Origin of the sequence: Bacillus sp. Marseille-Q3570 (genome assembly GCF_946151055.1) — a bacterium.
In the GTDB taxonomy this organism is placed as follows: Bacteria; Bacillota; Bacilli; order Bacillales; family Fictibacillaceae; genus Pseudalkalibacillus.
The window spans coordinates 1-57,671 of record NZ_CAMGYZ010000002.1; the positions used below are offsets into that span (position 1 = coordinate 1).

The following is a 57,671-nucleotide window of genomic DNA, read 5'->3' on the forward strand; positions in this document are numbered from 1 at the left end:
TACCTCCTCAGCTCGTGTTACCTTTACACCTTCTAATCCTGGTAAAACCATGTTAAAATGCACGTACACACAACTCCTATCCCCACTCTTGTTTCTCGTCAATTCAAGTGTACAGGTTATAGGAGCTAGTGTGTTTTTTTACGTGAATTTTTCTTATACCCCAACAAATATTGTAGAGCCAAAAATAATCCAGCCCTTTTCCTTATGACTGGATCCTCTTCTCAAGACTATTTATTTTTGTGTCATGTTTTCCAGTTTTTTCGCTTAAATAGTCTACATCATAGGTAATACTATCAACTTTTTTACTAATAAGATTAAGTGCTCCTTTTATATCCTCTTGTTGACTCTGTTCTATGTTATCAAGTCTTTTTAACACTTTATTAAATTGTTCATCAACATTATCAAATCGTTCTAATATGAGTTTTAGTAGTTGTTCATTTTCCATTACAACACACCCTATAATAAAATTAATTATAGTCTAATTATAGCACATATTTATAGAGGAAAACTTTATACTTATTTGATGGCGATGACCTATAGATCTTCAACTCTCGCCCCCCTATTATGGAATACCATTTTATAAAATTCTAACCTCATTTTCGATAGTATCTACAATTTCATTAAGTGATAATGTTCCATCAATTATGAGATCGGAGTTTGGTTTTATTGTATTTTCCATCTCTAAATAAGCCGTCCTACCATAATTCAAATAAAAATCCAAATCATTTTGGATATCAAAAGTTGAGCTGTTTGTGTGATCCCTTAGTAGTCGCCTAACCATTGCTATGTCTAGTGGTGTGTCTATGTAAATGGATAAATCAATAAAGCTCTTTATGCTATTATTTTTATAAGCGAATGGGTAATCCAGTAATATATATGGAGAAGGCTCTTCGGCGGATAATAAGGACTGTAAATCCGATATAAGAGGTTTTAAATTCCACTGGTCGTAATCAGGTCCTTCTTCTACCCATTTAATTAAATCATCTGGTGAACCTTCAAAATCATACATATCAAAGAACAATGCTTTAGAGAATTTTAACTTCTCACTTAATTTCTTTGTTATAGTAGTTTTTCCACCACCTGAAACCGCTGCTATGGAAATCACCTTTGGTTTTACCACTTATTAATGGACTCCCTTCGTATCACTATTAATTAAAGAATTCCCCCTATACTTGAAGATTTAGATACAAAACCATTTTATATATATTGAATAAGATCGTTTACGTTATTGAGTTTTTTAATTTTAGGGTGAGAAGAGTCTATTCCTAAACCAAAACCTTGCATTTTCATACTGATAGCTAATTCTATATCAACTTCAGAATCACCAATCATAAACGACTCATTGATTTTAATGCTAGGATATTTCATTATTGCATCCTTAATCATTCCAGGTTGAGGTTTTATACACTTACACCCTTCATTCCTACCATGAGGACAATAAAATATATCCAGAATTTCCACATCGTTACAGGAGAGGTATTCACACATCTTTTCATTAATTCTCAAGTATTGGTCAAACGATATAAACCCCTCGTTTATTATGTATTGATTTGTAATCATTATTATTTCATATCCTTTTTGTTGTACCTCTTTTAAGGTTTGAATTGAACCTAGAAGAAAAATAGGTTCATTAATATCAGACCACATGCTGTCAGGATAATCTTTAATAATAGTTCCATCCCGATCAAAAAATCCAACTTTAATATTCATCACCTTACCATTTTTGTATTGAACCTTGACTCCACGGATTATAGCAGATAAGCTCTCTTTTCTTGTGTAAACTTATGTTATTGATTATTTAATCGATTCCAATTTACAGCTTTTTTCTCTATTTCAGATATCAGCTGCTCTTTACCTTTTATGTAAGCTGCTATATCATGAGGAAATTGTTTTGATAATTTTTCTTTTAAATTCCCATATTTTATCTTCAGTTCACTGTTCATTCTCAGATAATCTCTAAAAGCTAAGTGGCGTTTAATCTGCATGTCACCTTGTTGGTATATATGAACATGATGAGTTCTGGAATCCCCGCCTTTTTGGAAATACCTCCGTCCTGGTATTCCATTTTCACCTCGTGGTTCATATCCAATTGCTCTCATTTGGTCATCAAATTTGTCTACTTCTTTTATATTTTTAACCACTGGCATTATGTCAATGATCGGTTTTGCCTTTAGCCCTTCTATTGATGTGCTGCCAATATGATGTATTGTTACTATTTGAGATCCGTAAATGCCTTGTAGTTTATTCATCTCATAGTGAAACATCTTTGGCCATTCCTCATCATAAGGACAAACCTCTACTTTTCTCATTTTATAACACCTACCTTTGATAAAGCTTTCCCTATTTCGGAAATGCCCCCACTTATATGGGAGAAGATTCGTTAATTTATTTGTTCCATTCGTGTTCTAAAACACTGTATAGCAAAGAGTCCCGCCAACCATCTTTTATTAACAAATCTTCACGTATCCTTCCTTCTTTTGTCATTCCGACTTTTTCCAACACTTTTGATGAACCAATGTTTCTAGGATCACAAGTAGCATATATACGATGAAGTTTAAGTTCTTCAAAACCATAATCAATCAATAGCTTAGCAGCATTAGTGGCTATCCCTTTTCCCCAATAGCTTGGATTGACAATATAAGCGATTTCTCCAACCTTGTTAGTCAAGTCTCTTATGTTTAGTTCCCCGGCTCCTATCATTTCTGCATTATAAACGATTGCAAAAACAAACCTTGTTCTTGGTTTTTGAGTTGCATCTTTAATTACTTGATTAACAAATCCTTTTGAATCTTCCTCTGTATTAGGTCCCCAAGGTTGGTATTGACAAACGATTTCTTGTGATGCGTACTTATGTACATCAAACCAATCTTGTTCCACCATTTCTCTTAATAGAAGACTTTTACTTAAAAATACCTTATTTGATCCCAACTATTACACCTCTTAAAATAGTCATTTGTTACAAAACAAACAAATGGGGGCTCAATCCTTCTTAGATCAACGCCCCCTTTATAAAAGATCTCATAATATAAAAACTATCTTCATAAAACCATATCAACAGCTTTCTTGACCCAATCAGGATCTTCTTCAACCTCTAATTTGTTGCAAAGAGACCTATGAACTTCTCTAAACTCATGAACTATACTTCTCATTACGCTTATAATTTCTTCGGTACTTCTCCCACATTCCCAACTTTCGAGAAGGGAACGCTGCCAATCAGTGAGCTTACTCCTTACACCTTCGTACTTTGCCCAATCACCAAAGGCATTTGGTTGAATTTCAGCTTTCATATGCCATGCAGTACACATGGATAACCGTAGCCCATCAATACAATTCAAAGCATAATAATACTCTTTTCTCATTGCTCTTCTATATGCTTCATGGAGATAGGGTAAAAATTTTGTTCTCCATAACTCAAATTCGTTAAAAGTTGGTTTATAATTTAAAGTAGTTGATTCACCTAAAATACTAGCCATCATGTGATTCGAGTCTTTAACGATTTTTATATTTTTTAACCAAACAGAAGGTTTGATATCATCAGGCTTAAAATAAAAGGAATCCACTTTAACAAAACAATCATAGTGAACAACCGTATAGTTAGAAAATGGATTAATGTCTTCATAAAAGAGAACATTTCCCCACTTATTAGGTCGTTTTTTCTTATTCCTTATGTATTCCTTTATAACCTGAGGTTTTACCACAACTCTAAGATCAATATCGGAGTAATAATCCATATTTTCATTCCCAATAGAACCACCATAAAAAAAGGCTATTACATTATCATCATTCTGCAAATCTTTTTCAATCGATCTTAGCAAAGCCTTTCGATAGTTCGGTAACTCTGAATTCCTGTATTCGTGTTTATTTACAAATCCCACACATTCAAAACACACTCCTTATAAATATTGGTTTACTCCCTATATTCGATGAGTGATACACATATCCTTTTCCAACTCATTTTTCCGTAATTGCTCCCGATTGTGGAATACTATTTTTTATTATTTTCGAGTTCATTAACCTGTTTTTCTAAATTAAAAACACGTTCTTTCAATTCCTTATTGGGTTCATTAAATCTTTGGGAAATCCCCCTAAATAATATTATTATAGTTAAAAATATAACTACCAAAGCTAATAGCAACCAAACAATCAATTCATTGAAAAGATCCAATAAAAAACACTCCTTTTCAATTATTAATACTGACTTTGTTTTCTTACTGAACTACCTGTTCATACCAATTATTTCAAATTACCTGATCTAACTCAACAATTATTTTAAATTAGTAAAGGGCTTACCCTTTTTGCGGATAAGCCCCCTTTTCAGGAATAATACTAAAAAAGTAAGGATTCCTATATTTTTTTAGAGATAATGAAAAGTTCTGCGAAATCATTAGTGATTTCCTTAAGAGGATCCAATCGTAAATCCTTTTTCATTTTCTCCAAACCATACTCATAGTCTGTATCACTTATTAAAGTCAGAACAGAAATATCTCTGTTTTGAGCATATTGTATGTAATCAGCAACTAATATCTCCTCCTTACGATATTCAATTCTTTTACTAACTTTAAATCCTCTCTTCAAAAGTTCCTGGTAGATTAATTCATCATCCCAAAACCTTTGTAAATCTTCTTCATAGGCTGATGGAAAATACTTATAAACCCACCATTCAGGCATTTTATGGATAGCAATATTATGTAATTTATATACTCCATCATTCTTCAAAACACGAGCTATTTCATCTAACGCAATGTCTTTGTTTTCGTAATGATGAAATGCATAGTTGTTTGATATGTAGTCCAAAGCGTTAGTTTCAAATGGTAAATTTTCAGCGTAACCATGTACTAAATTCACATTATTAACTTTCTCGCTAGCCTTCTTTAGCATATCCCTTGAAGCATCTAAGCCGTTCCAAACGATATTTACATTTGAAAACAGCGGCATTTGTTTTGCAAGGTATAAACCAGTGCCACATGATAGATCGAGTACATTATATGAGCCATAATTATGTTGATTTATATATTCTTCTAAGTCGTAATCCTTCTTTAACTCTTGAATTCTATATTGATTTTTATCATACTTATTCGCAATTATAGAGTAATTTGTCTCTTTCATGCCAAACCTCCCTCAAATCAAACTCTTTGTAATAGGTTTTACTGTAAGCTTTTTAAGAAATGCCCCCTTATATTGAATAAGGTTTTACCTTTTATTTCCCCTCAATGCACTTACTTAAATGATGTGTTAACTTTGCCTGAAACTTGTTCAAACTTGTATAATAAGTAACCCAGAACATTAAAAACTATAAATATTATAACCCATCCAAAATTTAGTTCCCTTTGATGTTTAACATTAAGGATTGCCCAGACAACGAACAGGAACCAATAAATAGCTATCCCACTAACTAAAATATAATTGGACAATTGTTCATAGTTTTTAGTATTCATTTCAATATACCAATTTTCATCACCAACGCCATAAGTAGAAAGCTCAGCAAAAGTCCACTTTGGAGTAAATAATTCCCTATGGTATTGATAAGTTGGAGTAGCATTGTCTACATATTTAGAAATACTTGTATCAAGGTTTTTGATGTTGTTAATTTTTACGTCTGAAATATGATTGGATTGTTGAATTAAACTTTCTATCTCTTCTGAAACATTGCTCTTGTTTTTTGCAACATTAATTATTTCAGTAGCTATATAGGATTGTTGACTTGAATGAGCAATTGAGTCTAATGTGAAACTTCCAAAGATAAATATAGTAAGTAAAATAACCATAACCGACAAACCAAGTAACCATTTTGCGTATAATTTCTTTTCAAACAATGTTAATATACTATAAATAATTAGCCCAATAATTATTGCCACACCAATTATTAATAATAGGTTCAATACAAGGTTTCCATTAACAGTAATTCCGCTAGTCTTACTACTTTCTAACGACATCCCCCTATAAATAAGTGTGTAATAAAAGACAAGACATCCAGTTGCTATTCCGACTAATGAAGATATCCAAGTTTTCATTAAAACCCCCATATTAAAAGTATTTGTAATTAAGCTCTATTACATATCAAACAAATAGAGTCGTAATCCTTCTTAGGTAAACACATCCATTAAGAACGTACTACATTCCAAATACAAACTAACTAAAGCCCCCTCCATCATTTCCGCCACCATTATTGTAAAACTGTTGTTTTGTCGTCTCCGTTTCAATATTGTGATTTCCTTTATTTACATCAGGAGGACTATTTAAACCTTTATTCTTCTTGTCTATATAAATCCCAATTCCGAGAAGTATTAATATTGGCACTATAAAAAATAACCAAATCATTTTTTTACCTCCTAAATTCATATATATTCAAAGTCTTACTCCACAATCCTGCCCTTTAATCGAACAAATAACTATACTAATATCCTTATTTACCACATTCATGGGATCCAGAGAGATGCGACTCCCTATATTTCCTTACATAATATGAAAACCCTATATCAATACATAGATTATTTTGAAAATACGCTTAAGTTTATTCCGCTTTTCTGATCACTGGGTTCAAAATCATCATGAATACGACGATTCCACCGAATATGGCAATGCCCATGAAGAATGAACTGATGCTGAAATGCACCAATAGTGCACCTGTTAGAAGGAGTGAGATCGGTTTACTTGATTCCAATAATACTCTCATTGTACTTTGCGATCTTCCCAATACTTCCCTCGGCACTTTCACCATGAACAAAGATTGTAAGGCAATGCTTGCTAAAGGGCTGCCGATCCCCGCAATAGCTACCAATATTGTCGTCAAGGTGAAGTTGTTCGAAAACGCTAAAGATCCGAACGCCCCTAACATAAGGATTAACCCTGTCACCATTGGGACGATTTTAGGGAATCTATTCATGAAGTTGATTGAAATCGAGCCTACGAGAATCCCGATGAAAAATGCGATTTCAACAATCGCCAGCTGTGATACATTGTCTACGAACAACGGAAATAATACAGCCACTGGCGCCAACATGAAATTGATCAGCACTAAGTAAATGATCATCCCTCTTAAGATTGGCACTTTTATGATCGTTTTGAAACCCGTTTTCAGATCTTTTCCGAATATTTTCAGATTCAACTTTTCAGTAGCCTTTTCCGATAATGCTCTTTCTTTTATGAATAAAATGAATAGGAACGAAATGAAGAACGTCGCTGCATTGAAAAGGAATGCAGTTGAAAGGCTGTATAACAACAAGACCCCGGCAAGAGCAGGTGCTGCCAGTCCGACGACAGTCTGGATGGTAGCTGAAATACTTTGCGCACGAGTCATTAGATGATCGGGCACAATGGTTTTGATCGCGACTGTCTTTGCAGGCAGGAAGAATGCATCAAACGTGGAGACAAGGACAGCTGCCACAATCAGCATCCATGGCTGTAACATGTTGAACCAAAAAAGAAGGACCAATCCGACTACCACAATCCCACGGAAAATATCCGCAAAAAGCATATACACCTTTTGGTTTCCTCGATCTACGAGCACCCCAGAAATGATACCGAACAGTATGGTTGGAACGACTTCTGCCGCCAATACAAGTGACATGTACAAGGATGATCCAGTCAGTAGTTTCATAGCCCAGATCAGGGACAGGGCATACACCCCATCCCCCAATGCGGATACAAACTGACCGCCAATCAATAAACGATAATCTTTAATCGCCATAAGGTTCTTGAAACTATCCTTATTTTCTTCATTTTCCGTAATGATTTCTGCATCAGCCGTTTCAGTCATGTTTTCCCTCCTGTTATCTATCATTTGTTAAAATTATACAGGTTATTGGAAACATGCTGATCCCGTTCTTTAGTGCGTTCGAAAGATTTTTCCTTATTTTTCTAAAAAACTCTCTGTCATTTGGTAAAATATATAATTATAAGAATATTTCAGGGGGGATTGAACATGCCATTCATCATGGTTGGCGAAGAAGTTAAGAGATTACGGAAGACTATGGGGATTTCACAAAAAGAGCTATGTGAAGGGATCTGCACACAAGCCGAAATCAGTAAAATCGAAAACAACCAGACTGCTCCTCTTGCGAATACCTTATATCATATAGCAAAGAGACTTGGCGTGAAAACCGATTATTTTTTTGAAAGAAGTGAAAGCACCAATTACGAATACATAGATGAATTGTTTTATTTTTTAAGAGAAGCAGTAAGGAAAAAAGATTATCTGAATTTACAACGTATGGTACAAACAGAAAAGAACAACCCGTTATTTCAAAAGAACCTGGCGATGAAACAGTTGTTGAAATGGCATGAAGGTATTTGCTCGTATCATGTGGATGAAGATGCAACGACAGCTATCAATCAACTGAACGAATCCCTTGAATTAACGAATCATCACAAAGACTATTTCGTGGAACGTGAATTAGAAATCTTAAATAGCATTGGTGTCATATACATTGAAACAAAACAGTTGGATTCGGCGCATGATACCTTCCAGAAGGCGATCGAACAATATAAACGACTGCCTTATAAAAATGAGAAAAAAATCTTTCCCCGTCTTTGTTATAACTACTCAAAATTGTTAGCAAATTTGAATGAATATAACAAAGCAATCAGCATTGCAAAAGAAGGAATCCAATCTTGTCTAGAAAATGAAAGTTTGTATATGTTCGGTGAACTTCATTTCGAAGTCGGTCGTAGCTATTATAAGTTGAATGAGTCCGACCTTTCAAAGGAATCCTTCCACAAAGCGATACAAGTATTCAGGCTTCTGGATAAGGAACATTACATCAAAATCATTCAGGATCATTACCTATGCTTATATGAAGATACTAAACTACCAAGTGAGGTGGAAATATTCAGTGCTTGATGAGCTGCTGATCCAACTCACGGACTCGATCATAGGATTCCAATAGATGTTCCGGTACTACCGTGCGCCCAAGCTCCCAGGAACTAGCTTCTATTTTCGCACGGAGTTCTTCTTTCTCTTTATCATCACCATACATCAGTATCCTTAAATCACGGAAGGTATTCCTGAAGTCTAAATAGTAACCCACCATATGATACAGAGTGATTTTAACAAAGTTTTCTTCTGTCTCTTTGACTTTTATTTTACTTTTATAACCGTTGACTTGTAGGTAATTGAACTTTATCGTATTTGTGGATACGTTATAGCTCATAGGTACATTCAGCTTATTATCAAACTCACACTCTATATCTAATTTCAGCTCGCGCAATTCATTTTCAATGATCCTTTCGATATCCCATATATAAAGCATCTATGTTTCACTACCTTTCCCCGAGTAATTCATTTATTTATCTAATTCCCATGACATATTATCATAAACTAGCCCTGGTCGTCTTTATATATTTGGCACTCTAGTTGCGAATAGACTCCTATTCTTAAAAAGTTTATTTTAATAATCATGATTTCACCCAAACATTTAATGGACCTAGTGTTTTCCATCCAGAAGATCGTGCAGCTATGAGGTCATCACCGGTTTCATATCCGACCATTGGTAAATCAGCAAATACAGTCGAAACGAGGTGAACGATATCTGACCACAGATCTCCTTCTGTGTATCCATTTGAAAACACATTTGATATGCCCACTGCATCAGCACCTGAATTAGCTATAAATCCTGATATTCCATCTTCGTTTTCATGAATGAAGATTTTTACATCATTCCGACCTAGGAGTGTATTCTTCATTACCTGTTCTGATCCGTGAGCAGAGGTCCACTTTTTAAAGTCTTCTTCTTTTTCTATGACACGCCAGTAAGCATCAACAGGTTCAGGAGTAGCAACAGAAGGATGAAAGATCCACTCTGCCTGAAATAGTCGATTAAATCCCGCTGGTTGCAATTCTAAATTAGCATAACTATCTTTGATAGAAAGAATTTCCCTATCCCCCATAAAATCAACTACTTCACTAGTCGTTACTTTCTTAGTTGATGTAATAATATCCGGATAAAACGGAGGCGCTTCAGAGAGTAATCTCCATACTTGTCCATTTGAAGTGTATTCCTTATGAAGAGTTTCACATACAATTTCACACCAGGCTATATTATTTAAAACAGCTTTTTCTAAATTAGACTTCACTTTTTTCATCCCACCACATTTCTGATACTCTTACTATATTAATTATTGATTTAACCTATAGTTCAACATAAATCCCTAGTGTCCTCTGTTTTACATAAGATCTAACAAAAAAGGTATAAATCAAAAACGCATGAGGTGTCATAGCTGGAACCCCATGCGTTATGCAAATCATACTGTGTAAACTTCTTTTTCAATTAAACTAGAAACTTGTATATTGACTGGATAATTCAGGTGACTTCTCTCTTCGTTTCTTCAGTGCAACGAGGCTGATCATTTCAAATGCAATGGCTGAAGCAAGCGCTGCTGTTATTTCCCCATGGTCATAAGCCGGAAGTACTTCTACCAGATCAAAGCCGACAATGTTAAGCCCATCAAGACCACGTACATATTCAAGGGCTTCATGACTGGTTGGCCCAGCTACCTCTGGTGTCCCAGTTCCTGGTGCATACGCTGGATCGACGAAATCGATATCATAGGTGACAAATACCGGGCGATCGTCTGCTACACGTTGGTGGATACGACGCAGCACTTCTTCTTGACCGAGTTTCCTGACATCCTTCATCGGGATGACTTCGAATCCTAGATCACGTGCATCTTCAATGTCTTCGGGACCATAAAGCGGTCCACGCATTCCGACTTGAATGGAATGATCGACGTCGATCAATCCTTCTTCAACCGCTCTTCTGAACGGCGTTCCGTGCATATATTTTTCACCGTAATAATTGTCCCAGGTGTCCCCATGAGAATCAAAATGCACAAGTGAAATCGGGCCATGTTTTTTATAAAAAGCCCTGAGGTTCCCGAGTGAGATCGAATGGTCCCCGCCGATTATGATCGGGGTAATATCGTTCTTGAGGATAGGGGTCAACCCTTCTATGATATTGTCATAAGATCGATGGATGTTACCCGGTACGATATCGATATCTCCATAATCAACGCCAGAACAATACTCAAAAATATTAATCTCTTGATCCGGGTTGTAAGGACGGAGGAGTACGGAGAAGTTCCGTACATGCTGAGGACCGTAACGAGTACCGACTCGGTTCGAAGCTGCTGTATCAAATGGGACGCCGACGATGACAAAATCCACGTCCTCCGTTGTCTGTATGTTTTCCAATCTCATAAAGGTTCTCACACCTGTAAAACGTGGCGATTTAGAAGAATCTTTCGGTTGATACATGGAATCACTCCTAATCTATATCTCTTTATTTCTATTTATAAAACCAGGTTCTCTCAACATCAGTCATGCATGCTGTTTTTGACGGTTTTTAGCTGAGAATTTCTCCAGGGCTCCATCAAGCATAGCGATTCCGTCATCGATTTGTTCCTTCGTTACACTTAATGGCGGAATCATCCTGATTACTTCACCTTTATTTCCACATAGGTAAAACAAGACCCCTTCCTGTAACGCGAGATCAAGGATTTCGAGCACTGCTTCCCCATCAGGCTGTCCGCTTTCCGGGTCTCTGATTTCAATACCGATCATAAGACCAAGAGAACGGATTTTGCCGATCACCTCATGTTTTTCCTTAAGTTGTTCTAATTTTTGTGTTGCGTAAGAACTGATGAATCTAGTGTTTTCAAGGAGATTTTCTTCCCTGATGACATCAATCGTAGCCAATGCCGCTTCACAAGCTAAAGGGTTCCCACCAAATGTGGTTGCATGGCTCCCGAGCGGCCACTGTTTCATCAAATGCTGTGATGCTGCTGTGACACCAATCGGAAGTCCGGATGCGATTCCTTTTGCCATCGCCATGATATCCGGCTCTACCTCAAACGTATTTGCAGCAAACCAGTTCCCTGTCCTGCCAAAGCCTGTCTGGACTTCATCAAAAATAAGCAGGATCTCATGATGGTCGCACAATTCCCGGATTTTCTTCACCCAGCTTTTAGGTGGAACGATGTACCCGCCTTCTCCGAGAACTGGTTCCAGAATGACAGCCGCCACTTCATCTGACGGGACTACATGCTGAAATAATTCGGTAAATTCCCTTTCAAGTTTGGCGATCGCTTCCTGTTCTGTTTCCTCAGGGTTGTAATACGAAAGCTGATAGGTCAAGCCGTTCGGCTGCAGATATTTTCGGTATTTGCTTTTCGATGTACTTACGCCGAGCGATCCGAGCGTCCGGCCGTGAAAACATCCTCTGAATGATAAAACATAAGGGCGCTTCGTCACATGCTTGGCTAACTTCAACGCACCTTCAACCGCTTCAGTACCGCTGTTTCCGAAGAAAAAACAATCAATGTCACCAGGTGCGATTTCTGCCAGTTCATCCGCTAATTTTAAAATGGAATCATACATGATCACCCCGGAAGGTCCATGAAGTAATTGATCAGCGCCGTTTTTGATCGCTTCAACTACCTTCGGATGGCGATGCCCCACATTCGTGACCGCAATGCCTGATGTAAAATCAAGATATTTTTTCCCATCCAGCCCCCAGTAGTAACATCCTTCTTCTTTTACCACTGGTAGATTCGGGTGATCCTTCGCCATGCTCGGTGCAAGACGCGAGGATAATCGATCCAAGCGTCCATCCCATTGTTGTGTCATATCTATCTCTCCTACATGAAATTAGTTATAGTCTTAAACCGGTGAAATCAATCAAAAGAAAAACAAGTGTGCCATGACGACGATGATCGGCAAAGTGATGATCGTTCGTTGTAAGAAGATGACCACCAGTTCAAATAGATTCAAAGGAATCTTTGATTTGAGCAGCAGGATGCCGACTTCAGACATGTAGATCAACTGTGTCAATGAGATTCCGGCGATGACAAACCTCGTCAGCTCACTTTCAATCGATTTCCCTACCACAGCTGGTAGGAACATATCCGCAAACCCGACAAGCATCGCCGGTGCAGCCGCTTTAGCTTCCGGCAGCTGCATAAGCTCCAGAATCGGAACGAACGGATAAGCCAGGTAATCGAATACAGGTGTGAATTCAGCCAACACAAGCGCAATCGTTCCAAGTGCCATCACAAGCGGAATCAAACCGAACCAGATATCAAGCACATTCTGGAACCCGCTGACGACCACATTTTTCGCACTTTTCACTTCACTCGCTTTTCCGACAGCTTTATCAACGGCCCACTGAGAACGGGAGACACCATCTGGTACGTCCTCTGAAATCTGTTTTCCGACCGGTTCATAGTACGTTTCTTCTTTTCTCGATAACGGTGGAATCCGTGGACAGATGACCGCTGCAATCAACCCTGATACCACTACCGTCAGATAAAATGGAACAAACATATGATCCAGGCCGATGAAACTGATGACGACGAGACTGAAGGCGATGGATGCGACAGAGAAGTTCGTCGCGATGACCGCAGCTTCCCGCTTCGAGTAATATCCTTCTTCATATTGCTTTGTTGTGATCAAGACGCCAACTGTGCCGCTTCCCATCCAGGAAGCCATCGCATCGATGGATGAACGTCCTGGAAGCTTGAACAACGGACGCATGATTTTCCGTACCACGGTTCCGATGTATTCCATAAGTCCGAAATCGAGCAATAGCGGCATCAAGAGTCCGGCAAATAGAAACCATGTCGTCAGTACCGGGACGAGTGAGTTTAAGACTGTGCCCCCGGTAAAGTCGGACCAGATGAATTCTGGACCGAGCTGGTTCAATGTCATGATTGCAAAGACCGATCCAAGTACGCGCATCGTTATCCAAAAACCACTCACATTGAACAAATCATCGAGAAAACGTGAACGTACGATCCAATCGGGTTGCATGAACCTTCCTACAAATGAAAGCACAACCGATAAAATCAAGACCGCAGTCATAAATAAAGGTAAATAAGGGTTGAAGACTGCCTGCAGGCTCTCTGCTAAAACCCCGACACCGATCGTCCACTTTCCCTGATATGGGATAGGCACTAAAAACAAGAAGAGTCCCAGCAGCGATGGAATGATGAATTTCAGCTTGTCCCTTGACGAATAAGAAACAGGCTGTTCTGTGACGTCTTGTTCAAACACCACTTTTCTTTCAGCTCTCACAATATTCATCCTTTCTGATTTGGATCACGAATTTGGTTTTACCAAGTATTAATGCAAGTTTCATGCCAAATTTCACTTAATTCCGTATTCTTTAAATTTTCTGACGACAGAAGGTTGACTGATTCCTAGATGTTTCGCAACTTCCGTCGTCGTTCTATAGTTTTGCTTCGCTTCTATCAATAACCGTTTTTCTACCTGTTTCAAAGTCTCTTTCAATGGCTGCTTGCCGTGGTTGGTTGGAGCATGCCCATTTGTTTCATTGACATAGGCGTCCGGTAAATCTTGGATCGAAATGATGGGAGACGGGGATGTCACAACAATACGTTCAATCAAATTCATCAGCTCACGAACGTTCCCCTTCCACTCGTTGTTCAGCAATTGCTGCATCACCGCTTCATCCAGTTCCCTCTCCCGGTTATGTTTTCGAGAGAATAGATCGAGGAAATGCTTGATCAACAGCATGATATCCACTGATCTTTCTCGAAGTGGCGGGATCGTGATCGGAATGACGTTCAACCGGTAATAGAGATCTTTTCTGAACCGCTTCTCATCAACCAGTGCCTCAAGTGGTTGGTTCGTCGCGGAAATCAAGCGGAAATCAACTTTTCTCACCTTCGTACCCCCGACTCGGTAGAAGGACTTCTCCTGTATGAATTTCAATACTTTTACCTGGTGTTCGAGCGGCAGTTCACCGATCTCATCAAGAAATAACGTTCCTCCTTCTGCAAGTTCAACCAGCCCCATTTTCCCGTTGCTGCTTGCCCCGGAGAATGAGCCGCCTTCATAACCGAAAAACTCAGCCTCAAAAAGCGAGTGTGGAATCGCGCCACAATTCACCTCGATGAAAGGCTTGTTTTTCCTGGGGCTCTGGTTATGGATATACTTCGCAAGCTGTGTTTTCCCGACGCCTGACTCACCAAGGAGAAGAACGTTCACATCCACTTCTGCCACCTGACTTGCGACCATCAGGCATCTCTCCATTTCCCGGTCTTTCGTAATGATTCCATCGTTGTTGAAGTTTTGATTACGCAATCGTTTCAGCTCGTTTTTCACTCTGTCCATCTCATCTTGCATTTCTAGGAAATAGCTCTTCATCTTCATCAATTCCGTAATATCGTGAGAATAGCTGACTACACGCCAGAGCTTCCCATCCTGATCACATACTGGGACACCGGTGACCAGTAGCTTTTTGCCATTATGGGTCGATTGTACGATTGTCTGTTTCTCTTTGGTTTTTAAAACCAGCGGAGTGATGATCGGTGTAAAAACCCCTTCCTGTTCGAGATCATAGACGGAACGGCCAAGCAGATCATCGGGCTCGATATCATAAATGCTGCTGGTGGTATCGGTCACTTTTAAAATCGTGCCATCCAAATTGGTAACGAGAATGTCATCTTTCAAAGAATGGAGCATGACTTCATTTTCATCGAAATTTTTTTGATTTTCTTTCATAAGCGGACGATTACTCCTTTCAAGAGGTAGTTTTTATTATTCATTTTTGAATAGATTATCAAGTTCATAGCTTTCATAGCAGGATAAATCTATTATTATTCATTTCTGAATATTATTTATTTTTAAATATAACGTATATTGGGGATTTTCTCAAAGGCTCTCCCAGAGATCATGTTGAATTTAAGTGGATGCTGTACGTATGGTGTAAAAAGTAACCTTTGGCCGGATCAGGTTCAAAAGTGGCCGGATTACGCTGGATTCCCGCCGAATTACGCTTCAAACTGGCCGGATTAACTTCCAAATCCGCCGGAATGACGTAGCATAGTATTTTTCGCATTAAAAATAATAGACAATTCCACTCCACTTCCAACATACATTTATACGAGACAAGCTGATTGAGGAGGAGTTGTATGAAAGTCTTATTCATTCCCAAGAAATGGGGTTTATTTTTCGCCATCTGTATCTTATTCGGTATTGGATCATGGTACATGGTAAAGTCCGAAGTTGTGGAGACTACTGGGACAGCATCTGCAAAAAAGAAAGTCATCAATATGGTGACCGGAGAATTTAAAGCGGCAATGGATGACGGGAAGGAAATCGAAGCTTACCGTTGGGATCCTGGAACCATCTATATCCCGCATGATAAACCAGTTGAACTGAGCATATTTGGAGTCAACGGAAAAGAGCATCCATTTTATATTGAAGGTACCGATATTGAAGGAACAGTGAAAAAAGGTGAAGAAACCATTGTAAAGCTGCATTTTAAAAAAGAAGGAATTTACCGGCTCATTTGCAAAACACATCCTGATATTGAACATGATGGTCCTATGATCGCATACATTGTAGTTGATTAGCCGATAATTATCTATTAATTTACTAAAAGGCATACCCCATTAACTTAGGTGTACGCCTTTTCTCATTAGCTGTTTTCTAAAAATGCTTGCGGGTTTTTCCGGGCTCTTGTCTCGAATCGCCTCGTTATGGGACAGCTTCTCGCTGTTTTCTTCCGCTCCTGTCCCGAATCGCTTCGTTATGGGACAGCTTCTCGCTGTTTTCTTCCGCTCCTGTCCCGAATCGCCTCGTTATGGGACAGCTTCTCGCTGTTTTCTTCCGCTCCTGTCCCGAATCGCTTCGTTATGGGACAGCTTCTCGCTGTTTTCTTCCGCTCCTGTCCCGAATCGCCTCGTTATGGGACAGCTTCTCGCTGTTTTCTTCCGCTCCTGTCCCGAATCGCTTCGTTATGGGACAGCTCCTCGCTGTTTTCTCGGGCTCCTGTCCCGAATCGTCTCGTTATGGGACACCTTCTCGTTTTTTTCTCAGGCTCCTGTCCCGAATCGCCTCGTTATGGGACAGCTTCTCGCAAGTTTTCTCGGGCTTTTGTCCTAATCAGCCTTATGGTGTCGATCATTTATTCCGTTTTAATTAACAAAATAGGTGAACGGAAAAAAGTTGTTACCAATCATTGACAGGACACCAATTAGTGTCGTATTATAGTTGTATAAATATGACACCATTTAGTGTCCAATCTAGATATTGATAGGAGAAGGGTGGAATTGAATAAGAAAAGCGAAACGAGAGATGTCTATAGCGCTGTTGCCGATCCTACACGACGCAAATTGCTTCGGTTATTGGCTGAAACAGGCGAGTCCCCCCTCCATAAGTTGACTCCGCATTTCCAAATGGGACGTACAGCTGTTTCAAAACACTTGGCAATCCTGAAGGATACAGATTTGGTAAAAGAGAAAAAAGTCGGCCGGGAAACCCGCTATCGACTTAATGCTGAACCTCTCAAAGAAATTGAAGACTGGGTATCCTTCTATACGAAATTCTGGAATGAAAGAGCGGAACTTTTACGTAAATTATTAGAGGAGGAAAAGGATGAATCCTGAAATTTCACTGGATTTCCAATTTGAGAGTCCGATCGAGAAAGTATGGCGTGCGTTAACTGACTCAACTATTCTGGCGAAATGGGTAATGGATAACAACTTCAAACCGATCGTCGGTCACAAATTCCAGTTTCGAGCTGAGCCGACGAAGCATTGGAATGGAATTGTCGATTCTGAAGTGCTCCTTGTAGAGGAACCTTACAGATTATCCTACACCTGGGTTACTGCGGGTGAAAACACAACAGTTACGTGGACATTGAAAAAGATGGAAAATAGTACCCTTCTACATCTTGAACATACAGGATTCCAGAGCGAAAGCCTTTCATACAATGGTGCGAAATACGGATGGGTAAGAATGGGTGATGAACTTGAAACGCTGTTAGCAAGATTTCAATTAAATTAAGGAGGAGAATCAAATGGCTGTGATTTCCATCATTCTTCAAAGTTTGTTGGCGGCATATTTTTTATTTTCAGGTAGTGCTAAAGTGATTGGTGCAAAATACTGGGCCGATATTTTCGATGAGCTTAGGCTGCCCCAATGGTTTCGCGCTATTACCGGTTTCGTCCAGTTAATCGGTGCAGCTGCATTAGTCATTGGGTACTGGTATGGATGGCTCATCGTATGGGCAGGCATTTGGCTGGGCATTACAATGTTGCTGGCATGCCTTGCTCATCTCAGGGTAAAAGATCCATTCAACAAAACCGCACCTGCTATCGTATTTCTTGTATTAGTCGTCTCACTATTCATCTTGAATGCAAACGACCTGATTCTTCCCCTATCATGAGATCCAGTTAAAAGCTGAACACAAAATAACTGCCCTACACAGAGCAGTTATTTTGTGTGTTTATTGTGCAGTTTTATCTTATATACCTCTTTTCACAACCATCCAAAGAAATTGGTAGCAATCAACGGAAGGGTTAGGATTGAAAGAAATACTAATTGAATGATCGTATAAATATGATCATTCCTATTGGCCGCATGTCTCTTCTCCATAATTGCACGAACCGATTCAGACACAATTATTAATCCAAAAACAAGAATATGAGTTTCAAGAACCAAATTCTGTCCATAGGATCACGCGTTACGTTAGTGAATGCACCGAAAAACAAAACGCCAATAAAGCAAAACCGAATTACCCAATCTATTTTTCTATGTCGTTCATTTACAGGGGTTAATGCTGAAAAAGTTTTCTTTTCAACCTTTAGCCACTTTCTCATCAAGGCATTAAACGCTACTATCAATAACGTCATTATGAGTAGAAGCAGAATTAATTTTAACCAAAATCATGGTTCAATCTCATACAAAAAATCCCCTCCCCTTGCAATCTATTATGAAAGGAAAACGGCCCGTATCCATTCACGAGCCATTTTTTTATACCGAATATCGATTTTTTTACTATAGGCAGAACTTAGAAAGCTCCGGATCCTCCGCCGCCCCCACCTGCTCCACTTCCTCCGCCACCAGAATAACCGCTTGAAATAGCCGATGATCGATGTGCCGATTGGAAGCTTGTGGATGCAAAGGACGAGGCAATGATCAACGTGCTCATATCCATCGAATAAGCGACCTCTGGACTCCAGGTATTCGTATTATAGAAGGCTTTCGCATACTCTTCATTTTTCTTGATGATCTTCTTATTCCTGGTGCCGAGTCCGTAAATAAAGGCGCGCATCCGATCATCCTCTGACCAGGACTGCCAATCGTCTTCAGAGAGGCGTAGAAATGTTTCCCTGAATGCCTTCCATTCGAATAGGATCTTAAGACCTTTATCCGTCTTCGGTTTATAAGCTAATGCGTACGTGATGGTGACCGCCATCAACAAGAGAGCCAACAACATCCACGCAAACAGTTCATAGATTGGAAAAAGTATGACGAGCGGAAGCAACAGGATGCTCAAGATCCCTATGCCTGCGCGGTACTTCGTCTTTTCCTCATAGAGGTTGTGTTCCTTCGTTTCTGCTGCTACGGCTTGCTTCCATCTAGTCTCAAATTTTTGATAGGCTTCGTGATTGTTTTTCTTTTTCGCATAGTTGGTCAAGTCATCTAAGCTGAATTCATCGTTTTCGCCGATTTCATCGAACAGCCATTCCATGAGGATCCTTTCGTGTTGCAAAGCACCGTCACGTTTGAGGATTCGAAACTTCTCTTCAGAAACATTCTCTACATAGCCTTGCCGGACAAGATCCATTAATGCCGCTGACATCACTTCAGGCGGAAGCAGTTTATAATTTGTAAAATGGATCGTTGCTGGCATGCTCATCCGCATTGCGGGAATTCGATCAGAAAGGTTCTCTTCTCTTTCTATAGCTCTTTTCTGGTTGAGACTCTGGATCAAGGTCCTCAACATCAGTCCAAGGATCATGAGTCCGAAGATCGGAATGACGATGGAACCGATCATTTCGATTTTATTTCGCATTTCGGCTTTTGCAGCATGATCATTGTACAATTGTTGCTGTGCTTTATAGATTTCACCTTTCATTTTTTTGTCAGTTATATCGGTTGCCGCTGGAAAAAGACTCTGATCATAGGCGACACGGATGTCACCATTTTTGCCATCGGGAACCTTTCCGAACTTATACACGACAGTGCCGTCAGTCTTGACCGCTGCTTTATCAAAAGCTTCATCATATCCGAAAGCGATGACATCATCGGTCTCACCAGGCGGATGGATCGTTACCGTGAGATTTTCATACGTTGATTCATTGTTTTTGTCAAAAAACGGCCAGTAGAATTCCCCCACATCGGTAAAGACCTCGACTCCTCCTTCGATCGTGTACGTGAGATCGACTGTGACCGTTTCGTCTTTCCCTTTCCGATGGACTTTAAAGACTGTTTCATCTTTTTCGATTTCCAATTGTTGTCCATTTTCACTCGCCTGAAAATCGGCGATTGATGTTCCTTTTTTCGGTATCAATTCCCTCGTTATTCCGTTGAATTTTCCTTCAAATTCATAGGTGTGCTTCTCTTCAACGATTACGTTTCCATTTTTCTGCAGGTAAGCATCGATTTGTGTACGGGTTATCGAATAATCCACCGCAAACGCCTCGGTAGGAAACAGAAGCAACGAAACGATGAAGATCATTATAGGAATGAAACGTTTGAACATTTTCAACACCTGCTTTCGCTTAAATCTACGAAAACGGGAGATGAAAGGTTTCATGATTGTGGATTACATGATTCTCCTTAACCATAAAAAAATGAAAATGAACAGGATTTCGAGGACGATCAGTTTAATGATACGGGAGCTATTCTTAGGATTCTTGGCTTCGAGGATGATTTCGACTAAGATGACTGCCATCGTAACGTAAAGTGTCGTCTCGATCAGTACAACGGCAAACATGAAAATGTACCAGGGAACGAAGAAAGATAGGAGGATTCCAAGCCCACAGGCGATGAACATCGGAATCAATTTTACTTTCAAGGATTTCTGGTTTATAAATGTCCAGATCTGATAAAGAACAAAAGCTAAGGATAACAATACATATTCAATCAAGATGACAGGATCCATAGCACCTTCCCCTTGTCCCAATATTTATTACATAAAGTTAGACGTTTACAGGAGTAATAGGATTCAAAATTCATCAAATTCTCTCCTCCTTCACCTTCTTTAGAAACATGACTTTAATTATTTTAGTAATAAACCGAAAATTCACAATTTACATACAAAGACTACTACTATATAATGTTTATACATTTTGTTTAATACATACTAAACAAACTGTATGTATTGTATACGGTGAACATCGGTCATTTTGTTACCTCATTTAAAAGAATGAAGTGACAGTGATAATAAATCCATGTAGGAGTTGGTTAAGGAATGTTTAGGAGAAGCTTTCTGATCCCACTGATGTGTTTGATGCTTGCATTAGTGGGATGCTCGAATGGTGATGGTGAAGCAAAGAATCAAAAACAAGACTCGTTAGTGATCGGTCTTGGCGGTGATGCCGTTTCCCTTGACCCGGCTGAAGTCACGGATTCAGTCTCAGAAAACGTATCACAAAGCATCTTAGAAACGTTGGTTACATTCGCAGAAGGGGAAACGGAAGTGAAACCTCTTCTAGCAAAAGAATGGAAAGAGTCCGATGATGGATTGACGTATACACTCACACTTGAAAAAGGTGTGCAATTCCATGATGACACTCCATTCAACGCAGAGGCAGTTGTTTATAACTTTGAACGCTGGATGAATGCAAATGAGGACAAGTTCTTCATGTATGGGTCCGTCTTCGGTGGTTACAAGGGTGATGAAAACCATGCCATCGAATCTGTCAAAGCCGTTGATGAACATACGGTTGAATTCAAATTGAAGTATCCAAAACCTACGTTCTTGAAGGATCTTGCCTTGACCCCCTTCTCGATCTCAAGCCCTGATGCAATCGAAGAACACGGAGATAACTATGGAAGCAATCCAGTCGGTACCGGACCGTTCACGTTTGAAGAATGGAAACGGAAGAACAGGGTGGTCCTGAACAAAAATGAAGAGTATTGGGTCGATGGTTATCCGAAAGTGAACCAGGTCATTTTCCGTATCATTCCGGATAACAGCAACCGCCTCAATGCACTGAAAAGCGGTGAAATCCACTTGATGGATGGGCTTGCACCTGAAAATATCGAAGAGATCGAAAACGATGAAAACTTCAAAGTCTTTTCAAGACCTTCACTTAATATCGGTTATTTAGGATTCAACGTCGAGAGAGAACCCTTCGACGATAAACTGGTTCGTCAAGCATTGAATCATGCTGTTGATAAGGAAGCGATCATCAAAGGCTTCTTCGCCGGTCAAGCAGAGCCTGCAAAGAATCCGATCCCTCCTGTCGTCCAGGGTTATAACGATGAAATTGCAGAATACGAATATGACCCTGAAAAAGCAAAGGAACTACTGGAAAAAGCAGGTCATCCTGACGGTTTTAAAATGGAATTATGGGCAATGCCTGTAGCACGTCCTTATATGCCTGATGCGAATAAAGTAGCTGAATCCATCCAATCCGACCTTGCAAAAGTCGGTGTCGAGGCGGAGATCGTATCTTACGAATGGGCTACCTATCTAGACAAAGTCACAAAAGGCGAAGCAGATTCATTTATTCTCGGTTGGACAGGAACAAATGGTGATGCCGATGATTTCATTTACAACTTATGGCATGAAGATAATATTGGCAGCTTGAATTCAACACGCTATGCAAATGATGAAGTGAACAGTCTGTTAAGCGAAGCGCGGAAAATTACCGATCAAGAAAAGCGCAATGAGCTGTATGGACGTGTTCAGGAAATCATGCATGAAGATCCGCCGATCGTTCCTTTGGTCCATGCCACACCAGCCCTGGCGGGAAGAGCTGACTTGAAAGGCTTCGATCCACATCCAACCGGACGGATCATCACGACGAAGATTTCCTTCGAGTAAATGAACAGTCATCTAGTCTAACTTTAATTTTGGAGGCGTTATCTTGTTGTTACAAAAGGCATTTGATCAATTAAAAAAAATTTATCCTGAAATGATCGACATCCGTAGAGATCTGCATATGCATCCCGAAATCTCTTTTCAGGAAAAACGTACAGCAAAACTTATTGCGAAATATCTGGAAGACTTAGGGTTGGAAGTGAAAACGAAAGTCGGTGGCAATGGGGTCGTCGGCCGTTTAAAAGGTGGAAGACCCGGGAAGACCATTGCACTCCGGGCTGATTTCGATGCTTTACTCGTCCCAGATGAAAAGGATGTTTCTTATAAATCCAGGGTACCCGGTGTCAGTCATGCATGCGGCCACGACATCCATACAGGAGCATTGCTTGGTGTCGCAAAAGTATTGAGTGATGTGAAGAAGGAACTTCCTGGCGAAGTCGTCTTCCTCCATCAGCATGCTGAGGAAATGGCTCCTGGTGGCGCAAAATCGATGGTAGAGGATGGTTGCCTCGATGGCGTTGACGAAGTGTACGGTGCCCATGTTGAGGTCAACTTTCCGATTGGAACCGTGGCCGTCAATGATGGATATGTCCAGGCGTCATCCGACGCATTCGATATCACGATCAACGGGAAAGGCGGCCATGCAGCTGAACCCCATCGTTCAAAAGACCCTGTCGCAATCGGCAGCCACCTTGTCGTGGACCTCCAAAACATCGTCAGCCGACGTGTCGACCCCCTCCATCCTGCACTTGTGACGGTAGGTGCTTTCAACAGCGGAGATGCTCATAACGTCATTCCGGACAAAGCTTACTTGAAGGGAACCGTCAGAACCTATGATCAGGAGATACGAAAACAAGTCGAGAACGAGCTGAAACTCATTTGTGAAAAAACCGGCGAGAAACACGGTGTGACAATCGATGTCACCTATGATAGAGGCTATATCTCTTTGTACAACCATCCTGATCCGACCGCCTACATTAAAAAGCTTTCAACTGAAATTGTCGGAGAAGAGAAAGTTTTGGTCAAACCACCAGATATGGGTGGCGAAGATTTTGCCTATTACGTCGATGCTGTCCCAGGTACATTCTTTTGGGTCGGTGGCGGAAATTCTGAGATCGATGCCGTGTACCCGCATCATCACCCGAAATTCGATGTGGATGAAGAATCCATGCTCCTTATTGGCAAGGTTTTCATTTCAGCGGTATTGAATCAGTCATAATATACTTTACATCCTCTTTGGTCTAAAATAGAGTAAAAGACCAAATCCAGTTTGAAAATCAAAGGTGTGTTTCACTTGAATGAAAAGTTTAAAGAGATAAGAGATCGGATCATTGAGCAAAATTCAGAAAGTCAAACATTATACAGCATGCATAATACCCTCAAGCGTTTAATGTCCATTATGTACTATTATGAAAAACCGATGACATTGGATGATATGGCAGCACTTCTGGGAATGAGTAAAGCAAGCATGAGCAATGCCGTCAGGGAACTGATTGAAATCGGTCTGGTTAAGAAGGTTTGGATAAAAGGCGAACGTAAAGATATTTACAAGGTTGAAGAAGATAATTATGAAAGTTTCATCAAGTTCTTCTGTTACAATTGGCGGAAACAGATAACCCCAAAGACCAGCTCCATGACAAGGTCGATCAGGGAATTGAAGCAATTGGCCGAAGAAGACGGTCTTGATGAAGAAACGAAAGATTTTATTCAGAAGGACCTCGAGAAGCTTTACGATGGTTTGGACTATCTTTCCTGGGTCAGTGGTGTAATTGAATTGTTTGAAACACATGAAATCTTTGACTATGTACCGAAGAAGGAAAGAAAGATCAATAACCGTTGATTTTAAGAGCACCTGGGACCCAGGTGCTTCTTTATATAAGAACGTTTGCTATCCCAATTTAATGGTCATCCAAAATGAAGGGCAACTTAAATTGGTGACTGATTTACACGATCGTGAAGAATCATGATGGATCGATATGCTGATTATCCAGTAATTTGTTATGGTGACAACTCTGTGCTGATCGACCCAGTTTACGATTTTCTCGAATCTTGGAGGACTACTTCCACCTTTTATCGAAGTGTTGCTTCAGTCAATTTTAAGGAGGAAGATATAAAATGAGTCAATCCTTACTCAGTGAAATCCATTATTTCAGGATCCCTGTCAACGATTTGTCGGAGTCTGTCGCATGGTATACCGAACGGCTCGGATTCACCTTGAGACATAATAATGGTGAATTGGCCGTAATGGCTTTGCAATCCGGTCCGCTATTCGTACTGGTGCAAGCAGATCGAGATTCCAGAGGGCATTTCACAATCAATGGACAGGCGGAATTTTCAGTCGGATTTACGACTGCAGATATTCAAGCATTGCACAATGACTTGGCTGACCAGGGCATTAAGGTTGATGAAATCCACGAGGATAATGGCCATTCTTATTTCCATTTCTTTGATCCAAGCGGCAACAAGCTTCAAGTACATAATTAATCGAAAAAAGAGTGAAACCAGTGCAGAATTGGGTTCACTCCTTTTGTTTCTCTACGGATTGGGTGGTTAACATCACGCCTCCAATGACAGCAAGAGCACCGATGATCTGCATAGCTGTGGGGTCTTCATCCAACCATAGATAAGCCCCGATCATCGTCACGACCGGAAGGAAATTCAAGAACACTGATGCTTGTGAGGCACTTAGTAGATGAACCGCTTGATTATAAAACATCAACGCAATAAAAGATGGGAAGATCCCTAAATACAAAAGGCCAGACACATTAGGAACATCCAATAACGGAAGTCCGGCAATGAACCATTCTGCAATCACAATAGGCAATAAAATAATGACAGATATCACTGACATCATAAGCAATGTGCCATAGGTCGGGAAAAGGTGCATATATTGCTTCACCTTGATGGAATAGAGTGCCCAGGACCCGATAGCTGCAATCATAATCGCGTCTCTAACATTCCAAGCCATTTTCGCGATTTGTAACAGCCTACCATCCATCACGACCCATATTGCACCGATCAATGACATGACAACCCCTATCCACTGAATCCTCCTCAACCTTTCTTTCAATATGAAAGTACTCATTACGATCGTCACCACTGGAATCACCGTTTCAAGTACGGATACATTCGTAGATGTAGTGAATTGTAACGCCCCATAAATGAAGGTATTAAAAAACGTGATCCCCGTTAAGGTCATCACCAAAAAAGGCTTTCTATATTTCCAATATTCACTGCGAAATTCCCACGCTCCTCGTAACCCGATCGGTAGTAGCACTACAAAAGCTATCAACAATCGAAAAAAGGCAATCGTAAAGGGCGGCAGTTCATTGATCGCTTTACCGACAAGGATGTTCCCTGAAAAAAAGATGACGACGAATACTAACAATATGTAGGGATATATACGATGACCCCCTTCTTACCTTTATAAATCAGCATTACATAATTCTTCTTTACCAACATCCCCCTCCATTAAACCTTATTTCCAATTTCATATCGATCACAAAGGTATAGCCAATGTTTTTCTAGAAAAGGTAAAGCAGGTACTTTTTAAAAAAAGGAGCAGATAAAATGATTACGATCCAGGATATACGAAAGGCACAAGAAAACATTCAGGATACCATCAATACCACCCCCATCCTTCAATCCGGACAGCTTTCGCAGCTATGCGGTAACCAGGTCTTTTTAAAGTGTGAACACCTCCAAAAAACAGGCTCTTTCAAAATCCGGGGTGCGACAAACAAAGTGAAGCAGGTGATGAAGGAAGGGGCGGAATTAGTCACGGCTGCCTCTTCAGGAAACCACGGACAGGCGGTGTCTTTTATCGCCAAAAAGCTTGGTGTCCCAGCGACAATCGTGGTTCCGACAGATGTGAATCCATGTAAAATGAATGCCATTGAAGCGTATGACGGAAACATCGTGAAATGCGGGACCACCTCTGCAGAACGGCTCCCCAGAGCTGTTGAGATTGCAGAAGAACAAAAAGGCGTATTCATTCCTCCCTATGATGATCCTTATATCATGGCTGGACAGGGAACAACCGGCCTTGAAATCCTGGAACAAGTACAGGATGTGGATGCAGTCGTCATCCCGATCGGAGGTGGTGGGCTTATCTCTGGTATATTGACCTCCATCAAGGAGACCAACCCGAACATCAAGGTATATGGTGTTGAACCAGAAAGCGCGAATGATACCTTTTTATCGTTGAAAAACGGGCAGATCACTTCAATCAATCCAACTTCTACAATTGCGGACGGACTCCGTGCCACCCAACCGGGAGACATGACGTTCCCTATCATGCAGAAATACTTGGACGATCTTGTTTTAGTAACCGATGAGGAAATCCGCCTTGCGTTCAGCTTTGTGATGGAACGGATGAAACAGACCATCGAACCATCGAGCGCGGTGACAGTCGCTGCTTTACTGAACAAAAAGCTCCCCCTTGAAGGAAAGAATGTCGTGACGGTGATATCCGGCGGAAACGTCGACCTTGCAAGGATCAGTGATTTGGTGGTCGATACAGAAAGGGTATGTTGACTACTTTTTCATGAATAGTCCGCTCCTTTTTCAACAACACTAAAACAGCTTAGAAATTTTCGTCACTCAGGGGAGATTATCATGTACAAAGTGTTCACTCATAATGATTTGGATGGTGTAGGCTGTGGCATCGTTGCCAAAATCGCATTCGGGGATGGTGTGGATGTCCGTTATAATTCAGTGATGGGGCTCGACTTCCAGGTGGAGCGATTTTTAGAACGGAAAGATGAGAAACAGAATAAAGGCACAACTGTATTCATCACAGACCTATCTGTCAATAAAAAAAACGAAGAAGCGCTTGAGGCTTATGTAAAAGAAGGCGGTAAAGTACAACTGATCGATCATCATAAGACAGCCCTCCATTTCAATGATTACGACTGGGGCCATGTGAAAGTGGAATATGACGACGGCCGACTGGCATGTGCCACTTCCCTTCTATATGGCTTTCTCGTACATCATCAACTTCTGGAACCCTCCGCTGCTCTAGATGAATTTGTCGAGTTGGTCCGGCAATATGATACGTGGGAATGGGATCAGAATGATAACATTAAAGCAAAACAGCTGAATGATCTGTTCTTCATGGTGTCGATCGATGAGTTCGTCGAGAAGATGGTACCAAGACTTCAGCATATGGACCATTTTGAATACGATGAATTCGAGCATAAGCTTCTCGAAATGGAAGAAGATAAGATTGAACGCTATATCAGAAGAAAAAAACGGGAACTCGTCCAAACGTTCGTCGGTGATTATTGTACAGGCATCGTCCATGCTGAATCCTATCACTCGGAGCTCGGTAACGAACTAGGTATGGCAAATCGTCATCTGGATTATATTACGATCCTGAACATGGGTGGCAAGAAAATCAGTTTCCGGACAATCCATGAGGATGTCGATGTCTCAGCAGTTGCAGGTCTTTTCGGCGGGGGTGGCCATGCGAAAGCGGCTGGATGTTCTATGAACGAAGAATCCTACGACCTGTACGCCAGATCTGCTTTCATCATAGAACCGATGAGGCAAGACGCGTTCCGGAATCATTATAATCTGAAAGAAACAACCCAAGGCAGCTTGTTTGAAAACCGTAATGAAGATCGCCTGTTCGTTTATGAAGAAGAGCCGGCAAACTGGATCGTAGAACTCAATGGTGAACGAATCCAGTATCGGTTTCCGGATTTTGAAAAAGCAGAAAGATATGTCAAAAGGCAACATTCCGCCTGGCTCGCACGCGATGAGCATTATGTAGACTATTTGAGAGAGTTCATGTTGAACCAAAAGAAAGGAACTGACTGAGAAGAGTCAGTTCCATATACATTTCATCATTTCAAGTCGTCACTTCCATTTCAAGAAGAAAGGAACTTAAACTTTTCCCATGCCGATCAAGTGATAGGGAGCGGGTCACACCGCCACCTAGCGCGTTGGTCAAAACAAAGTTCAATGCTCCTAAGCTAGGTATTTCATAACGTATGACTTCACCTTTCACGATACATTGAAACCACTCTTTTACTTTACTTGCTGTGATTTGTTCTTTCACCAATTCAAAGTCATCCATATTGTAAACAATCACCGAAATATTTGATATATTCCCCTTATCACCAGTTCTCGAATGGGCTACTTCCCGTAATTTCAATGCTATACCTCCTCATAGGTTATTTTGGTTTCGATATTCTCTGCTGGTATAAGGATCGAAGCAATTGAAACGATTTCATTTACACTTATCCGTACGCCACCACCACCAGCAGGACCATTCGTATATAAAGCTTCTACTTCATTCCCGATTTTAATAGCCTCTTCTTTCAACGTTGTTCTGCCAGCAACCCGTAACCGGACTTCATTATAACTGGGTTCCTTTCCAGATAAGTCCGAGACATTCGTGTGGAAAAGCGAATTGACCCCAATATGATCGATTTTCAATTCTTGAAAAGATAAGTCGGTATGTTGGATCCTCTTTTTGACGATATCCCCTGCTAATCGGGCTCTTTCAAGTGCTCCAGATCCTCCGTAACTTATTTCTGCTTCAACGATATAACAATCCTTATACCCTATGCTTGTTTTATAATATCCGCTTTTTTCTTTGCCTGTCGCTCCAGTGATCAACACCTTGTCAGGCTCGATTTCTTTTACAGTGACCTGTGAAAAATCTGCATTGACATCAGGTGTCATATAATTTGAAGGATCGTGTATTTCGTATAGAATTTGTTCTTTGACAGTTTCTGTGGTAACTTTGCCACCTGTTCCTGTAAGCTTTGTAATGATGATGTCGCCATTCCCAAATACTTCACCGATCGGGAATCCAACGTTCCATAGGTCCGGTACGTCTTTATACCCTGGTTCAGCGAAATATCCTCCTGTTACTTGAGCCCCGCATTCAAGCAAATGACCTGCTAATGTCGCTTTTCCGAGCATGTCATAATCGTCTGTTTCCCATCCAAACTCATATAATAAAGGGCCGATGACTAATGAGGGATCTGTCACTCTTCCTGTAATGACGATATCTGCCCCATTCTGAAGAGCTTGTTGGATCCCCTCAGCTCCTAAATAGACATTGGCGGAAATGATCTCTCCGTGTATTTCCGATAGTTTATTTCCATATTCTAATGTGGTGAAATTTTCATACTCATCAATGTCTGTAAAAATATCATCTCCTAAAACAGCTGCGATTTTTAAATCCGTTATCCCTAGACGTACTGCTAGATCTTTAACCAATCTTGCTGCTGATAATGGATTTGCTGCACCCATATTCGTAATTACTTTCACCTGTTTTTCAGTACAGATCGGCAGGACTTTTTCCATGCGGTACTCAAGTAATTCATTGAAACCTTTATCAGGATCCACTAACTTTTGTTGTTGCGCGAGTGCAATGGTCCTCTCAGCCAGACATTCGAAAATGATGTAATCGATGTCACCTTTTTGCATTATATCTAAAGCTGGTTCAATTCGATCTCCACTATAACCTGCCCCTCCACCAATTCTTATCTTCTTCATCCTATCCACACCCTTTATGTCAGATAACTCTTATGATCAAAGCAACGACCGTCATGACAATCGTAGTTCCGAACGCCCATTTGAAGATGAACTTTTGATGATCACCTAATTCAACATTAGCTAGACCGACCAATAAAAATGTTGATGCAGTTAAAGGACTTAATGGAAATCCTGTAGTCATTTGGCCCAATATCCCCGCCCTGGCGATTTCTACTGGGGCAACCCCATACGCACTTGCGGTTTCACTAAGGACTGGTAATACACCGAAATAAAATGCGTCTGGTGTGAATAACAAACTGAATGGCATACTTGTGATTGCGACAATCACACCCATGATATTACCCATACTTTGAGGGATAAGGGCAACAAGTGAATTCGCCATTTCTTCGATCATCCCAGTACCATTTAAAATTCCAGTGAATATTCCAGCCGCAAAGATGATCGAAACAACAGTAATCATCCCAAATGCTTGCGTCTTTATTTGGTTTTGCTGATCATCAGGCTTCGGATAATTCACCAGGAGAGCAACTGCGAATGCTACCATGAAGACAATCGGTAAAGGTAGCCATACTTTAATAAGGGCAATAATGGTAATAATGGTCAGTACCAGGTTGAACCAGAATAATTTCGGCCTTCTCATCCCTTTCTCTTCATCTGTCAGTTCATGATGGAAATCATATTGGATATCCTTGATACCTACACGTTTCCTCTCCTTTTTACCCATCATATAAGCTGCGAAAAGGACCCAGAGCAAGCCTGCGATCATCGCTGGTATAAGAGGGTTGAAAATTTCTTCCGGGGTCAACTCCAATGCACTTGCTGCACGTGCAGTCGGACCACCCCACGGAACCATGTTCATTGTCCCAGCTCCTAATGCCACCATACCTGCTAAAACCAGCCTACTCATACCCATTTTGTCATATAAAGGCAATAGAGCTGGAATCGTGATCAAAAAGGTTGAAGCCCCAGATCCATCTAAATGCGTCAGCATTGCAATGACTGCTGTCCCTATGACTATTTTCAGGGGATCGCCTTTGACAAGTTTAAGGACATTACGGATCACCGGGTCAAATAATCCTGCATTGTTCATCACACCAAAATAGAGAATGGCAAATCCCAGCATGATCCCTGTTGGTGCCACACCTGTGATTCCTTCTAGCATCAAGGTTCCCAACTCTGCACCAAACCCACCGATTAAGGCGAATATCATAGGAACAAGGATCAGTGCAACAATGACTGAGACTCTTTTTGTCAAAATCAGTGCTAAAAAAATGAAAATCGTTAAAAACCCAAGTAACGCAATCATACATCTTCCTCCTAACCCATCTTTTATTGATAACGCTTACAATTTCACTGATTGGATACTGCTCCTCCTTTTTTATAAATGGATTCACTCTATAATGATGCAAGAAATATGCCAATTTAAAAACCCTCATGTATGAGGGTTTCAACTGTATTCCACATTCATATTTTCTAAAGAGTTAGAACTTTCAAAATGCATCAACCATGATGATTTATGTCTGGATGCCAACTGAGAGGGTTTCTAATAATTTAGAATGAATTCCAACATATTAGAATCACATTGGAAGATCAAGTTTGGAAATTTTGTTATACAAGGTTGCTAAAGAAATGTCCAGCATTTTTGCTGCGAGCTTTTTCCCTTTCAAGTCAGTTCCTGTTTTTTCAAGTACATCCGAAATGGCCACTCTCTCGGTCTCTTCTATTATCTGTTCTAACGTCTTTTCATCCGACCTCTGTCTTTTTCTGATGACCGTATCAGGGAGATCCTTCACTTTCAGTTGAGTAGACTCTGTCATATTCATCGCATAGTGGATTGTGTTTTTCAGCTCTCTGATATTACCAGGCCAATCATAGCTCATCAACAAGTCAAGAAATGATTCATCAGGGGAAAGTGAACGCAGATCTGCATTCTGTAAAAAATAGTCCACCAAAAGAGGGATGTCGTCCTTCCGGGATTTTAAAGAAGGGATCTCGATTTGGAATGCATTCACTCTGTAATAAAGATCTGCTCGAAACCGTTCTTTTGAAATCATTTTTTCGAGGTTTTTATTGGTTGCAGCGATCACTCGCACATTCACTTTTCTTTCATAAAGACTTCCCACTTTCCGTATTACCCCGTCCTGCATCACCCTTAATAACTTTGCTTGCATTTCAAGCGGCATATCCCCTATTTCATCTAAAAAAAGCGTTCCATTGTCCGCCAGGTCGATCAATCCCGATTTTCCACCCTTTTTTGAGCTGGTAAAGGCACCTTCTTCGTAACCAAATAATTCACTTTCTAACAATGTGGAAGGTATAGCTGCACAATTGACCGGTACAAATGGTTGGCTGTGCCGACTGCTAGATTGGTGGACAGCCTGGGCAAACAATTCTTTACCGGTACCACTTTCCCCTAAAATAAGGATATTAAGATCTGTTCCCGCTGCTTTTTTGGCAGAATGGATTGCATCGACCAATCCTTTATTTTGGCCGACAACATCTTCAAATGAATAGGTCGTCCGATGAAAACTCCCCACCATTTCTTCAAGCTCCCTTAATCGTTGTTTGCTCTTCTTGAGCTCTTGTGTAAGATGATGAACTTCTTTTAAACTTTTACAGACAGAAACTGCACCGATAATTTCAGTTCCATCATAGATCGGAGCCATGTCAACGATATAATTGTTCTTTCCTTCTTTACGAAACACTCCGGCCCTCCCCTTGCCATCAAGTAAAACTTCGGGTAACTCTGCGCCAGGCCTAACATCTCTTAAACGCTTACCCACAATCTCACTTTCTGTAACGCCAGTAATGTTCGTGTATTCTTTATTAATGATCTGGACCACTCCATAAGCATCAATTACGAGTATTCCATCATTTACAGCTTGGATGATCTTTTTGAACCATTCAGCATCATTGTGATCTATTGAGAAAGACATCCTGACAAAACCTCCTTTAAAGAACAAAATCCCTTATATATAAAAGTATTTATCCTTCCATTATTCGAGAAGAATCCTTCTAAATCCTTTAGCACTCTTTCGTAAAAAAGTTCAGGAAATTTAAATGGACACTTTCTTTATAATAGAAAATGTCCATAATATTTAAGCCAAAGATTCAAGCCTTTTAGTTCAATTCCTCATATACTTTCGTCAAAAGTACTTCATCAGGATCGTGGCTCAGTTCCCACATCATTGCACCACCCAATCCCTTCGACTTGAGATAGTCGGTTTTATGGCCAATGGATATTGCGTCATCATAGCTGATGAAGGTGGAACCATTGAATAGCCAGGGGACTTGCGAATCCTCTTCCTGATATCGAGTGTATCCATTTTTGCCGATGTATTCTGCTTCTATTGCAGCGTAACTGATTGAATTGCCTCCACCAGTGAAGGGCTGGTACAGACCATTATTTGCATTGTTGACTTGCTTGAACATCCTACCATAGAATGGCAGACCCATTACAAGCTTATCAGCTGGGACTCCATTATTAATGAATGTTTCAACTGCGATCTCGACGCTCAAATCATTATGATAGCCGCTCTCTGGATCTTGCTTTAATGGTGCATTCATTCCAGTAAGTTCATCCCACTCCCCATGGATATCGTAGGTCATCAATTGAACATGATCGACATATTGATGGAGCTTGTCCAACTCTAGATTATTAGCGTGGTTAATACTCGCTCCTGCTGCTATTGTCAAAAGATACTCCTGTCCATCCTTCTTACTTTGGGCATCCAACGTCTCTCTGACTTTTTTCAATAGCAATGTATAGTTCTGTTTGTCTTCCGGACGATTGATGTTGCCTGGCTGCCCACCGTTAACAGGGTATTCCCAATCCAGATCAACACCATCGAAACCATACTTCTGTATAAATTCCAAAACACTTTCGGCGAATATGGTCCGAGACTCTTCCGTAAGGGCTACATCAGAAAAATTCTCCGACCATGTCCACCCACCTACAGAAATCAAAGTTTTTAAATGGGGATGCTGTTCCTTCAGTTTTTTCAACTGATTGAAATTCTCGCCATCCACCTCCGGGTCACCAATTGTTATTTTTCCGTCATTAGAGATATTTGAAAAAGCATAGTTGATATGCGTCAGCTTACTGGCATCGATGTCAGATACCTGGAATCCGGAATATGCCGCCCAACCCGCATAATAGCCGACTCTTTTATACTGGTTTTCAACTTCAGCCGTGCGCACCTTCTTTTTTTCCTTTGTCCATTCGGATTTTTTGTGATTACCTCTCCGTTCTTCATTTGATTTTTCAGCTGCACCCGACACTGACAAACTATTCCCAGTCAAGGTAATCGTTCCTATGAATACTAGAAAAATAAGTGAAATGATAAAAGGTATATGATTTACATGACTCCATGTTTTCCGCTTCAAAACAGTATCTCTCCCCTAGTAGACTCCCTATCTTTTATTCTAAGGGGAGGGTAATGGAAGGTGTAGTGGTAAATAATAGCACCCATTTCCAAAAAAGTTGGCTACCCGCTGTTCGATCGCTGCAACAATCAATCTGCGAGTAGCCCAAGATATAGAACAAAGTTCCAAGATTTAGGCGGAGGTTAAGCGCCTGTTTTAAGTATACGAACAAATGTTCTTATTGTCAATGGAATTTTAAAATTAATTTTATGAAGTGCAATTACGCCTGATCACATTTCGTTTTGAAGTAACTCCGCTGAAATTGAAGTCGCAGGTTTTTCCGCGTATGGTGAGGGAAGTCATTATTTCACCTCTCTGATTTTCAACCAATAGCAGATTATAAGGGGCATCCATAGAAGCGACATGACCTTCACCAAATGCTTCAACATAGTTATACTGACATGTGATACCTTTGAGGTTCTCTGTTTTATATCGGTATCCAAGATCACCATGGACCCTGACATTGAAAAAACTTTCGCTTTTTTTACATGACGGACATAACTTCCCAGTCAGAGTAAGGAAACCATAACCTATTTTTCTTCCAGATTGCTGAATTTCAATAGGGGTATTCAGAATCTTCAAGATCACTTCACAAGGGCACTTTGATGAGTCAGTAAAATGACTCGTTCTTATCTTTTTCACAATATCACTCCCTTGTGACAGACTATGCTCCATCAAAAGGGAATGTTTGTACGAATGACCTGCTAATTCAATAGATTCATAGATTTGCTACTTTCCTTAAGTTGTCCGATCAGCGAGCTCTGCTACTTCTCCATAAGTAAGGACACCACTTGTCATTTCATGGAATGTCTGATTATTGTGAATCTCTTCACTCATTTTTTTCAATAATGTCACGGTTGCCCGGAATGGTGAGGATCCGGTACTTACCCTTTCAATCCCTATCTCTGAAAGTTCTTTAAGCGAGGGCAAACATGGATGAATCAACAGGTTGATCGGGCAAGATACTTCAGCCCTTAGTTTTTGAATTGTTTCTTTATCATAAAGTCCAGGTACAAAAATACAATCCGCTCCAGCTACTTCGTAAGCTTTTACACGCTCCATAGCCCTTTGAAGACGTGTCGAAGGATCACCGATTTTCAACCAATAAAGATCAGTACGTGCATTGATAAACAATTCCTCATCATTTTCTCTGCAATATTCTTTGATAGCGGAAATCATTTCTGTTTGGGATGAAAGATCATTGATAGGATGCTGAAGATCTCCGGTTCCATCTTCAATGTTTATTCCAACTGCCCCCGCTTCAAGGATTTTCTGTACTGTTCGAACAACCTCTTCTGCTGTTTCACCGTAACCGGCTTCGATATCTGCACTGACTGGGACATCCACAGCATCAACGATTCGTTCTACAACTTCAATCATTTTATCGATTGGAAGCTGTTGTCCATCTGGATACCCCAATGAAGCTGCGATCCCAGCGCTAGTCGTACCGATCGCTTTAAAGCCGCCTTCCTCAAACATTTTTGCACTGATTACATCCCAGGCATTTGGCAGGACAAATGTTGAAGAGTCTTCGTGTAGGTGACGAAATCTTTTTTCTTTATTCATGCTCATCATTTTTCCTCCTTTCTTTCAATTGTAATCCGTCAACAATTCGATTAACATCGAAGTATGGAATACACACATGGAGGTGCTGAAAATGAGTGCAAATCCAAATATGGCTGAGGTTGCTGCTCTCCTTGCAGACCCATCAAGAGCCGAGATCCTTATGACGTTGTTGGATGGCCGCTATCATACTGCCAGTGAACTAGCTTATGCCGCTGCAATAAAACCGCAAACAGCTAGCTTTCATCTTGCCAAGATGGTTCAAGCTAGTTTAGTTGCTGCTGAAAAAAGTGGACGTCATCGATATTATCAGCTTGCCAACAAGGAAGTTGCACGCATCCTGGAATCGTTTTTATCAATCTCTCAACCTAAAGAGGTGCGTTCATTCAAACAGTCCTCCCAATCCAAGATGCTTCGAAAAGCCCGGACTTGCTATGATCATTTAGCAGGACAATTAGGTGTATCGTTGACGGAATCCATGATTGAATCAGGCTATCTGGATAAAGAGGAAAAAGAATTTGTGGTAACGCCAAAAGGTGAAGAATTCTACGTAGATTTCGGCCTCAACCTTACTGAATTGAGAAAAAAACGCCGTTCATTCTCGCGAGTATGTTTGGATTGGAGCGAACGAAAGCACCATCTTGCAGGGGCTTTAGGTAAAGCGTTGACAGATCAACTGTTTGAGCGTAATTGGGTTGAACGTGTCCCGACCATACGCGCCGTGGAAATCACCCCGACAGGGAAAAGAGAGCTTAATAAATTATTCAATCTAGAATTTGATTAAGTATTAAGCCAACTATGGACAAACGGCTGGTCATCTCCTGCAATGAACCCATCGACCCCCTGAGTGATGATTCTTTCGCTCCTCCTCAGGGGTAGATTCATATCGGACATAAACTTCATACACTCGTCATTTAACTAGCCCTTCTCTCAACTTATTGACTCCAAATTCTAAATAACCTTTGAGACAAGTCAGCATGAAGACCCATCCCTCTTTATTATCCAGCATTTTATTAATCAGCTCTTCATCATGATCTTTAAAGCCTTCTTCCCTGACTTCAACGACCGTCGTGGATTGATCTATTTCGTTTAGAATAATTGTGACGGTGTGTAACTCCTCAGCTAGTCCCCAGTTGAACTGGATCTTTTGGTTTTCTACGGTTTCAATGACTTCTATTTCACCCTCAGCGTTAAAAAGATCATATTTCAGGGTAATCGTCTCCCCTGTTTCCCATCTAGCAGAACTTGATGAAAACCAGAAGTTTCCGATTTTGTCGGGATCAACAAAGGCTTCGAATACTTCATAAGCTGGCTTTTCTATTTTCATTTTTATCAGATTAAGCACAATGAACACCCTTTCTTCAGATTCGTTTCAACCCTTTCAAGAAAAATCGGATCAACTCCAAACCTCAGTCCATATTGATCACGTATGACGTTATTTCTCTTATTTTTGAATTTTTGCCTGCGCCGTTGAACATGCAAACGTCACAAAAAGCGACTCTTTTCTTATTTTCAAATACAAGCTCACCATTGACAGAAGCTGAACGACCATGTGTGATGATGTTAAAGATATGCAATTCCGTGATGTTTGCGTCAGCCATTTGATACAGTGTTTTTTCAACAGCTTCTTTCCCTTTGAGCTGGCGATCACCGATTTTGTTCCAGTGAAAATCGTCTGCAATATTCTCTAGAATGAACGCTCTATCATTTTCTGCAAAGGCGATATTGAACTTCTTCAGAAACTCCTTTTTAGGGGAGTTTCCACACTCCTCCGGGCATAGGACGATGAGCCCTCCTGAAGTCTTCAACATTCAAACCTCCCTTCATTTTTGAAATTCATGATATGTACTTCTCCTACTAGTTGGATTCTCCTTTCTTTAATCCAAAAAGAGGGTGGGACGAAACGATAACTGCTAACAGAAAATATGAACAATAGAATAGAATGGATAAAATGAAAGACGAGAAGGGGAGGCAACATCCATAGACTCCTGCGGGAACAGCACAAGTCGTAGCCCCCGCAAGAATGCGGTCTGCGCTTTCTGAGGAGTCTGAGGCCGTGCCCGGGGAAAGCGAAGGATGTTGACGAAGCGGAACCTTCATTTATTACCACTAAAGAAAACCCGGACAAATTGTTCGGGTTTTCTATTGAACAAAGTTCATTTGTCCCAGCAACCAGTTTTGACTTTAAACAATTGCTTTACTGCTGTCATGATTGGTCGTATCCGCGGAGGAAACCATTCTGTTTTTCTTATGGTGAAATATATAGGAACCTGCTATCAATACATATCCAATAAGGAAAACCACCAGCCCACTAGGAGGATCACCTACTGCTAAGTGGGAATACATGGCTCCAGTCAAATCAATTACAAAGCCTGCATACGCCCATTCTTTGACCCGTGGGAAACCAGGGATAAGGAGTGCTATGACACCTAACAATTTAGCCACGCCGATAAATGGCAAAATATAAGCTGGATACCCTAAATGATCGAACACCGCGACAGCTGCAGGATCAGACATGATATCAGGAATAGCTCCAAAAAGCATTAATGCAGACAAAAGACCAGTAAAAATCCAGTAGGTGATCACTACTTTTTTCATTAAAGCACCTTCCTCCTTCAGTTTTCTATTTCATGAATTAACATAAATATACTCGAAATAGAATATTCCCGTAAAGGTATATATTACCTAATTATTCATGGTCCTCTTTCTAATATCCCTTTATAAAAATCCAACTTTTGGAAGATGTAATATACGAAAAAATGCTATCCTATCAGGTTTTTCATTGTTCAAATGTTTATGCATAAAGTCCCGAACCCTCTCCAAAAAAAAGAGTCGTGATGGAATGATCACGACTTGGAAACTTTATTTTGATTGAATTCATATACCTTGAATTCTCCATTGCCAGAGGAAAATCTGATAATGTTCCGATCTTCTGGTATCCCTTCAAAATACGCTCCTACACATCCTGTTGTACATCGATGACCGGAGATCAGGATGTTCAGTTCTTTGTTGGCGTATTTGCTTTCAATCTCTTTCATGAAGTCGAAAATCCTTCCTATGAAGCCAGGAATCTCTTCTACCCCATCATACACACTGGGATCTGGGATTGCTCCTATCATTTTGACTTCATCCTTTTTCATTCGGTCCGCTTCTCCTAAATCGAAAACGTCCAATCTCGGATCAGTCTTCACCTCGATACCGGTTGCGATTTCAGCCGTCTCGACCGCCCTTTCCTGTGGAGATGAAAACACAAGATCAAACTTGATTTGTTTGAGCTTATCTCTTAAACTTTCAGCTTCATTTCTCCCATTTTCGTTTAGAGGAAGTCCTGATCTCCCTTGTATTCTTGCTTCCTTATTCAAGTCCGTTTCCCCGTGCCTTACCACATAAATCATATTTCCCGCTCCTTTTCAATAAATTGGATGGCTCTCAGTTTTGGCCGCTAAGACGCTTGCTCGCCGTATTGGTAGACGTTCTGACAGGCTGATGCCCAAGCGCTTTTGCCATACCGAATTTCGGCATGTTTCCGTAAATCGATTCGAATTGCCCCTTCTTCAGAGTATAGGTTTCATGATAAATACCGACCGCATCGTTGTTACCGACCTTTTTGTTGAAATCGTTCCAGGCTTTCAAGTGCTTTTGTCCTCTGGCATAAGCTAGTAGATCTTTTTCAGAGCGCCAATATTGGATCATCATGGTTGTTTTTAAGCTGAAAAAGTTTTCGATTGATAAGCAGCCTAGATCTTTGTTGGTGTAAAGTTCCTTGATCATAGGCGGCATGGCCATGAATACTGGCCACCATTTGTGGATCGCCCACCATTTGTTCACACGCATTCCGATGATGAATACTACGATGTTCTCCTGTTGGCCGATCGTATACCGGCCTGGAAAGATCTCCTTTCCCATTTTCATTCCTCCTTCAATAATTTTTCCTTCGTATCCACACACCACTCGATTTCCGCTTGGGTCGTACGCAGACCATAATCCAACGTGATGATCCAGTATGGTGCATCCGCTTCATCCTTGAGACGGGTGCTGATCATTTCTTTGATTCCTTCAAAAGTGTTGTAACGATTGATCAGTTTTTCCTGGTAGGTTTCTAATTGATGGATGGTGGTGCTGAATTCTTGATGGCGGCTGAAAAAGAGTTTGAGCAGGAGTTCGTTTTTTTCAACCGGAAGTTCTTTGATGGGGTTTTGAAGCCAATTCTTCAGGGTCTTTTCTCCTTCAGATGTGATGTGGTATTCTTTTTTGTCCGGTTTACCTTCTTGAGGAATGAACTGGACTGAAGCATATCCTTCTTCCACTAACTTTTTCAAAGCAGGGTAAATTTGCCCATAGCTTATTTTCCAAAAATGATTCAAACTCTTGTCAATCATCTGTTTGATGGAATAACCGGTGTGGAATCCAGTCCTCAGCAGACCGAGAACCGCATATTGCGTATTGTTTTCCTTTGCCATCGTACACCTCCTATATATCTTTTTGCTATATATCTTTTTGATATATGTAATTTACCATATTCATCCTTGCATGTAAACCCAGAATGTATAGAAAACTTTACAAAACCAAGCCTTGGAGATAGCTGTGCCTTAGTAGCACTCGAAGAAAGTATTTTAGCTTTCTTTAAATAAAAAAAGACTGATGTACGATCATCAGCCTTTTGTACCTGCTAAAATATGTAAGTTCACGATTCCATTTCCTCCGATTATTTCAGGATTCCCAAATATTCTTCCCACGGACCGGCGTCTTCCCCATATCGCTTTGCCATCACTCGAACGATTTGGGAGATGTGCGTCAGATCATGGACAACCCATGTGGAAATCAATTCCCTTACCTTCACGACACCGAATGCTGGATGAGATCCTGTGACTTCCAGCTTCGACTCAGTGTCGATCAGTTTTTTGAGCCTTGTTATATTTTCGATTCGAATCGTTTTGAACTCTTCAAATTTCTTTTCCAACGTTCTTTCGGATTCTAAACTGAGGTGTGAGAATCGGTCAAATTCGGGAAATGGTTTACTCTCCCCTTCTTCAAGAATGAATTCCAGCCTCGGTATCCAATTGTTCTTCTCCCCCTCAATAAGGTGCTCGATCACTTCAGAAGCATTCCAGGTGCCCTCACCTTCATTGCAATGCAGCCATCCATCAGATAATCCGGTTAAAAAATGCGCCAATGTTTGTGGCGTCCGCTCCAACACTTCAATCGCTTCCTGTAAATCAAAATTCATTTGGCTTGCCCTCCCTTTAAAATAGACGTACGCTTCTTCTGTTCTCATCATCTATTAGATAATTCAATAAAAAGATTAGAAATTCCTTTGACAGAGGTATTGCGCATAAATAAAGGTTCTCTCTCAGGAGAGAGAACCTCGATATTACTTTTTGAACGGTGGGATACTTTGCTGGAAGCGAAAGACATTCGTCGGGTCCACCTTCGTTTTCACTTTTCTTAAGCGTTCGAAATTTTCTCCATAATAAGCGTTCGGCCAATCGTCAATTGATAAATCCGGCCAATTCACGTAATCCCCGTCCGTATATGGCGCAAGGCTTTTGCGCAAGGCCTTGACCCATTGAACATTCTTACTTGCCTCGCCTTCTGTTTTCCAGGTTGTATTATATTCCTGTGCGATAAGCGCCTTCCTGTGATAAAAAGCAGTTTCTGTTGGACGCACTTTTTGCACCGCACCGGTCAGAGCCTGTTGCCAGATTGCTGCCTCTTCATTGGGTGCATGTTCGAGAAAATGCTTCATGACTTTGATGCCTTTTTCAGTAATCGGTTGATAGGCAAAGGACCCCGAGCGTTTGAAATACGAAGGGACGTTACCTGCAGGATAATTGAAATAGTCGAATGCTTTGTTGAATGGGACAGATGCGATTTGCACCTTCCTTGGGTTTGTATTTAGGACCAACGGTTTGATCAGCTTTTTGAGTTCGTCTTTTGAGCCCACATATTGCCCCTCAGCAAGGATCAGGTTCTGTTCTTTTGCGTGCAGCTCGATCGACGACGTTAATTTTTCATCGGTATAAGGAGCCCAGTGCTGCCATTTGTCATACGCTTCTTCCAACTGTTCGAAGTCCCATTCGATGCGGAAAATGGAAACGTCGCTAATCGGATGTGCACGGAACTTGAATTGAGTGACGATCCCGAAGTTCCCGCCACCGCCGCCGCAACAAGCCCAAAACAGCTCTCTGTTTTTCCATCTGGTCGCCTCTACAATTTGGGCACTGCGGTCTCCTTTTGGAACGACGATTCGGACCCCAATCAGATTATCACAGGTCAACCCGAAAATCCGGGTCAAATATCCGATGCCTCCGCCTAATGTCAATCCTGCAGCGCCGACACTGTATTCCGTGCCAGCAGGGATTGCAAGGCCGTGCTCCCAAAGGGTTTTGTATACATGCCCTAGATCAGCGCCTCCTGCAATGACTGCAGTTTTTCTTAATGCATTGACCGAGATTTTGGTCATTTTGCTTAAATCGATGACAATCCCTTTATTCTGGATCGAAAAATTTTGATAACTATGTCTTCCGCTCCTTACACGGAAAGGGATTTCTTTTTCCCGTGCAAATCTCAGCGCATTCAGGACATCATTCTCTTCCTGGCAAAAAATGATCGCCCCGGGAAACTTGGATCTATATAGATTAAGATTTGTGCGGGCTTCTGGATAATCCGGATCCCCCGGCACCACAACCCGCCCCGTCAATTCAGTGGCCATCCTCTCTCTCCTTTAACTTGTCTTACAGCAGTATATGAGACAGGTTCAGGTGATGAAACGGCGGAATTGAGGGAGATTGAAAATGGGCAAAAGAAAACTTGGTAGCGCACGCTGAGCCTTAGTTCCTCGAAAAAGCAATCGCTTTTCCTTCGTGCGGTGTATTGCTTCCGAAGCTACTAGCTTGTACGCTTAGATTGAAGAAAATTTTTAAATGAAAAAAAGACATTGCCTTATTTCGGCAATGCCCTGGCATACGTTATTTCAATTGCATATGTTCGTTTAAAGACCTGAGTTTATCAGGATTTGCCACAAGGTAGATATCATTGATCTTTCCTTCCTCAAATGTAAAGGAAACGACATTTAGCACTTGACCTTCAAGCGTTACGATGATCCCTGGGAATCCATTGATCATTTTATGATGAAAAACATAATCCCCAGGAAACTTCTGCATAATACCGAAGAAAAACTGAGTGATCCTCTCGGCAGTGTAGATTGGCTTAACAGCTGCCTTCACTTTGCCTCCGCCATCAGAATAGAAGGTGGCATCCTTTTTCAGCACTTGCAGCATCTCGGAAATATTGCCAGTATTCAATGCCTGCAAGAATCTTTCAACGATATTTCCCAGTTGTTTCGAGTCTTTCTGGAATGATTCCGGTTCATGCCCGAGACTTTTTTTCGCCCTGTGAAAGATCTGTCGGCAGTTGGTACTGTTTTTATCTACAATGTCTGAGATTTCATCGTATTCATACTGGAAAACTTCTCTAAGAAGGAAGACGGCACGCTCCACCTCTGACAATTGTTCCAAAAGCATCATATAAGCAGTCGATATCGACTCTTTCATAAAATACGAACCTGCTGGATCGGCTCCATAGTCTTCCACAATCGGTTCTGGCAGCCATGGACCAACATACGTTTCTTTTTGATGAACAGAAGATCGCAATTGATCGATACAACGGTTGGTTGTCATTTTACAGAGATAGGATTTCACGTTGGTGATGGATTCGCGATCCTGGTGTTTTTCAAATGTAATGAACGTATCCTGGACGATATCTTCTGCATCCATCACACTGCCCAACATCCTGTAGGCGAGTGAAAAGAGTAATGGCTTATATTCTTGATAAAGCTGTTCAATCTCGTTCATATCAACACCCTGTTTCTTTTTAAAATATGGGAAGCTGCACGTTTCGCACTTGCTAGAGATGCATCGACCAATAATTCCTCATCTCCCACCCAATCTCCTGCCACATACAAGCCCTTTATCTCCGAAACATCGGGACCTGGTACTACGCTTCGATTTATATGCGGGAAGTTGTGGGTGACCGCAATGTCCGGCAAGTACTGTTGCTCTTTCACTTCTCCACGCCATCCGGGCTGGATCAAGTCCATGCTTTTTTCCATTAAGGATTTGCTCGTCTGGATACACGTTTTACGGTCTTTTGTCAGGTCATGATAGTTGACCAGGGAGACGACCGTCGTGTTATCCTCACTTAGCTTTGCGGTCCGGGATTGATTGGTAAAAAGGATGGGAATATCAAGCCCGATGACAAACTGATGATTTTTGTCTGGAAGCGTCCTTAAACCAAGATCATAGCAGGAAGCGGTGGCTGGGATCGCTTCTTTTCGCCACTGATCCAGGGATGTATTTTCAACATGTGGTACTAGGCGGCACGCTTCATTCGGCGGTGTGGTGATGATCACATTTTCGACTTCGTACGCTACTTTATTTGAGCCGATTACACGTTGGACTTGCCCCTCATGTTCAATTTTCTCAACCTTCATGGCGTTGAGAAGTTCAACCCCAGCTTTTTCAGCCGTTGACCTCAGTTCTGTCACGATGGTCGCCCAGCCCTTATCAATATAGAGCACACCTTCTTTGAACGCCCGCTGCATTTGCCTTAATACCGGACGCGCCAACTGAAGACTGGGGGCATGGGTTTGGGTTGCTGTTCTGCAGAATGCGTAAAAGAAATGACGGATCATCGGGTTGCGGATTTCCCGTTCCGCCCAATCTTGGATGCTTTCTTTTTCCACTGCTTCCACATTCATTCTACTGAGTTGTGCCATCATTTGTACTAATTGGATTTTTTCGATTCCGTTCAAGAATTGCTTTGAAAATATTGTGCGAAAACTCATCGGAACGTGATAGACGTGATTTTTCCAAATCGCCTGTGCTGAATCTGTTGTAGGTTGCGCCCCTTTTATCGTGATGCCCAGTTCATTGAAAATCCGCATTGCCTCTCCACCTTTATAGAGGGCATGGGCACCGAGATTCATGTACACGCCATTTTTGTTGATGGTTTGAGATCGCCCTCCAAATTCAGGGGATTTTTCGAACAAAATTACACGCTGACCTTCATTGGCGAGCATGATCGCCGCCGTCAATCCTGCAACACCGCCTCCTATAATCGCAACATCATAGCTTTCCATTTGAACCCTCCTATCCTATTCATGAACATGACGGAAAAAGGGTTTGATTTGTGACATTATGATACTATTATGTAAAAGAAGAAAGGGGAGATGTGTATTGATCTTAAAGCAACGCGAAGAATCACTGGAATTGAAGATTATGAGATTCCTTCGGAGTCGAATGCATCTATCAGCTGAAGATGAACTATATTGTTACAATCTTGAAAAGGGCTATGAAGGAGAGCTGAAGTTTGATGAACGGCTCGAGGAACTTTTGCCAGGACGGCTGGCCCTGAATGATTTATTATTGGAGCACCGAAACACGCTTTTTCAAAACGATTCCTTATTGCTCTCTTCAGGTAAGAATTATCTTTTTGAAGTGAAAAACTTCGAAGGTGACTTTTATGTGGATGGGGACAGATGGTGTTCTACTGGCGGAACTGAAATAAAGAATCCGCTGTTTCAATTGAAACGGAATGAATCGTTGTTACGACAGCTTTTAAAAGCACTGGGTTGCAATATGCCTGTTGAAGCTTATCTTGTTTTCATTAACCCCGAATTCCACCTCTCCCAGGCACCCCTTGATTCGCAAATCATTTTTCCTGCTCAACTTAATCGTTTTTTGGACAAAATCAAGAAACAACCCTCTAATGTGAAGAATGCCTACTCCGCGCTTGCTGAACAACTGTTGTCTCTTCATGTGACCGATCCCCCGAATTTCCGATTACCCGAATACCAATATGATGAACTGAAGAAAGGGATTTATTGTCCGAAGTGTTTTAGGTTTTATGAACAACAGAATACTAGGCTCTACTTATTTTGTAAAAGATGTGTGGAAAAAGAAGATTATGAAACTGCGGTTCTAAGAACTGTAAAAGAGTTCAAGCTCCTTTTTCCCGAAGAGAAGATTACGACGAATCGAATGTATGAGTGGTGTTTTGGTATTTATTCTAAACAAACCATGAGGAAGATACTACATAACAACTATAAGCTAAACGGACATGGAAAATACTCTTATTTTGATGAATAACATTCTTTCTCGAGCACGCCAATACCCATGTTTCCTGTTTTGATCACTTAATGGAGCCTTCATGAGCATACCTAATCCGCTGTTTCTGGTTTTGATCACTTCATGGAGCCTTCATGAGCATACCTAATCCGCTGTTTCCTGTTTTGATCACTTCATGGAGCTTTCATGAGCATACCTATTCCGCTGTTTCCTGTTTTGATCACTTCATGGAGCCTTCATGAGCATACCTATTCCGCTGTTTCCTGTTTTTATCACTTCATGGAGCCTTCATGAGCATACCTAATCCGCTGTTTCTGGTTTTGATCACTTCATGGAGCCTTCATGAGCATACCTAATCCGCTCTTTCCCATTTTAATCACTTAATGAAGCATATATGAGTCATTTAACTCGAGTTTTACCCATTATAGTGCTTCATGAATACACCCTCATCAAAAAAACCGAGAGGACTTCTCCCCTCAGTTTTTCAGCAGTTCCACAAAGTCATCTAGTCTTTTTTTGTTCGTGAGGTTGTGGTTGCAAGTGTGGCTATCCTGACAGATGTAGTTGCCTCTGCTAAGATAGGTTTCTTTTCCGCTTCTCACTTTACACATGAACAGGCCGACTTCTTCATACTCGCCACACAATGTGCATATGCTTTTCCGATGGCTCTCCTGGAATGTTCCAGACAGCCCTTTCAGTCTCCCATCAAGCTCAACAACAAGATACTTCCGGTTGGAATGAATATCATACCAGCCTATATAGGATATCTCTTTAAAATCGATTTCCTCAAGCGATGGCATCTTCAGTTTTTTTGCCTTCGGGAACAACTTCTGAACCGTTTTTTCCGTAATATTACGAAATGGAATCACGTAGGCACTTAGTTCGTCTAGAAACTCCTCGGCTTCTGTTGCTTTTTCGATTTCCAGCATTCGGTTGAGGAGTGGCTCCACTTTTTTATCAATCGAAGAAAAAAGGTTCAATGACTTTTCTAATGAGCCATATTTCAAAGCCTTCAGGACATCCTGGTCTTTAACAGATGCATGCGCCTCCACTAAATACCGGACTTGTGCCTTTATAAAGTTGAATTGATCAGGTCTCATGAATGGCTCTATATTTTTTTCGTTCATTTCAGTTCAGCTCCTTATTTTTCAATCCGTTTATAAAATAAGGTGCAAAACCATGTTATCAGAACTCAGGCGATTAGTTCATGGTCCACCCCATACAAAGTATCGCCTTTCCCATAACAGGCTTTGCATGAGACGCCGCAAATTCTGGCAAATGAATAATGCTGTTCGCCATTGTTTACCACCTCCTAATTAAACCACATTATACAATTCCAAATTGAAAAATGGAAACTCCAAAAACGGAAACTTGAGGCGGATGACCCTTCCCTTCTTAAAACTATACCCTTTATGCTGATTCGAAAGCTGGGAAATGCTCCGCAGTGGAGTGCCCGACATACCATAATGGAAAATCCAAAAAGTCAGTCAAATTGGCTTTATAATAAAGGACCCTCGAAATTTGAATATGGGAATACAAATCTATTAGAAAACATCTCGGCAATACGGTTACTTTTTCTATACTGATCCAAAATTATAAAGCGATTATCTTTTATTTATTACCATTTTTTTATAAAGTGGAATCAAGGAAACTTGAATGAAATGATTGGAGGAATCGAAGTGGAAGCGTTATTCCGAAAAAGGATTGGGTTGCCTGAAGATGAACCGGTCACTTTCGAAAAACTTGATGAAATACTCGAAAAAACTGCAAGGACGATCCCTTTTGAAAACATGCGGATCATGAATCAGGAGACATTTGATATCACGAATGAATCTTTAATCGATAAAATGCTGGCCAGAAATGAAGGCGGACTGTGTTACGAATTGAATGGACTTCTGTATCTATTTCTTCTTGAAAATGGGTTCGATGTGACACTGGTGCGGGGAGACGTATTCAATAACGAAATTGGTGAATGGACGAAGCTCGGAAGGACTCATGTGGCGATCATCCTCCATCACGAAGGCCAGGATTATATTGTCGATACCGGATTCGGGGGAAATCTCCCCTTAAAGCCTGTACCGATGAAAGGCGAGGTGGTGACTTCATCCAATGGCCAATTCAAAGTCGAAGCCTCTGAGAATGAGTATGGCGATTATGTTCTTATGTTGAAACTTGCCGATAAAGACAAAGACTGGAGGATTGGACACGTCATCGACTCCAAAAAGCCTGTTACGAATTTGAGTGAATTCAATGAAATTCAAAAAGTGCTCATCGAAAATGAGAGATCCCCCTTCAACAAAGGCCCGATCCTCATGAAATTCACAGACAACGGAACCGTATCATTGACAGATAAGACGCTTACACGCTGGATCGATGGAAAGCAACATAAAGAAAATATAACGGAAACAGCCTTCAAAGAATACGTCAAGAATATTTTCGGCATCATCTATTAAATCTGAAATCAATTCGCAGACTATCTCCCTTTTCTTTGGCTTTCTACACTCTTCTTCTAATTTTTACAATTTTCTAACATTGGCTTTATACTCATTTGCTACGTTTGTAGCGTATCCGATGAAAGAAAAATTACCGAAGGAGGAGTTACAAATGGGCGATCGAAGAGAACGAACGCTTATGGATAGGAAAGACTTTCTTAAGATAAGCGGCATGGGGATGGCTGCATTGGCACTTGGTTCTACAGGTATGCCAGGAAACGCTACTACCGTCCTCGCAAATACGAAAGGGGCACCCAAATCACCATACTCATTCAACGGTTTCGGTCCTTTAGTCAAAGATCCTGGAGGGGTGATCGACCTGCCGAAAGGATTTCAATACCGGATCCTCTCTGAGGAAGGGAAACCGATGACGAACGGTGCACCGATTCCAGGTGATTTTGACGGAATGGCCTCCTTTCAAGGTCCACAAAGCTCTACCATCCTTGTACGGAATCATGAATTGAGCGGAACAGAGTCTGCGGTACCAGGTAAAAACCCTTACAATCGTCTAGCACCAGGTGGCACAACTGCACTTATTATCGGACCAGATCGCAAAGTACATAAAGAGTATGTCACCTCATCTGGTACGATGCAGAACTGTGCTGGAGGTCCAACTCCCTGGGGAACATGGTTGACATGTGAAGAGACACGAACGGATGGTCATGGGTATGTATTTGAAGTCATGCCTGACGATCCGGAAAACAAATTATCAAAAACCCCGATCCGAGAAATGGGCTTCTTTTCTCATGAAGCGACAGCGATCGATCCGGCAACAGGTATCGTTTACCTTACAGAGGATGATTTCCGCGGAACGATCGACCCGGACGATCCAGCGAATGACGAACGCTCCAGTTTTCTATACCGCTATATCCCTAAGGATCGAAGCCAAAAGCCAGGCGCCTTGCAAAAAGGCGGGAAATTGCAGGCAATGGCGATCGAAGAAAAGACGAATCCAGATGCTGACTTCATGAATCCTGGGCAAAAATTCGGCGTAATCTGGAAAGATGTCAATAAAGAGGAGCCCCATGATGACGCGCTCAATAAAGGATGTGTGCGGTTCAATCGTTTGGAAGGCGCCTCTTTTGCAGGCGGGGTTTTCTGGTTCGATGACACGGCTGGAGGAGAAAAGCGGCTTGGACAGATCTACCGGTATATCCCTGCTACGGAAACGTTGGAATTGTTTTATGAAGGCACTGATGTCAATAAAATGGAAAGCCCTGACAATATTGTCATCGCTCCCTGGGGTGACCTCATATTTGCAGAGGATGGGCCTGACGGGAACCGGGTGATGGGAATTACACCTGAAGGCGAAGTATATGATTTGGCTTATAATCGAATAAGCGACTCAGAGTTTTGTGGTCCGACCTTCTCACCAGATGGAAAAACCCTTTTCCTGAATATCCAATCTCCTGGGCTCACTTTCGCCATTTGGGGCCCGTTCGGCAGCAGAAATGCTGGACGCCAACGACAAATGGGACATGCCGCTCCACCAAGGAATTTCGCACCGCAACTGTCCCCCGAAATGTCCGAGATTGCAAAACGAAGCGGTATTTCAGAACTTGAAGCAGCAGCTTTCCATCGACATGGCGTAAAATTGGTATAGTAGGACACGCAATATTAAAAAAGGTTTGCTGGAAAACACCATCAGCAAACCTTTTTCTGTGATTACACTTTCGTTTATATGTGCCCTTATTATGTTTGTCCAACCATTCGTTCAAGCTGGGCTTCAAGACGATCGAGGTTCTCTTCATTTGCCTTATAGCAAAATTCCCTGATCTTTTCACATTCTTTAACTGAATCGAACAGCATCCGCCAGTTCAGCTGCGTTTTTCCGTCCAATTCCTCTAAAGTCACGCTCAGTAAAAACTCGTGATTAGGCTCCAGATGCCTGAGGACGATTCGTTCAGGTTCCACGACATCGACAAAAACACTCTTATTTTCATAGTCAACGCCATCAGGGCCGTGCATGGTATAACGCCAAACGCCATCAGGGCATTGATCAAACTCATGGAACGTGTTCGTAAAACCTTTTGGTCCCCACCACTTTGCCAAATGATCCGAGTTGTTGAATGCTTGGAACAATTTTTTACGCGGCATATCGAAAATCCTTGTATTCACGATTTCCCGATCTGCCTCCTCCACTTTCCGGAGCTCCTTACCAAGATTGTCAAGCATGATCGCTGTTCCGTGTTCACGAGCTGTTGCAGAATCGTGTCCATCCAAGAACACCCCCTGCTCGGTGTAAATCAGTTGAGTACCGGCTCCAACAGGCTTGAACTCGACCGTTGATACTGATACAGAAATCCTCGTCTTTTCTAGATCCATTGTGTAGGAGTAGACGATCCGCTCATCTTGAACAATTTCCTCATATTGCGCCTTAAAAGTATAGACAGGCCCCCCGGGTGGCCCGCCCACGTTGCTCTCCACTCCTCCAACTCTAAAATCGAACTCATCCGCTCCTGCAAACCATTTTGCTTTGAAAGCAGGATCTGCCCACGCTGCGAAAACCTGTGCAGGTGTGGCATCGTAATTCTTCTCAATAACAAAGGTATCATGTGAAGCATAACGTTCACTCATGATTTTTCCTCCCTTGACTTTGATTTTTCATCAGAAAATCATCAAGACGATCCAAGTGGGTTTCCATGTTATTTTTTCGACCCGTGAAAAATCTTTCATGACTCTTTTTCATCATACCGAACAGTTCCGTAAAATTTCCGACAGTCAATGGTTCTTTCGTTTGCATGAGCACTGAAACATTTTGTAATTCCTTCAACAACTTCTGTTGGATTCTGATATTTTCTTTGAGACGGTCGATTTGAAGGGAGACGACTTCGGCTGGGTCATAGTTCGTATCGGAAAGAATGCCTTTAATCTCCTCAAGCGACAAGCCCACATCCTTCAACGACAGTATCTGCTGGAGACGAGACAGATCTCTTTCGTCATACAACCTATATCCTGAATCTGAATAATGGAAAGGCGAGAGCAAACCGATCTGATCATAGTATCGCAAGGTCCTCACCGTTATCCCTGTTAACTCTGCCAGCTCCCCTACTTTCCAAACAACGTTATCTTCAATGATCATCCCCTCATTTCGCGCGCTGGATTTACCGGTGATTCAACTATAAACCATTACGTCACGTAAGGCTCAAGGTATATTTTTTATTCTTGTTAAAAAAAGGGATTGCGTCTGTGTTGGAGAATAAACTTAAATGACCCAAAAACGATTGAAGGAGTGATGGCTGATGTTCTACAAAATCTTTCCCAGGTCTGAATATAAAAGAACGAGTGAGGGTCATTCTACCCTAGCGTGTCAATGATCCTCACACTATCAGGAGGATGAAAATGAATTATCAAGCAGTTGTTAAAAAACATTTACAAGCCATCCAACAGAAGGATTTAGCGTCCTATTCTGGGACATTATCCAAAAATGCAGATGTCAGCGTTGTCATGCCAAATGGACATTTGGTTGAAGGATATCAAAAGGTGATCGATTTCCATAAAGATTGGTTTCAAGATCCTGACTGGACCTTCCAATATACCCTGGTGAAAGAAGAAATCACCAGCGATATGGGCTATACAATGGTAAAAGTCAATTATGATGATTTGGATCAGTATGGCAAACCCTACAACAAACAGTATTATCTGTCATTGGTATTTCGCAAAATAGCTGACTCATGGTATTTGGTACATGACCAAAATACATTTATGAACTAAGAATTCGGGCCGAACGATCGTTTCGGCCCCTTGTCATCTCTATTAGCTAAACCATTTTATACATCAGAACATCATCCACGTATTCGTTATCGCCGAACTTGAATTCTTTGACTTTCCGTCCTTCCTCTACAAACCCCAAGCTTTCATATATAGCGATTGCCCGGTGGTTGGTTGAGAATACGCCTAAACTAACTTTTTCAATCAATGGGTTTTCTTTTGCCCAGGCTAACATCTCTTCCAGTAACTGCTTCCCGATCCCTGAACCTCTATATTCTTTTTGGACCATCACCCCGAAAGAACCGGTATGCGCCATTCTCTTCCGCTCTTGTGAGATGAACACGATCCAGCCGACCACTTTTCCGTCGATTTCTGCCACGATCATGATATCACGTGGATTCTCTGATATCCTTTCTATCCATTCCCACTGCTGTTCACGTGTTTTTTCGAAGTCTTCGGGTACATTTATAAAATAGTCACCCTCTCCAATCACTTCTTGTTGTATCTCTAAAACCACCGCGGCATCTTCTACACAAGCAGTCCTGAGCACAGCCTTCTCATTCTTTTTCACTGCCACTTCATTCACCCCATCGAAATGTCAAATGCAATACCGAATTCTCCACACGTCACATTGAATCCTCTTTTTTTGCGTCAAAATGACCTGTTCCTTTTTCCAGAAAATAGTTTACAATGGAAGTACTAATATTGAGGAGGTCTTTTACATGAGAAACATGAAAAGTCGAAAAGTCCATTTATATAAGGGAGGAACACTCACGTAAGTTGTAAACGGTGTACCCCCTTATATGTGTTTTGCGAATGAACACTAAAAGGGGTATTACATGCAATTTCCAATCAAAAAGTTTTTGTCTTATTATAGACCGTATTTAAGAATGTTTTTAACTGTGTTGGGGTGTGCGTTCTTTACATCCACTCTGATTCTCGTGTTTCCTTTGCTCGTACGATATGTGACAAAGGATGTGCTGGCAGGTGACCTTTCCACTGCACTGAATGATGTATACTGGATCGGCGCACTTATGCTGCTCCTGGTTGCGTTCCAAAATACCGGAAACTACATTGTCGATTACAAAGGACACGAAATCGGAGCGATGATGGAAAGGGACTTGAGGAGCGAGTTGTTTGCACATATGCAAAAGCTTTCCTTCAGCTTTTATGACAAGGAAAAGACAGGTCAGCTGATGTCGAGGATTTCAAATGACTTACTACTCCTTTCCGAGCTGTACCATCACGGTCCGGAAGACTATACCAAGTACCTGGTCCGCTTCATAGGTGGCTTCGTCATCCTGTTTTTCATCAACGCGCCCTTGACGATCGCCGTCTTTTGTATCTTATTCGTCCTTGTCATAATGTCTGTGTACTACAATAAACTTTTGAACACAGCATTAAAAGGTAATAAAGAACGGATAGCGGATGTGAATGCCCAGGTTGAGGATAGCCTTGGCGGAATCCGGGTCGTAAAATCGTTCGCCAATGAAGGAATCGAAATCGAAAAGTTCAATCGGGAAAATGACCGTTTCCTTGAAAGTCGCAGAAGAACCTATTGGACTGAAGCAGTCTTCTACAATATTTCAGAGACACTGATCCAATTGATCACCGTCACCGTCGTGATCATCGGCAGTACTAGAATCGTCCATCAAACACTCGATTTAGCAGATCTGATCACATTCTTGCTGTATATCGGGTTCATGGTTGAGCCGATTCAACGATTGACCTTCATGAGCACACAATTTCAAGAAGGCATTACCGGTTTCCAGCGCTTTATGGAAATCATGAATCTGAATCCGGCAATTGAGAATAACAAAAATCCGATCAGTCTTGATAACGTGAGCGGTGAAATTGAATTCAGGAAGGTCACATACCGCTATGATGTTGATCTAGACCTTGTCTTTGAAAATTTGACCCTGCATATTCAACCTGGGGAATACGTTGCCCTAGTCGGTCCATCGGGTGTAGGAAAAACGACGTTATGCTCTCTCATCCCTCGATTTTATGATGTGACAGATGGGGAAATCTTGATTGACGGGGAAAACGTTCGAAATATCGACTTGTCTTCTTTGAGGAAAAATATCGGGATCGTCCAACAGGATGTCTATCTTTTCGCCGGCACGGTGATGGAAAACATCCGTTACGGAAAACCTGATGCCGCAGACGAAGACATCATCATGGCTGCTAAACATGCCAATGCCCATGAGTTCATCATGAGCCTGCCGGACGGTTATCATTCCGAAATCGGGCAAAGAGGCGTCCGCCTGTCCGGTGGTCAAAAGCAACGACTCAGTATCGCTCGTGTCTTTTTGAAGAATCCACCGGTATTGATACTCGATGAAGCGACGAGTGCACTGGATAATGAGAGCGAAAGCATCGTAAAAGATTCGCTGGAACTGCTGGCCAAGGGACGGACGACCATCGTCATTGCCCATCGACTTTCCACGATCCGCAATGCCCAGCGGATCGTCGTAATGACCAGGGACGGAATCGCCGAACAAGGTACACACGACGAATTGATCGCTCGCGGCGGTACCTATGCACAGCTTTATTCCAAACAATTTGAATTTCAGGTATAAACAAAGGAAACTAGGGCTCAGCTCCCTTCTCGGGTATGCTGAGCCCTTTTAATGATCCCTTTCAATTATCTGTGTTGATCGATAAGAATCGGATTTCCATCAGGATCTTCAATTGTTAAACTTGCTGGTCCCTCTCCCGTTTCATCAGCTTCAGTCAGAAGTTTGACCCCTTTTTCCTTAAGGTGTTTTTGAAGGTCCCTTACGTCTGTGAATGAATCGAGGTTTTCAGCATTTTGATTCCAACCTGGATTAAACGTCAGGATGTTCTTTTCAAACATTCCCTTGAAAAGACCGATGACGCAGCTTTCATTCTTCATGATGAGCCAGTTCTGGTCGATGTCTCCGCCTAAATCTTCAAACCCCAGATTCTCGTAGAATGCTTTTGATTTGTGGATGTCCTTTACACTTAAACTTACAGAAAACGCTCCTAGTTTCATATTACACACTCCTAAAATAGTAAAATTTGGCATGAATCAAGTATACAAGAAAACTCAGCATATACAAGCCCGTGGCACAGGCTGAGCCTTGGTTTTTCGCCGAAAAAAGGCTACTTACCTATCATGTAAAATGAAAGGTGAGCAGCCTCTTTTTATAGTACATTCATCATTTGATAGATATGGAGCATCTTATCTAAAAATAAACGCTCCCAATCTCAAATTCAATTCTGTCGCAGCACACTTAATGCATCGCTCCAGGCAATTACCTGGTCAATCATCGCTTCAACTGAAGATACTTGATAAGATGCAGGTTTAAACTCACTGAAATTTTCAAAGTCGGTAAAGAGCGAAAGCCGGACTTGAGCCCTTACGTCAGCAACCTGAAGTTCACCCATAATCAGCCGGAGATTCTCAACAGCACTGATCCCTCCTGCAGCTCCATATCCTACAAAACCAGCAGCCTTATTGTTCCATTCATTATATAAATAATCAATTGCATTCTTAAGCGCACCAGAAGTAGCATGATTATACTCAGGCGTCACGAAGATATAACCATCGAATGAAGCGATTTTTCCGGACCATTTCTTGGTGTGCGCCTTCGTGTATTGACCTGTTGCCGGAGACATCGGTTCATCCAGCAGTGGAAGATTATAATCTGCAATATCGACAATCTCAAATTCGGCATCCGTACGCTCCTTCGCTATTCTGTGCACCCATCGGGCGACTGCCTCACCATTTCGTCCTGGTCTTGTGCTTCCGATGATGATCGCTATTTTTGTCATAATCTATTCCTCCCTGATTTTATTTTGATATTTCAAAAAACCACACTGATCTACTTTGACGAATTATTGATTTACGATTACTTTTCATTGATGGTCTGGTTATCCCCGACAGTTTTAGATTGAAAAAATATACCCTTGTTGAACTGGATTACGTAAAGCGATAGCACTGCTACATGTAGAGCAGCAAGAATCAGAAAGATATTGCTGTAAATAGCACCGTTCGAATAGGAATGTGCCGGATTCCAATGACCTGCAGAACCCATGTCAACCATTTTTCCATAAATCCCCGTGGCCATCCCACCTGCGATGAAATTCAACATTGTCAATAGTCCCATCCCGACTCCAGCCTGTTCTTTCGATAATGTCATCGATACTGAATTGGACATCGCGATCATCATGAACGTTTGCCCAACATTACCAAGTATCAAAAAAATCGCAATGAATATAGGCGATATCCCTGTAAATGTGGATAGTAAGATAAAACAAGCTACAAGCAACATGGAGGCTATGAAGAACAAAAACGAATTGCCTTTCAAATCCGCCAGTCTTCCACCACTCCTCCCCAGGATAGCTGAGGCTGCGGCACCTGGAACAAGGGCCAAACCGATCCAGCTGGCCGGGAGATGATGGATATCTGCCAAAAGCAATGGGCTAAGGTAATAAAGGGAAAAACCGATTCCGCTTATCAGAAAAGTGATGACCAGCCCAATGGTGTAGCTCTTGATGGTAAATAGATCCGGTTGTATGAACGGCTCGGTGACAGATCGAATTCGTACAATGAAGAAAACCACAGACAACAATCCTCCAATAGTAAACAATCCTCCCCCAACCGTAACGCTCAGCAGCAGTAGAGTCACTGCAACAGCAAGCATACCCCCGCCGATCCAATCGAGCTTCCTGTAATGACCACGTTCATCCCCTAAATATCTTCGATAGAAAGGTAGAGTAATCAAAATGAAAAAGGGAAGGCAGAATAACCAGCGCCAATGCGCAACACTTAATATCAAGGCGGATATGACCGGGCCCAGTGCACTTCCAAGCGCAAGCCCGACAAATGCCATCCCCAAAGCTGATCCACGCCGTTCAGGTGAAAAATACCGGATGGGAATAAGCATCGCTGTTGCAGGAATCGCTGCTGCTCCCATTGCCTGCATGCATCTGCCTACAAGGACCATCCAAAAGGTCTGGGAAGTAAGGCCGATCAATGAACCCACCGCAAAAAATAACAATCCGAA

63 protein-coding genes (1 of these 63 running past the window's edge) are annotated in these 57,671 nt (G+C 41.4%); 17 read left to right on the plus strand and 46 right to left on the minus strand.

What is annotated here, in order from left to right:
- Nucleotides 1-202 precede the first annotated feature (202 nt).
- The 11 genes from N8M93_RS03225 to N8M93_RS03275 all read right to left on the minus strand — a co-directional run bounded on the left by N8M93_RS03225 (nt 203) and on the right by N8M93_RS03275 (nt 7,756).
- Complete coding sequence (locus tag N8M93_RS03225; protein WP_261129677.1) at nt 203-445, minus strand: hypothetical protein; 243 nt, start codon at nt 443-445, stop codon at nt 203-205.
- Between the two features lie 132 nt (nt 446-577).
- Nucleotides 578-1,120, minus strand: a complete 543-nt coding sequence (locus N8M93_RS03230; protein ID WP_261129678.1) for a hypothetical protein — start codon at nt 1,118-1,120, stop codon at nt 578-580.
- Between the two features lie 77 nt (nt 1,121-1,197).
- Nucleotides 1,198-1,710 (minus strand): HAD-IIIA family hydrolase, encoded by a 513-nt coding sequence (locus tag N8M93_RS03235; RefSeq protein ID WP_261129679.1) that lies wholly within the window; start codon nt 1,708-1,710, stop codon nt 1,198-1,200.
- 77 nt (nt 1,711-1,787) lie between these two features.
- The gene (locus N8M93_RS03240) at nt 1,788-2,309 is read right to left on the minus strand and encodes a GrpB family protein (RefSeq protein ID WP_261129680.1); all 522 of its coding nucleotides are present in this window, start codon (nt 2,307-2,309) and stop codon (nt 1,788-1,790) included.
- Nucleotides 2,310-2,385: 76 nt separating this feature from the next.
- Nucleotides 2,386-2,928: a GNAT family N-acetyltransferase gene (locus N8M93_RS03245; protein WP_261129681.1), complete on the minus strand. Its 543-nt coding sequence runs from the start codon at nt 2,926-2,928 to the stop codon at nt 2,386-2,388.
- 110 nt (nt 2,929-3,038) lie between these two features.
- The gene (locus N8M93_RS03250) at nt 3,039-3,875 is read right to left on the minus strand and encodes an aminoglycoside 6-adenylyltransferase (RefSeq protein ID WP_261129682.1); all 837 of its coding nucleotides are present in this window, start codon (nt 3,873-3,875) and stop codon (nt 3,039-3,041) included.
- A gap of 110 nt (nt 3,876-3,985) precedes the next feature.
- Nucleotides 3,986-4,165, minus strand: a complete 180-nt coding sequence (locus tag N8M93_RS03255) for a hypothetical protein (RefSeq protein ID WP_261129683.1) — start codon at nt 4,163-4,165, stop codon at nt 3,986-3,988.
- A gap of 179 nt (nt 4,166-4,344) precedes the next feature.
- Complete coding sequence (locus tag N8M93_RS03260; protein ID WP_261129684.1) at nt 4,345-5,106, minus strand: class I SAM-dependent methyltransferase; 762 nt, start codon at nt 5,104-5,106, stop codon at nt 4,345-4,347.
- A gap of 110 nt (nt 5,107-5,216) precedes the next feature.
- The gene (locus N8M93_RS03265) at nt 5,217-6,011 is read right to left on the minus strand and encodes a hypothetical protein (protein ID WP_261129685.1); all 795 of its coding nucleotides are present in this window, start codon (nt 6,009-6,011) and stop codon (nt 5,217-5,219) included.
- Between the two features lie 118 nt (nt 6,012-6,129).
- Nucleotides 6,130-6,318, minus strand: coding sequence for a hypothetical protein (locus tag N8M93_RS03270; protein ID WP_261129686.1), 189 nt, complete (start codon nt 6,316-6,318; stop codon nt 6,130-6,132).
- A gap of 193 nt (nt 6,319-6,511) precedes the next feature.
- The gene (locus N8M93_RS03275) at nt 6,512-7,756 is read right to left on the minus strand and encodes an MFS transporter (RefSeq protein WP_261129687.1); all 1,245 of its coding nucleotides are present in this window, start codon (nt 7,754-7,756) and stop codon (nt 6,512-6,514) included.
- Nucleotides 7,757-7,921: 165 nt separating this feature from the next.
- On the opposite strand from N8M93_RS03275, the gene N8M93_RS03280 reads away from it, so the two are divergent.
- Nucleotides 7,922-8,839, plus strand: a complete 918-nt coding sequence (locus N8M93_RS03280) for a helix-turn-helix domain-containing protein (protein ID WP_261129688.1) — start codon at nt 7,922-7,924, stop codon at nt 8,837-8,839.
- On the opposite strand, the gene N8M93_RS03285 is transcribed toward N8M93_RS03280, so the two are convergent.
- The 6 genes from N8M93_RS03285 to N8M93_RS03310 form a co-directional block, all read right to left on the minus strand.
- A complete protein-coding gene (locus N8M93_RS03285) occupies nt 8,829-9,248 on the minus strand; it encodes a hypothetical protein (RefSeq protein ID WP_261129690.1) in 420 nt (139 codons plus the stop codon). The two genes, N8M93_RS03280 and N8M93_RS03285, sit on opposite strands and share 11 nt — an antisense overlap.
- A 145-nt stretch (nt 9,249-9,393) precedes the next feature.
- Nucleotides 9,394-10,080 carry a hypothetical protein gene (locus N8M93_RS03290; RefSeq protein ID WP_261129691.1) on the minus strand — a complete coding sequence of 229 codons (687 nt, stop codon included), beginning with the start codon at nt 10,078-10,080 and terminating at the stop codon, nt 9,394-9,396.
- A gap of 190 nt (nt 10,081-10,270) precedes the next feature.
- Nucleotides 10,271-11,251, minus strand: a complete 981-nt coding sequence (gene speB, locus N8M93_RS03295) for an agmatinase (RefSeq protein WP_261129692.1) — start codon at nt 11,249-11,251, stop codon at nt 10,271-10,273.
- 63 nt (nt 11,252-11,314) lie between these two features.
- On the minus strand, nt 11,315-12,622 hold the full coding sequence (locus tag N8M93_RS03300; protein ID WP_261129693.1) for an aspartate aminotransferase family protein: 1,308 nt from the start codon (nt 12,620-12,622) through the stop codon (nt 11,315-11,317).
- A gap of 51 nt (nt 12,623-12,673) precedes the next feature.
- Complete coding sequence (locus N8M93_RS03305) at nt 12,674-14,077, minus strand: YjiH family protein (RefSeq protein WP_261129694.1); 1,404 nt, start codon at nt 14,075-14,077, stop codon at nt 12,674-12,676.
- 63 nt (nt 14,078-14,140) lie between these two features.
- On the minus strand, nt 14,141-15,520 hold the full coding sequence (locus tag N8M93_RS03310) for a sigma-54-dependent Fis family transcriptional regulator (protein WP_261129695.1): 1,380 nt from the start codon (nt 15,518-15,520) through the stop codon (nt 14,141-14,143).
- A 410-nt stretch (nt 15,521-15,930) separates the two neighbouring features.
- On the opposite strand from N8M93_RS03310, the gene N8M93_RS03315 reads away from it, so the two are divergent.
- The 4 genes from N8M93_RS03315 to N8M93_RS03330 all read left to right on the plus strand — a co-directional run bounded on the left by N8M93_RS03315 (nt 15,931) and on the right by N8M93_RS03330 (nt 18,191).
- Entirely contained in the window at nt 15,931-16,374 is a 444-nt protein-coding gene (locus tag N8M93_RS03315) for a cupredoxin domain-containing protein (RefSeq protein ID WP_396125355.1), read from the plus strand.
- 699 nt (nt 16,375-17,073) lie between these two features.
- Nucleotides 17,074-17,409, plus strand: a complete 336-nt coding sequence (locus N8M93_RS03320) for a helix-turn-helix transcriptional regulator (RefSeq protein WP_261129696.1) — start codon at nt 17,074-17,076, stop codon at nt 17,407-17,409.
- Nucleotides 17,399-17,809, plus strand: a complete 411-nt coding sequence (locus N8M93_RS03325; RefSeq protein ID WP_261129697.1) for an SRPBCC domain-containing protein — start codon at nt 17,399-17,401, stop codon at nt 17,807-17,809. Before N8M93_RS03320 ends, N8M93_RS03325 begins: the two co-directional genes overlap by 11 nt.
- A gap of 13 nt (nt 17,810-17,822) precedes the next feature.
- Entirely contained in the window at nt 17,823-18,191 is a 369-nt protein-coding gene (locus N8M93_RS03330; RefSeq protein ID WP_261129698.1) for a DoxX family protein, read from the plus strand.
- A gap of 92 nt (nt 18,192-18,283) precedes the next feature.
- Here the strand turns inward: N8M93_RS03330 and N8M93_RS03335 are convergent, their stop codons facing one another.
- From N8M93_RS03335 to N8M93_RS03350, 4 genes are all read right to left on the minus strand, one after another.
- Entirely contained in the window at nt 18,284-18,400 is a 117-nt protein-coding gene (locus N8M93_RS03335) for a hypothetical protein (RefSeq protein ID WP_261130265.1), read from the minus strand.
- Nucleotides 18,401-18,429: 29 nt separating this feature from the next.
- Nucleotides 18,430-18,657 (minus strand): DUF4181 domain-containing protein, encoded by a 228-nt coding sequence (locus N8M93_RS03340; RefSeq protein ID WP_314728253.1) that lies wholly within the window; start codon nt 18,655-18,657, stop codon nt 18,430-18,432.
- A gap of 158 nt (nt 18,658-18,815) precedes the next feature.
- Entirely contained in the window at nt 18,816-20,513 is a 1,698-nt protein-coding gene (locus tag N8M93_RS03345; protein ID WP_261129701.1) for a DUF2207 domain-containing protein, read from the minus strand.
- Between the two features lie 63 nt (nt 20,514-20,576).
- Nucleotides 20,577-20,915 carry a hypothetical protein gene (locus N8M93_RS03350; RefSeq protein ID WP_261129703.1) on the minus strand — a complete coding sequence of 113 codons (339 nt, stop codon included), beginning with the start codon at nt 20,913-20,915 and terminating at the stop codon, nt 20,577-20,579.
- A 309-nt stretch (nt 20,916-21,224) separates the two neighbouring features.
- Between N8M93_RS03350 and N8M93_RS03355 the strand changes: the two genes are divergently transcribed.
- From N8M93_RS03355 to N8M93_RS03370, 4 genes are all read left to right on the plus strand, one after another.
- Nucleotides 21,225-22,805 carry an ABC transporter substrate-binding protein gene (locus tag N8M93_RS03355; RefSeq protein ID WP_261129704.1) on the plus strand — a complete coding sequence of 527 codons (1,581 nt, stop codon included), beginning with the start codon at nt 21,225-21,227 and terminating at the stop codon, nt 22,803-22,805.
- A 46-nt stretch (nt 22,806-22,851) separates the two neighbouring features.
- Entirely contained in the window at nt 22,852-24,021 is a 1,170-nt protein-coding gene (locus N8M93_RS03360; protein WP_261130266.1) for a M20 family metallopeptidase, read from the plus strand.
- A gap of 75 nt (nt 24,022-24,096) precedes the next feature.
- Nucleotides 24,097-24,642, plus strand: coding sequence for a GbsR/MarR family transcriptional regulator (locus tag N8M93_RS03365; RefSeq protein ID WP_261129706.1), 546 nt, complete (start codon nt 24,097-24,099; stop codon nt 24,640-24,642).
- A 275-nt stretch (nt 24,643-24,917) separates the two neighbouring features.
- Nucleotides 24,918-25,286: a VOC family protein gene (locus N8M93_RS03370; RefSeq protein WP_261129707.1), complete on the plus strand. Its 369-nt coding sequence runs from the start codon at nt 24,918-24,920 to the stop codon at nt 25,284-25,286.
- A 34-nt stretch (nt 25,287-25,320) separates the two neighbouring features.
- Here the strand turns inward: N8M93_RS03370 and N8M93_RS03375 are convergent, their stop codons facing one another.
- On the minus strand, nt 25,321-26,190 hold the full coding sequence (locus tag N8M93_RS03375) for a DMT family transporter (RefSeq protein ID WP_261129708.1): 870 nt from the start codon (nt 26,188-26,190) through the stop codon (nt 25,321-25,323).
- A gap of 182 nt (nt 26,191-26,372) precedes the next feature.
- Between N8M93_RS03375 and N8M93_RS03380 the strand changes: the two genes are divergently transcribed.
- Nucleotides 26,373-27,338, plus strand: a complete 966-nt coding sequence (locus tag N8M93_RS03380; protein WP_261129710.1) for a threonine/serine dehydratase — start codon at nt 26,373-26,375, stop codon at nt 27,336-27,338.
- Between the two features lie 81 nt (nt 27,339-27,419).
- Complete coding sequence (locus tag N8M93_RS03385) at nt 27,420-28,625, plus strand: DHH family phosphoesterase (RefSeq protein ID WP_261129711.1); 1,206 nt, start codon at nt 27,420-27,422, stop codon at nt 28,623-28,625.
- A gap of 31 nt (nt 28,626-28,656) precedes the next feature.
- Here the strand turns inward: N8M93_RS03385 and N8M93_RS03390 are convergent, their stop codons facing one another.
- From N8M93_RS03390 to N8M93_RS03420, 7 genes are all read right to left on the minus strand, one after another.
- Complete coding sequence (locus tag N8M93_RS03390; protein WP_261129712.1) at nt 28,657-28,962, minus strand: hypothetical protein; 306 nt, start codon at nt 28,960-28,962, stop codon at nt 28,657-28,659.
- A 2-nt stretch (nt 28,963-28,964) separates the two neighbouring features.
- Nucleotides 28,965-30,317: an acyclic terpene utilization AtuA family protein gene (locus N8M93_RS03395; RefSeq protein WP_261129713.1), complete on the minus strand. Its 1,353-nt coding sequence runs from the start codon at nt 30,315-30,317 to the stop codon at nt 28,965-28,967.
- Between the two features lie 19 nt (nt 30,318-30,336).
- The gene (locus tag N8M93_RS03400; protein ID WP_261129714.1) at nt 30,337-31,623 is read right to left on the minus strand and encodes a CitMHS family transporter; all 1,287 of its coding nucleotides are present in this window, start codon (nt 31,621-31,623) and stop codon (nt 30,337-30,339) included.
- A gap of 271 nt (nt 31,624-31,894) precedes the next feature.
- A complete protein-coding gene (locus tag N8M93_RS03405) occupies nt 31,895-33,253 on the minus strand; it encodes a sigma-54-dependent Fis family transcriptional regulator (protein WP_261129715.1) in 1,359 nt (452 codons plus the stop codon).
- 184 nt (nt 33,254-33,437) lie between these two features.
- Entirely contained in the window at nt 33,438-34,703 is a 1,266-nt protein-coding gene (locus N8M93_RS03410) for a glycoside hydrolase family 18 protein (protein WP_261129716.1), read from the minus strand.
- Nucleotides 34,704-34,949: 246 nt separating this feature from the next.
- Nucleotides 34,950-35,384 (minus strand): hypothetical protein, encoded by a 435-nt coding sequence (locus N8M93_RS03415; RefSeq protein WP_261129717.1) that lies wholly within the window; start codon nt 35,382-35,384, stop codon nt 34,950-34,952.
- A 96-nt stretch (nt 35,385-35,480) separates the two neighbouring features.
- Nucleotides 35,481-36,317 carry an isocitrate lyase/phosphoenolpyruvate mutase family protein gene (locus tag N8M93_RS03420; RefSeq protein ID WP_261129718.1) on the minus strand — a complete coding sequence of 279 codons (837 nt, stop codon included), beginning with the start codon at nt 36,315-36,317 and terminating at the stop codon, nt 35,481-35,483.
- Between the two features lie 82 nt (nt 36,318-36,399).
- Here N8M93_RS03420 and N8M93_RS03425 point away from each other — a divergent pair, with 82 nt between their 5' ends.
- The gene (locus N8M93_RS03425) at nt 36,400-37,089 is read left to right on the plus strand and encodes a helix-turn-helix transcriptional regulator (protein WP_261129719.1); all 690 of its coding nucleotides are present in this window, start codon (nt 36,400-36,402) and stop codon (nt 37,087-37,089) included.
- A 126-nt stretch (nt 37,090-37,215) separates the two neighbouring features.
- On the opposite strand, the gene N8M93_RS03430 is transcribed toward N8M93_RS03425, so the two are convergent.
- The 10 genes from N8M93_RS03430 to N8M93_RS03475 form a co-directional block, all read right to left on the minus strand.
- Nucleotides 37,216-37,650 carry an SRPBCC family protein gene (locus N8M93_RS03430; RefSeq protein ID WP_261129720.1) on the minus strand — a complete coding sequence of 145 codons (435 nt, stop codon included), beginning with the start codon at nt 37,648-37,650 and terminating at the stop codon, nt 37,216-37,218.
- 64 nt (nt 37,651-37,714) lie between these two features.
- A complete protein-coding gene (locus N8M93_RS03435) occupies nt 37,715-38,116 on the minus strand; it encodes a nuclear transport factor 2 family protein (RefSeq protein WP_261129721.1) in 402 nt (133 codons plus the stop codon).
- A 373-nt stretch (nt 38,117-38,489) separates the two neighbouring features.
- Nucleotides 38,490-38,903, minus strand: coding sequence for a DoxX family protein (locus N8M93_RS03440; protein WP_261129723.1), 414 nt, complete (start codon nt 38,901-38,903; stop codon nt 38,490-38,492).
- Between the two features lie 248 nt (nt 38,904-39,151).
- Nucleotides 39,152-39,700, minus strand: coding sequence for a histidine phosphatase family protein (locus tag N8M93_RS03445; protein ID WP_261129725.1), 549 nt, complete (start codon nt 39,698-39,700; stop codon nt 39,152-39,154).
- Between the two features lie 34 nt (nt 39,701-39,734).
- The gene (locus N8M93_RS03450; RefSeq protein ID WP_261129727.1) at nt 39,735-40,211 is read right to left on the minus strand and encodes a DUF4188 domain-containing protein; all 477 of its coding nucleotides are present in this window, start codon (nt 40,209-40,211) and stop codon (nt 39,735-39,737) included.
- 2 nt (nt 40,212-40,213) lie between these two features.
- Nucleotides 40,214-40,765 (minus strand): PadR family transcriptional regulator, encoded by a 552-nt coding sequence (locus tag N8M93_RS03455; RefSeq protein WP_261129728.1) that lies wholly within the window; start codon nt 40,763-40,765, stop codon nt 40,214-40,216.
- Nucleotides 40,766-41,010: 245 nt separating this feature from the next.
- Nucleotides 41,011-41,532, minus strand: coding sequence for a DinB family protein (locus N8M93_RS03460; RefSeq protein WP_261129729.1), 522 nt, complete (start codon nt 41,530-41,532; stop codon nt 41,011-41,013).
- 144 nt (nt 41,533-41,676) lie between these two features.
- Nucleotides 41,677-43,017 (minus strand): FAD-binding oxidoreductase, encoded by a 1,341-nt coding sequence (locus N8M93_RS03465; protein WP_261129730.1) that lies wholly within the window; start codon nt 43,015-43,017, stop codon nt 41,677-41,679.
- A gap of 256 nt (nt 43,018-43,273) precedes the next feature.
- A complete protein-coding gene (locus tag N8M93_RS03470; RefSeq protein ID WP_261129731.1) occupies nt 43,274-44,158 on the minus strand; it encodes an RNA polymerase sigma-70 factor in 885 nt (294 codons plus the stop codon).
- On the minus strand, nt 44,155-45,444 hold the full coding sequence (locus tag N8M93_RS03475; RefSeq protein WP_261129732.1) for an NAD(P)/FAD-dependent oxidoreductase: 1,290 nt from the start codon (nt 45,442-45,444) through the stop codon (nt 44,155-44,157). Before N8M93_RS03475 ends, N8M93_RS03470 begins: the two co-directional genes overlap by 4 nt.
- A gap of 97 nt (nt 45,445-45,541) precedes the next feature.
- Here N8M93_RS03475 and N8M93_RS03480 point away from each other — a divergent pair, with 97 nt between their 5' ends.
- Nucleotides 45,542-46,453: a nuclease-related domain-containing protein gene (locus tag N8M93_RS03480; RefSeq protein ID WP_261129733.1), complete on the plus strand. Its 912-nt coding sequence runs from the start codon at nt 45,542-45,544 to the stop codon at nt 46,451-46,453.
- A gap of 455 nt (nt 46,454-46,908) precedes the next feature.
- Here N8M93_RS03480 and N8M93_RS03485 read toward each other — a convergent pair whose 3' ends face one another.
- Complete coding sequence (locus N8M93_RS03485; RefSeq protein WP_261129734.1) at nt 46,909-47,559, minus strand: FusB/FusC family EF-G-binding protein; 651 nt, start codon at nt 47,557-47,559, stop codon at nt 46,909-46,911.
- Between the two features lie 534 nt (nt 47,560-48,093).
- Here N8M93_RS03485 and N8M93_RS03490 point away from each other — a divergent pair.
- Nucleotides 48,094-48,885, plus strand: a complete 792-nt coding sequence (locus tag N8M93_RS03490) for an arylamine N-acetyltransferase (RefSeq protein ID WP_261129735.1) — start codon at nt 48,094-48,096, stop codon at nt 48,883-48,885.
- Between the two features lie 151 nt (nt 48,886-49,036).
- A complete protein-coding gene (locus N8M93_RS03495; RefSeq protein ID WP_261129736.1) occupies nt 49,037-50,527 on the plus strand; it encodes a PhoX family protein in 1,491 nt (496 codons plus the stop codon).
- A gap of 89 nt (nt 50,528-50,616) precedes the next feature.
- On the opposite strand, the gene N8M93_RS22770 is transcribed toward N8M93_RS03495, so the two are convergent.
- Complete coding sequence (locus N8M93_RS22770; RefSeq protein ID WP_314728254.1) at nt 50,617-51,501, minus strand: SRPBCC family protein; 885 nt, start codon at nt 51,499-51,501, stop codon at nt 50,617-50,619.
- Nucleotides 51,494-52,006, minus strand: coding sequence for a MerR family transcriptional regulator (locus tag N8M93_RS03510; protein WP_261129739.1), 513 nt, complete (start codon nt 52,004-52,006; stop codon nt 51,494-51,496). Before N8M93_RS03510 ends, N8M93_RS22770 begins: the two co-directional genes overlap by 8 nt.
- A 260-nt stretch (nt 52,007-52,266) precedes the next feature.
- Between N8M93_RS03510 and N8M93_RS03515 the strand changes: the two genes are divergently transcribed.
- Entirely contained in the window at nt 52,267-52,638 is a 372-nt protein-coding gene (locus tag N8M93_RS03515) for a nuclear transport factor 2 family protein (RefSeq protein ID WP_261129740.1), read from the plus strand.
- Between the two features lie 46 nt (nt 52,639-52,684).
- Here the strand turns inward: N8M93_RS03515 and N8M93_RS03520 are convergent, their stop codons facing one another.
- A complete protein-coding gene (locus N8M93_RS03520) occupies nt 52,685-53,212 on the minus strand; it encodes a GNAT family N-acetyltransferase (protein ID WP_261129741.1) in 528 nt (175 codons plus the stop codon).
- Nucleotides 53,213-53,474: 262 nt separating this feature from the next.
- Between N8M93_RS03520 and N8M93_RS03525 the strand changes: the two genes are divergently transcribed.
- Complete coding sequence (locus tag N8M93_RS03525) at nt 53,475-55,217, plus strand: ABC transporter ATP-binding protein (protein ID WP_261129742.1); 1,743 nt, start codon at nt 53,475-53,477, stop codon at nt 55,215-55,217.
- A gap of 65 nt (nt 55,218-55,282) precedes the next feature.
- Here N8M93_RS03525 and N8M93_RS03530 read toward each other — a convergent pair whose 3' ends face one another.
- The 3 genes from N8M93_RS03530 to N8M93_RS03540 form a co-directional block, all read right to left on the minus strand.
- Nucleotides 55,283-55,654: a VOC family protein gene (locus N8M93_RS03530; RefSeq protein WP_261129743.1), complete on the minus strand. Its 372-nt coding sequence runs from the start codon at nt 55,652-55,654 to the stop codon at nt 55,283-55,285.
- A gap of 221 nt (nt 55,655-55,875) precedes the next feature.
- Nucleotides 55,876-56,436 (minus strand): NADPH-dependent FMN reductase, encoded by a 561-nt coding sequence (locus tag N8M93_RS03535; protein ID WP_261129744.1) that lies wholly within the window; start codon nt 56,434-56,436, stop codon nt 55,876-55,878.
- Nucleotides 56,437-56,513: 77 nt separating this feature from the next.
- A protein-coding gene (locus N8M93_RS03540) for an MFS transporter (RefSeq protein ID WP_261129745.1) crosses the window boundary here: on the minus strand, nt 56,514-57,671 show its 3' portion. It continues 243 nt past the right edge of the window; 1,158 of the gene's 1,401 nt are visible here — the last part of the coding sequence; its start codon lies beyond the right edge, outside the window — the gene reads right to left on this strand; the stop codon is at nt 56,514-56,516.

Bases quoted from the DNA above. Each gene is read 5' to 3' on its own strand.
- N8M93_RS03325 (WP_261129697.1), top strand. From the start codon at position 17,399: ATGAATCCTGAAATTTCACTGGATTTCCAATTTGAGAGTCCGATCGAG.
- N8M93_RS03335 (WP_261130265.1), bottom strand. From the start codon at position 18,400: ATGGAGAAGAGACATGCGGCCAATAGGAATGATCATATTTATACGATC.
- N8M93_RS03495 (WP_261129736.1), top strand. From the start codon at position 49,037: ATGGGCGATCGAAGAGAACGAACGCTTATGGATAGGAAAGACTTTCTT.
- N8M93_RS03455 (WP_261129728.1), bottom strand. From the start codon at position 40,765: ATGGCAAAGGAAAACAATACGCAATATGCGGTTCTCGGTCTGCTGAGG.
- N8M93_RS03240 (WP_261129680.1), bottom strand. From the start codon at position 2,309: ATGAGAAAAGTAGAGGTTTGTCCTTATGATGAGGAATGGCCAAAGATG.
- N8M93_RS03490 (WP_261129735.1), top strand. From the start codon at position 48,094: ATGATTGGAGGAATCGAAGTGGAAGCGTTATTCCGAAAAAGGATTGGG.
- N8M93_RS03330 (WP_261129698.1), top strand. From the start codon at position 17,823: ATGGCTGTGATTTCCATCATTCTTCAAAGTTTGTTGGCGGCATATTTT.
- N8M93_RS03425 (WP_261129719.1), top strand. From the start codon at position 36,400: ATGAGTGCAAATCCAAATATGGCTGAGGTTGCTGCTCTCCTTGCAGAC.
- N8M93_RS03395 (WP_261129713.1), bottom strand. From the start codon at position 30,317: ATGAAGAAGATAAGAATTGGTGGAGGGGCAGGTTATAGTGGAGATCGA.
- N8M93_RS03400 (WP_261129714.1), bottom strand. From the start codon at position 31,623: ATGATTGCGTTACTTGGGTTTTTAACGATTTTCATTTTTTTAGCACTG.
- N8M93_RS03460 (WP_261129729.1), bottom strand. From the start codon at position 41,532: ATGAATTTTGATTTACAGGAAGCGATTGAAGTGTTGGAGCGGACGCCA.
- N8M93_RS03445 (WP_261129725.1), bottom strand. From the start codon at position 39,700: ATGATTTATGTGGTAAGGCACGGGGAAACGGACTTGAATAAGGAAGCA.
- N8M93_RS03380 (WP_261129710.1), top strand. From the start codon at position 26,373: ATGATTACGATCCAGGATATACGAAAGGCACAAGAAAACATTCAGGAT.
- N8M93_RS03290 (WP_261129691.1), bottom strand. From the start codon at position 10,080: ATGAAAAAAGTGAAGTCTAATTTAGAAAAAGCTGTTTTAAATAATATA.
- N8M93_RS03225 (WP_261129677.1), bottom strand. From the start codon at position 445: ATGGAAAATGAACAACTACTAAAACTCATATTAGAACGATTTGATAAT.
- N8M93_RS03345 (WP_261129701.1), bottom strand. From the start codon at position 20,513: ATGTTCAAACGTTTCATTCCTATAATGATCTTCATCGTTTCGTTGCTT.
- N8M93_RS03315 (WP_396125355.1), top strand. From the start codon at position 15,931: ATGAAAGTCTTATTCATTCCCAAGAAATGGGGTTTATTTTTCGCCATC.
- N8M93_RS03435 (WP_261129721.1), bottom strand. From the start codon at position 38,116: ATGTTGAAGACTTCAGGAGGGCTCATCGTCCTATGCCCGGAGGAGTGT.
- N8M93_RS03420 (WP_261129718.1), bottom strand. From the start codon at position 36,317: ATGATGAGCATGAATAAAGAAAAAAGATTTCGTCACCTACACGAAGAC.
- N8M93_RS03260 (WP_261129684.1), bottom strand. From the start codon at position 5,106: ATGAAAGAGACAAATTACTCTATAATTGCGAATAAGTATGATAAAAAT.
- speB (WP_261129692.1), bottom strand. From the start codon at position 11,251: ATGTATCAACCGAAAGATTCTTCTAAATCGCCACGTTTTACAGGTGTG.
- N8M93_RS03355 (WP_261129704.1), top strand. From the start codon at position 21,225: ATGTTTAGGAGAAGCTTTCTGATCCCACTGATGTGTTTGATGCTTGCA.
- N8M93_RS03275 (WP_261129687.1), bottom strand. From the start codon at position 7,756: ATGACTGAAACGGCTGATGCAGAAATCATTACGGAAAATGAAGAAAAT.
- N8M93_RS03305 (WP_261129694.1), bottom strand. From the start codon at position 14,077: ATGAATATTGTGAGAGCTGAAAGAAAAGTGGTGTTTGAACAAGACGTC.
- N8M93_RS03465 (WP_261129730.1), bottom strand. From the start codon at position 43,017: ATGGCCACTGAATTGACGGGGCGGGTTGTGGTGCCGGGGGATCCGGAT.
- N8M93_RS03270 (WP_261129686.1), bottom strand. From the start codon at position 6,318: ATGATTTGGTTATTTTTTATAGTGCCAATATTAATACTTCTCGGAATT.
- N8M93_RS03350 (WP_261129703.1), bottom strand. From the start codon at position 20,915: ATGGATCCTGTCATCTTGATTGAATATGTATTGTTATCCTTAGCTTTT.
- N8M93_RS03265 (WP_261129685.1), bottom strand. From the start codon at position 6,011: ATGAAAACTTGGATATCTTCATTAGTCGGAATAGCAACTGGATGTCTT.
- N8M93_RS03485 (WP_261129734.1), bottom strand. From the start codon at position 47,559: ATGAACGAAAAAAATATAGAGCCATTCATGAGACCTGATCAATTCAAC.
- N8M93_RS03310 (WP_261129695.1), bottom strand. From the start codon at position 15,520: ATGAAAGAAAATCAAAAAAATTTCGATGAAAATGAAGTCATGCTCCAT.
- N8M93_RS03300 (WP_261129693.1), bottom strand. From the start codon at position 12,622: ATGACACAACAATGGGATGGACGCTTGGATCGATTATCCTCGCGTCTT.
- N8M93_RS03470 (WP_261129731.1), bottom strand. From the start codon at position 44,158: ATGAACGAGATTGAACAGCTTTATCAAGAATATAAGCCATTACTCTTT.
- N8M93_RS03340 (WP_314728253.1), bottom strand. From the start codon at position 18,657: ATGACGTTATTGATAGTAGCGTTTAATGCCTTGATGAGAAAGTGGCTA.
- N8M93_RS03510 (WP_261129739.1), bottom strand. From the start codon at position 52,006: ATGATCATTGAAGATAACGTTGTTTGGAAAGTAGGGGAGCTGGCAGAG.
- N8M93_RS03235 (WP_261129679.1), bottom strand. From the start codon at position 1,710: ATGAATATTAAAGTTGGATTTTTTGATCGGGATGGAACTATTATTAAA.
- N8M93_RS03285 (WP_261129690.1), bottom strand. From the start codon at position 9,248: ATGCTTTATATATGGGATATCGAAAGGATCATTGAAAATGAATTGCGC.
- N8M93_RS03405 (WP_261129715.1), bottom strand. From the start codon at position 33,253: ATGTCTTTCTCAATAGATCACAATGATGCTGAATGGTTCAAAAAGATC.
- N8M93_RS03370 (WP_261129707.1), top strand. From the start codon at position 24,918: ATGAGTCAATCCTTACTCAGTGAAATCCATTATTTCAGGATCCCTGTC.
- N8M93_RS03450 (WP_261129727.1), bottom strand. From the start codon at position 40,211: ATGGGAAAGGAGATCTTTCCAGGCCGGTATACGATCGGCCAACAGGAG.
- N8M93_RS03280 (WP_261129688.1), top strand. From the start codon at position 7,922: ATGCCATTCATCATGGTTGGCGAAGAAGTTAAGAGATTACGGAAGACT.
- N8M93_RS03525 (WP_261129742.1), top strand. From the start codon at position 53,475: ATGCAATTTCCAATCAAAAAGTTTTTGTCTTATTATAGACCGTATTTA.
- N8M93_RS03535 (WP_261129744.1), bottom strand. From the start codon at position 56,436: ATGACAAAAATAGCGATCATCATCGGAAGCACAAGACCAGGACGAAAT.
- N8M93_RS22770 (WP_314728254.1), bottom strand. From the start codon at position 51,501: ATGAGTGAACGTTATGCTTCACATGATACCTTTGTTATTGAGAAGAAT.
- N8M93_RS03385 (WP_261129711.1), top strand. From the start codon at position 27,420: ATGTACAAAGTGTTCACTCATAATGATTTGGATGGTGTAGGCTGTGGC.
- N8M93_RS03515 (WP_261129740.1), top strand. From the start codon at position 52,267: ATGAATTATCAAGCAGTTGTTAAAAAACATTTACAAGCCATCCAACAG.
- N8M93_RS03440 (WP_261129723.1), bottom strand. From the start codon at position 38,903: ATGAAAAAAGTAGTGATCACCTACTGGATTTTTACTGGTCTTTTGTCT.
- N8M93_RS03475 (WP_261129732.1), bottom strand. From the start codon at position 45,444: ATGGAAAGCTATGATGTTGCGATTATAGGAGGCGGTGTTGCAGGATTG.
- N8M93_RS03530 (WP_261129743.1), bottom strand. From the start codon at position 55,654: ATGAAACTAGGAGCGTTTTCTGTAAGTTTAAGTGTAAAGGACATCCAC.